The following is a 57,671-nucleotide window of genomic DNA, read 5'->3' on the forward strand; positions in this document are numbered from 1 at the left end:
AACCAATGCGAAGGTGCCTATAATGTAGACGGACGTGGCTTAGCCAACGTTGACGTCGTGCCGATTGGTAAGGATCGTTTTCCGATTATCACAGGCAAGAAAAAGATGTTTGATTTTGAAGAAGGCTATTTCTATCCTGCCAAGGAATCGATTGACATGTACCATCATTTCAAGGAAGATATTGCCTTGTTTGGTGAAATGGGCTTTAAGACTTACCGTCTGTCTATTGCCTGGACCCGGATTTTTCCAAAGGGAGATGAGCTAGAGCCAAATGAAGCAGGACTAAAATTCTATGAAGACCTGTTCAAAGAATGCCACAAGTATGGCATCGAGCCCTTGGTGACCATCACCCATTTTGACTGTCCCATGCACTTGATTGAAACCTATGGTGGTTGGCGTAGTCGCAAGATGTTGGAATTTTATGAACGTCTCTGCCGTACCTTATTCACTCGTTACAAAGGTTTGGTCAAATACTGGCTGACCTTCAATGAAATCAATATGATCTTGCATGCACCGTTTATGGGGGCAGGTCTCTATTTTGAAGAGGGTGAAAATGAAGAGCAAGTCAAATACCAAGCTGCTCACCATGAATTGGTTGCCTCAAGTATTGCCACCAAAATCGCCCATGAAATCGATCCAGAAAACAAGGTCGGCTGTATGCTGGCAGCAGGGCAATACTATCCAAATACCCCACACCCACGTGATGTCTGGGAAGGCTTGCAGCTAGACCGTGAAAATTACTTCTTCATCGACGTACAAGCGCGTGGAGAATACCCAAATTATGCCAAGAAGATGTGGGAGAAAAAAGGCTTGACGATTGAGATGACCGAAGAAGACTTGGCGCTTCTACGTGAGCATACGGTTGACTTTGTATCCTTCTCTTATTATTCAAGCCGTGTGGCATCTGGTGACCCTGAGGTGCAAGAGAAGACAGCTGGAAACATCTTTGCTTCAATCAAAAATCCATATCTTGATAGCTCTGAATGGGGTTGGCAGATTGATCCGTTAGGGCTTCGCATTACCCTAAATACCATCTGGGACCGTTACCAAAAACCAATGTTTATCGTGGAAAATGGTTTGGGAGCAGTGGATGAGCCAGATGAAAATGGCTACGTAGCAGACGATTACCGGATTGAGTACCTAGCAGCCCATATCAAGGTCATGAGTGATGCCATCCATGAAGACGGAGTCGAGTTGCTCGGCTATACGACATGGGGCTGTATTGACCTAGTCTCTGCTGGAACTGGTGAGATGAAAAAACGCTACGGCTTCATCTACGTGGACCGTGATAATGAAGGAAATGGTAGCCTAAAACGCAGCAAGAAAAAATCCTTTGACTGGTACAAGGAAATCATTGCAAGCAATGGTGAGAACCTATAAAACAAAAATAAGGGAGTGGGAGTCAATCGTGATTTCGTAGAAATCGATTTTCCTCACTCCTTTGTTTCTAGGCTCAAGTATTAACAGTCCATTGGACTAGCCTCGCTTTTGAGTTTCCAAGCTCAGGTACTAACAGTCCACTGGACTGTTAGTATCCCGCAAGTTGACTACCTTTCACAATTGAGAATTGTGAAAGGTTGGAAATAGGGCTAGCGAAGATAAGTTCGCTAGCTTCTTTTAATAGAATATTGATTTATCAATGTTTTGGATAAGTTGCTCACAACTTTCTGTTCTCGCAAATAGCTCCACTGGAGCATTGAACCCAGCGACAAGATTGTGTCAAACTGTTCAAACTATAAAAAATAAGGGAGTTGGGTACTTTTGTCCCACTCCCTTATTTTTTAGACTGTCATTTTTGAAAATATTTATAAGAATAGTTGAATGAGTTGATGGGCAACGCCGTCTTCTTCGTTGGTCAAGCTTAGCTGCTCATCTGCATAAGGTAGGAGGGCAGGATTGGCATTCTTCATCGCATAGCCAATGCCTGCAAAGGCTAGCATTTCTGTATCGTTGTGTTCATCACCAAAGGCAATCAAATCCTTGCGGTCCTTATTTAAGACTTTGAGGAGATAGTCGAGAGCAAAGGCTTTGTTGATGCCTTTGGCAGAACACTCAAGGATATTTAGCGGACCACCCCAGGTATTGATAGAGAGCTGCTCCTTGTAGAAATGGTTGAGCTCTAGCGCCAAGGCGTACTTGTCCTCTGCACGAGTCTGCATGAGAATGGCATTTGGATCCCTCGTGACTAGCTGCGGTTGAAATTGATGATGTTCTTTGAAACGATCAATCCCAAATAAAGCGGGATTGACTACCTCTTCATCTCGATTGGTAATGTAAAATTTATTGCGGTATTCACCTGCGATAAAGTCTGCCTCAATCTCTTTTTCTCGCTTGACCAGATCGAGTAAGAAGGATTTGTCTAGGGGAACAGACTGTTCAAACTCCCAATGTTTCTCAGGAAGATGAACCAAAGAGCCGTTGAAGTTAATCATGGGGGTCTTGAGTTCTAATTCCTTATAAAAATCAAGTGCCATCCGATAAGGACGTCCAGTTGTGATGACAACGTGATGGCCTTTTTCGCTGATCTTTCGGATGGTTTCTTTGGTAAATTCGGATAATTGGCTATTATGGTTGAGTAGAGTGCCATCGAGGTCGATAGCGATTACTTTTTTGCTCATAGGATTCACTCTCCTTTCGGGTGATACCTCCTATTATATCAGATTTAAGACGAAAAGAAAGGATTTGTGGTATAATAGGCGTTTATTCATGGAAGGAGGAAGAGAAAATTGAGAAAATGGATAGGGATTCATGTCCTGTTTGTTCTCGTTTCTTTCTTGGTCTACCGAGAAGGAATTACGGTGCAGGGACCTGATTTAATTTGGAATATGTTTTTAGCCTTGGTGGCGTATAATGCTGCCTTTTTTGCCAATCGCTTGCGACAAAAGTGGTTGTATCTGGCTTTTGGGGTGATCTGGTTTTTGTTTTATCCAAATACTTTTTACATGGTCACAGACTTGATTCATATGGACTGGGTATCTAAAACCTTGTGGGATAGACAAAGTTTACACCTCTTTGTAGCCTTTGTGCTGAGTATCTTTTTTGGAGTCATGTGTGGTGTGGAGAGTTGGCGCTTGATGATAAAAAGGAGTAAACTCGCTTGGTGGATAGAAGATGGTTTGATGATTGGTCTGTCATTTCTGTCCAGTCTTGCCATTTACATCGGAAGATACGATCGCTTAAATTCTTGGGATGTCCTTCACCGTCCTTTGATTGTGCTAGAAAAGTTACTTGCAGCTCTTGAGCGTGAACGTTGGTATTTTGTCCTTGGATTTACCCTTCTTCAAGTTATGGTTCTTTTATTTGTGAATGAAAACGAGGAAAAATCTAAAAAAGGCAATCATTTATCTTGAAAAATGAATATAATTAGGTTATAATCTTCTTATCGTTCGTAAATAAAGGAGATTTTTACTATCATGGACAAGTTTTTTGGTCTAAAAGAGTATGGGACGACAGTTTCAACAGAAATCATGGCAGGATTGACAACCTTCTTTGCCATGTCTTATATTTTGTTTGTCAATCCAAGTGTGCTGAGTGTGGCAGGCATGCCTTCACAGGCAGTATTTTTGGCAACAATCATTGCAAGTAGTGTATCAACGCTAGTCATGGGGCTCTTTGCAAATGTTCCCTATGCTCTAGCACCAGGGATGGGCTTGAACGCTTTTTTCACTTACACAGTTGTTATCGGGCTTGGCTTTACTTGGCAGGAAGCTCTTGCGATGGTCTTTCTTTGCGGGATTTTCAATATCTTTATCACAGTCACGAAAGTTCGTAAGAGCATTATCAAGGCGATTCCAGTCAGTCTTCAGCATGCGATTGGTGGAGGTATCGGGGTCTTTGTAGCCTATCTTGGATTTAAAAATGCTAACTTAATTACCTTTTTGACATCTGGTTCGGATATTATGACTGTCAATGGTGTGGAGCCAGCAAAGGCAACCGCAGAAACATTTTCAAATGGTGTATATTCTGTCCTAGCAGGTGGCGGTGTGGTGCCAGCCATTTCAACCTTTACAGATCCAAGCGTTCTTTTGACTGTATTTGGCTTGATTTTAACCGCTGTTTTGGTCATTAAAAATGTTCGTGGAGCGATTTTGATTGGGATTGTAGCTACAACCCTTGCAGGGATTCCAGCAGGTGTGGTTGATCTATCAGCGATTAACTGGGCGGATAATCATATCGGTAATGCCTTTGGAGAATTAGGTACAACCTTCCTTGCAGCTTTTGATGGGATGTCTTCTCTCTTTAGCAGTACCGAACGCTTGCCATTGGTTTTCATGACCATCTTTGCGTTCAGTTTGTCGGATACCTTTGATACCCTTGGGACCTTTATCGGTACAGGCCGTAAGACAGGAATCTTTTCTGCAGAAGATGAAGAAGCGCTTGAAAATGGGAAAGGCTTCAATTCAAAAATGGACAAGGCGCTTTTTGCCGATGCCATTGGAACATCTATCGGAGCGATTTTTGGAACGTCTAATACGACGACTTATGTTGAGTCTGCGGCAGGGATTTCAGCAGGTGGACGGACTGGTCTGACTGCAGTGACGACGGCTGTCTTGTTCCTATTGTCTATTTTGATTTTGCCATTTGTGGGTATTGTACCAGCAGCTGCAACAGCTCCAGCCCTTATTATTGTTGGGGTTATGATGGTTTCTTCTTTCCTTGATGTGGATTGGACAAACTTTGAAGATGCGCTTCCAGCCTTCTTTGCAGCCTTCTTCATGGCACTTTGCTTCTCTATTTCTTACGGGATTGCAGCAGCCTTTATCTTCTATTGCTTGGTTAAAGTCTCAACAGGCAAAGCAAAAGAGATTCATCCGATTCTTTGGGGAGCAACGGCTCTGTTCATTATGAACTTTGTCATTCTAGCCTTTTTATAAAATAGAGAGATGAGCCTAAAAAGCTTATCTCTTTTTTAGTAAAGGAGAGACAAATAAAGCCTACTATGGTATAATGAGTAGCATGTATAGTCAAAATGAAGAAGAATTGATTGCCCTTGGGCAGACGATTGGAGAGAAACTACAAGCAGGTGATGTGCTGGTTCTGACTGGTGATTTGGGCGCAGGAAAGACTACCTTGACCAAAGGGATTGCTCAAGGCCTTGGAATTAAACAGATGATTAAAAGTCCGACCTATACCATCGTTCGGGAATACGAAGGGCGGCTCCCTCTCTATCATTTAGATGTTTATCGGATTGGGGATGACCCTGATTCGATTGACTTGGATGACTTTCTCTATGGAGATGGCGTGACGGTGATTGAGTGGGGTGAGCTGCTTGATGCTTCGCTTTTTGATGATTTTTTACGAATTGTTATTGAGAAGGTTGGAGATGGTCGCAAGCTCAGCTTAGAGCCAAAAGGGAAACGGAGTCAAGCCTTGCTAGAGGAGATTGGTCATGGCGCAGGTTGAGAAAGAGATTTTCTTTGAAGAAGCTGATGGCTCACATGCAGCAGTCTTTATTGATTTTATGAATCAGGTCGAAAAAGAGACTGATTTTCTCGTCATGGATGAAACGGGCTTTCAGTTTACGGTGGAGCAGTTAGCTACTATTTTCGAAGAGAGTCTTGCTAGTCCAAGTCAACTACATCTTCTAGCTCTATGTGGTGATGAGGTGATTGGAGCAGTCACCGTTCGTGCGTCTAAGCAGTACCGCATCAGCCATATTGGCAATATCTTTATTGCTGTGCGAAAAGACTATTGGGGTCACGGCATTGGGCGGATTTTGCTAGAGGAAGTGATTGCTTGGGCTCAGGAGTCTGGCATCATTCGCCGTTTGGAATTGACCGTGCAAGCTCGAAATAAAGGAGCGGTTCATTTGTACCAAAGTGTTGGTTTTGAAATCGAAGGCATGCAAGCACGTGGTGCTTATTCATCTGAGGGTGAATTTTTAGATGTTTATGTCATGGGAAAATTGATAGATTGAGGAATTATGGTAAAAAAAATTCTTGGAATGCTAGTGAGTGTACTCTTGGTTACGATTGCAGGAGTGGGTGTTTATGGCTTCACCATTTATAATCAATCCACGGATACATTATCAAAAACCTATAAAAGCTTTGGAAATGAGACAGATGTCATTTCAGCGACTGAACCTTTGACCCTTCTGCTTATGGGGGTGGATACAGGGACAGGCTCTCGTGTGGATCAATGGGAAGGAAACAGCGATTCGATGCTCCTTGTGACTGTCAATCCTAAGACTGGCAAGACCGTCATGATGAGCTTGGAGAGAGATATTTTGACCAAGATTAAAGAGGATGGCGAGACTGTGGAAGCAAAGCTCAATGCAGCCTATGCAAATGGTGGGGCAAAGCTAGCAATCTCGACGATTCAAGATTTAATGAATATCCATGTGGACCGCTATATCATGATCAATATGCAGGGCTTGGTGCAGCTGGTGGATGCTGTCGGTGGGATTGATGTTGTCAATTCCTTTGATTTTCCGATTTCGATTGAAGAGCAAGAGCCAGAATACACAGCAACGATTAACCCAGGTAAGCAGCATATCAATGGGGATCAAGCCTTGGTCTATGCCCGCATGCGCTATCAAGACCCTGAAGGAGATTATGGTCGTCAAAAACGGCAACGAGAAGTGATTCAAAAAGTTGTCCGAAAAGTGCTTAGTCTCAATAGCATTAGTCACTACCAAGCCATTTTAAAGGCTGTCAGTGATAATATGCAGACCAATGTGGAGTTGTCTTCACGCAGTATTCCTAAATTATTGGGCTACCAAGATGCCTTTAAGCATATCGAAACCCAGCAATTAAGAGGAGAAGATGCAACCTTGCCAGATGGCGGTTCGTACCAAGTCGTCACAGAAGATCATTTGCTTGAAATGCAAAATATTCTTCGAAAATCCTTGGGACTTGAGACTCTCACTGCTCTAAAGACAAATGCTGTTTTGTACGAGGATTTGTATGGTGCTACGCCTCCGAGTCTTAACCGTAGCAGTCACGCAAGTGATGATGAGAACGGAAGCACTCCAGCTTACTCAGATGCGAGTTACGTTGAAAACTCAGCGGCAATCGTACCCAATACTGCTACAAATCAAACATTTAGTAGCTCAGAAAGCCAAGTACCAGCTTCGTCAACTCCCCAATCAATTCCATCTTTTCAACTGATTCAATGAGAACAAGCGGGAGTGGGACTCAATCGTGATTTCGTAGAAATCGATTTTGTCAATTTCGCTTTCCAATGTTTAGGCTCAGGTATGAACAGTTCACTGGACTAGCCTCGCTTTCGAGTTTCCAAGCTCAGGTATTAACAGTCCACTGGACTGTTAAAATCTCGCAAGGTTGACTAGCTTTCAAAATTGAGAATTGTGAAAGGTTAGAAATAAGGCTAGCGAAGATAAATTCGCTAGCCTCTTCTAATAAAATGTTGATTTATCAGCGTTGTACAGATTAGACAAACACTGTATCAAACTGTCAAGTCTATAATTTTACGAGGTTAGGAATCTTGTCCCAACCTTCTTTTTTACTAAAAAATTACTCTTTCTCCCAAATGGTTTTCATTTCTTGGGTGCGAGCTTTTAGTTCCTGTTCAAATTGCTTGAATTGATAGCCTAAATCCTTGGATATATCCGTGATATGGTCTTTTTGAGCTTCAATAATCGCTAGATTATCTTTTATTCGTTGGCTATTATTTTTTAGAGTTGTAAATTCTGCTTTGGTTTCATGAAAGCTCGTCATCAAGCGTTCTTTATGTTTGACAGTAGCGTAGCTAGCTGCAGCAGCTCCTAGAAAAAATAGCATATTTCGTACTTTCATCTCATTCTCCTTAGGCTTCTTGGATAGTTGATGCCAGATGACTCAGAGCATCAAAGTCAGGCTCATGAGCGGTAAATTCAATCTTCAAATCATCGTCTTCTCCATAACGTGGAGCGAGATGGATATGGGTATGAAAGACAGTTTGACCAGCTATTTCTTCGCTATTTGCGATGATGTTCATACCTTTAGCACCAGTTGCTTTCATAATCTTGCCAGCGAGTTCAGGAACTTTAGCAAATAAGCGACTCGTTTCATCGCCCGTCATTTCAAGGAGATTACGGGCATGCTGTTTAGGGACAATCAAGGTATGACCAGTTGTGACTTGAGAAATATCAAGAAAAGCAAGGACTTCCTCATCTTCATAAACCTTACAAGCAGGAATCTCTCCTGCAATAATCTTGCAAAAGATACAATTTGTCATAAAAATCACCTCTATTTTTCTAGAATTTTGGTATAATGTTCTTATATTATACCAGAATTTGGAGAAAATATGTTAGAAATTAACAATCTTACAGGAGGATACATCAATATTCCTGTGCTGAAAAATGTCAGTTTTGAGGTTGGAAATGGTCAGCTGGTTGGTTTGATTGGCTTGAATGGTGCTGGAAAATCTACGACTATCAATGAAATCATCGGTTTATTGCAACCTTATCAGGGAGAGATTGTGATTGATGGCTTGACCTTGCAAAAAAATGCCACAGACTACCGCAGGAAGATTGGTTTTATTCCAGAGACACCTAGTTTGTATGAGGAATTGACCCTGCGTGAACATATCGAGACGGTAGCCATGGCTTATGATATTGATGAGCTAGTGGCTTTTAAGCGAGTCGGGAAACTGTTGGACATGTTTCGCTTGACGGATAAACTCGACTGGTTTCCAGTGCATTTCTCAAAAGGGATGAAGCAAAAGGTGATGATTATCTGCGCTTTTGTGGTGGATCCGAGTCTTTTTATCGTTGATGAACCGTTCTTAGGGTTAGATCCGCTTGCGATTGCAGATTTAATCCATCTCTTAGAAGAAGAAAAAGCCAAAGGCAAGTCCATTTTGATGAGTACGCATGTGCTAGACTCGGCAGAAAAGATGTGTGATTCCTTTGTGATTTTGCATAAGGGAGAGGTGCGTGCTAAAGGAAATCTTGCAGAGTTGCAGACTAGCTTTTCCATGCCAAATGCCAGTCTCAATGAGATTTATCTGGCGCTGACGAAAGAGGAGGCTAGATGAGAGAAGTACTACAAAAACGGCGCAGGGATTTTGTAGAAGACTGCATGAAATACCTCCGCTATGTATTCAATGACCATTTCGTTCTCTTTTTACTTGTCTTTATCGGATTTTTAGCGCTTCAATACCGAGCTTTGTTGCAAGAGGTAACTGGCTATTCGAGCTTAGTTTTGCTTGGGCTTAGTGTGTTGTCACTAGCTCTTTTGCCCCTAGGTTTTATTGCGACCTACATGGAGCGGGCGGATAAATTGTTTTTATTAGCCAAAGAAGAAGAGTTGCGAATTTGGCTTGTAGCAGCTAGTCGCAGGTCTTATCTTTTTTGGGCAGTCTTGCAAAGTTTGGTCTTGCTAGTCGTTCTACCGATTTTTCTAGCCTTAAAATGGTCCATCTGGCTCTACATATTATATATGGGCTTGATGCTCCTTGGAAAATATCTGATATTTCAAAAAAAATCCGCTCGTTTACTTAGTGAAACGGGGGTGAATTGGGATTTTGCGATTGCTCAAGAAGAGGCACGTAAGCAAAGGATTCTTCGCTTCTTTGCCCTCTTTACGACGGTCAAAGGTTTGTCCAATAGCGTGAAACGACGCAAGTATTTGGATGTCTTTTTGAACTTTGTCCCTAAAAAGCAAAGCCACACCTGGCAAAATCTCTACCTACGCTCTTATTTGCGCAATGGCGATTTATTTGGCTTGACACTGCGCTTGCTATTTCTTTCCTTGTTGGTTCTTGTGAGCGTTTCTGAGGGTTTTATTGCTGCGATCCTTGTGCTCTTGTTTAATTATTTATTACTCTTTCAGCTCACCGCCCTCTACCAAGCTTATGATTACCAGTATTTGATTCGTCTATTTCCCTTGGAGAAAAAAGATAAGCTAAGAGGAGCTGCTTCCTTGATTCGCGCGATTGGGATGCTTGGTTTGGTGCTAGAAGCAGGAGTAGGTCTATTCTTTTTAGCGCAAAAAGAAAGTCTCTTGCTCCTAATAGGCGGAACGCTTGCTCTCTACTTCATCTATCTACCGTATCGCTTAAAGCGATTGGTTGACGAATAGGGTTAAAATTAGTAAAATAGATAGGAAACTTTGTAACGGAGGGAAAGATGGACTTGGTTGATAATGAGCTATCCCTAACGCCGATTGCTGGTAAAAGTGGAAAAGCCTTCATGGGAAGTTATCCAGACGGGGGGCGCGTTTTCGTCAAGATGAATACCACTCCCATACTAGCAGGTTTGGCAAGAGAGCAGATCGCTCCTCAGCTCTTGTGGAGCCGCCGCTTATCAGATGGCAATGTGATGAGTGGTCAAGAATGGCTGTCAGGAAATATCTTGACACCAAATGATATGACGAAAAAACAAATTGTCACAATTTTAACACGTCTTCACCGTTCGCGTCCCTTGATGACCCAGCTAAGCCGTTTAGGCTATCAAGTTGAGTCACCAGCGGAGTTGGTTGAAAATTGGTTGAATCGTGTACCTGTTGCCTTGAAACGCAACCAATATCTCTATTCAATTATCAAGGAATTACGGGCAACCTTGCCTGGTTTTCGTGAGGACTATGCGACAATTGTCCATGGAGATGTGCGTCATAGTAATTGGATTGAGACAGAAAGTGGTATGGTCTACTTGGTGGATTGGGATTCTGTGCGATTGACCGATCGTATGTTTGATGTTGCACATATTCTGAGTCACTATATCCCTGATACACGCTGGAAAGAGTGGTTGACTTTTTATGGTTACAAGTACAACCCGACGGTCTTGAAAAAACTATATTGGTTTAGTCAGTACACATATCTGTGTCAAATCGCTAGTTACTATGCCAATAATGATTTAGAAAATGTGAATCGGGAGATTTATGCGCTACGCAACTTCCGTGCCAAATATGGAAAGGTATTATGAGAGTTAGAAACCGCAAAGGAGCGACAGAATTACTAGAGGCTAACCCCCAGTATGTGGTTTTAAACCCAGCAGATACAAAGGGAAAGTGGCAAGAGATTTTTGGAAATGACCATCCTATCCACATTGAGGTAGGAAGTGGTAAAGGGGCTTTCATCACAGGTATGGCTAAGCAAAATCCAGACATCAACTACATCGGAATTGACATTCAAAAGTCAGTTTTGAGCTATGCACTTGATAAGGTGCTAGCAGCTGATGTTCCCAATATTAAATTACTGTGGGTTGATGGTTCTGACTTGACCAACTATTTTGAAGAGGGAGAGATTGACCGTCTTTATCTGAACTTCTCAGATCCGTGGCCGAAAAAACGCCATGAAAAACGTCGCTTGACCTATAAATCTTTCCTTGATACCTTTAAGACAATTTTGCCTGAGCAGGGAGAGATTCATTTCAAGACAGATAATCGTGGTCTTTTTGAATACAGCTTAGTCAGCTTTTCACAGTATGGCATGACCCTAAATGGCGTCTGGCTTGATTTACATGCAAGCAGCATGGAAGGAAATGTCATGACGGAGTACGAACAAAAATTCTCTAGTAAGGGACAAGTCATCTACCGAGTGGAAGCACAATTTTAATCTGAAAAATCGTGCATGAAGACTAAAAAGTGCAGTAGAATACCTTTTTCTTGCATTTTGTGAAAAAAGGTGCTATACTGTGTACAGTGAATAAAGAAAGTGAGGCGGAGAAGTATCTTCGCCTCTTATATCTGTAAGGAGGTGTAGCCTTATCGCAACGATTGTAGAATTAGTCAAAGAAGTGATTGAGCCAGCGATTCAAGCGCCGTTTGAATTGGTGGATATCGAGTATGGCAAGCTCGGTGGAGATATGGTTTTGAGCATTTTTGTGGATAAACCAGAAGGGATCAGTCTCAATGATACAGCGGATTTGACAGAGATTATCAGTCCACTCTTAGATACCATTAAACCAGATCCATTTCCAGAGCAGTATTTCTTGGAAGTGACCAGTCCTGGTCTTGAGCGTCCTTTAAAAACCAAAGAGCAGGTTTTGGGAGCTGTTGGCAAGTATATCCATGTTGGACTTTATCAAGCGATTGATAAGCAAAAAGTTTTTGAAGGGACATTATTGTCTTTTGAAAATGATGTGATGACCATCGAGTATATGGATAAGACACGCAAAAAAGAAGTCGAAATTCCTTACAATCTTGTATCAAAAGCAAGATTAGCCGTAAAAATTTAAGACAGAAAGGATTGCTTTTGGAGGACAAAAGCTAGAAAATTATGAGCAAAGAAATGCTAGATGCTTTTCGCATCTTAGAAGAAGACAAGGGAATCAAAAAAGAAGACATCATTGACGCTGTCATTGAATCGCTTCGTTCTGCCTACCGTAGACGATATGGTCAAGCAGATAGTGCAGCGATTGAATTTAATGAAAAGACAGGGGATTTCCGTGTCTTTACTGTCCGAGAAGTGGTAGATGAAGTCTTTGATAGTCGTCTCGAGATTAGTCTGAAAGACGCCCTTGCCATCAACACAGCCTATGAGCTTGGGGATAAAATCAAGTTTGAAGAAGCTCCAGCTGAATTTGGTCGTGTGGCTGCCCAATCGGCGAAGCAAACCATCATGGAAAAGATGCGTAAGCAAACGCGTGCCATTACTTACAACACCTATAAGGAACATGAAAATGAGATCATGAGCGGGACGGTTGAGCGTTTTGATAATAAGTTTATCTATGTAAATCTTGGTAGCATCGAAGCTCAATTATCAAAGCAAGATCAAATCCCTGGAGAAGTGTTCCAATCTCATGATCGCATTGAAGTCTTTGTCTATAAGGTTGAGGACAATCCTCGTGGGGTGAGTGTCTTTGTTAGCCGCAGCCATCCTGAGATGATCAAGCGTTTGATGGAGCAAGAAATTCCTGAAGTGTATGATGGTACAGTTGAGATCATGAGCGTAGCTCGTGAAGCAGGAGACAGAACTAAAGTCGCCGTTCGCAGTCACAATCCAAATGTCGATGCTATCGGAACGATTGTTGGTCGTGGTGGTGCAAATATCAAAAAGATCACTAGCAAATTCCACCCAACCAAGTATGACTCTAAGTTGGACAAAATGGTTCCTGTGGAAGAAAATATCGATGTCATCGAATGGATGCCAGATGAAGCAGAATTCATCTACAATGCGATTGCACCAGCAGAGGTTGATCAAGTCATCTTTGATGAAAATGACAGCAAACGTGCCCTTGTCGTTGTACCAGATAATAAATTATCACTTGCGATTGGTCGCCGTGGGCAAAATGTCCGTCTAGCAGCTCATCTGACAGGTTTCCGCATTGACATCAAGTCTGCTAGCGAGTTTGAAGCAATGGAAGAAGCCACAGAGGAAAGCCAAGAAATCGAAGAATTGGTAGAAAGCGATAGCGCAGAATAAACGAGAAGAGGGAAGAAATGGTCAAAACAAGAAAAATCCCTTTACGAAAATCGGTCGTCTCAAACGAAGTCATTGACAAACGTGATCTTCTTCGCATTGTGAAAAATAAGGAAGGTCAAGTCTTTATTGACCCGACAGGCAAGGCAAATGGGCGTGGGGCTTATATCAAGCTAGACAATGAAGAAGCACTTATTGCCAAGAAGAAAAAGGTATTTAACCGTAGTTTTAGCATGGAAGTGGAAGAGCAGTTCTATGACGAATTGATCGCTTATGTTGATCATAAAGTGAAGAGAAGAGAGTTGGGTCTTGAATAATCAAAAATTAGCCAATCTCTTGGGTCTAGCCCAGCGGGCTGGTCGCATTATTTCGGGTGAAGAGTTAGTGGTCAAAGCCATTCAGGAAGGAAAGGCAAAGATTATCTTTTTAGCCCATGATGCTGCCCCAAATTTGACCAAGAAGATAACCGATAAAAGTCGAACTTACAACGTAGAAGTATTTACCGTGTTTTCAACACTAGATTTAAGCACTGCGATTGGCAAGCCTCGTAAGGTCTTGGCAGTCACAGATGCTGGATTTTCAAAGAAAATGAGGTCTCTTATGGAATAGAAGAGGAGGACAAAATTTGTCTAAAAAAAGATTGTATGAAATCGCCAAAGAATTGGGCAAAGAAAGCAAGGAAATCGTCGCTCGTGCCAAAGAGCTAGGCTTTTCTGTCAAAAGCCATGCCAGCAGTGTAGAGCAAGAAGCGGCGGACAAGATTGCAGCTAGCTTTAAAACAGTAGCTAAAGTACAAGCAGAAAAAGTAGAAAAACCTCAGCCGAAGGTAGAAAAGAAAGCTGAGCCAGCTCCACAAGTCAAAGTGGAAGAAAAAGCAGCTCCGCCAAAAGAGCAGACTAAAAAAGTCAGCCGTCCTCAGAGTCGAAACTTTAAGGCAGAGCGAGAAGCGAGAGCCAAAGAGCAGGCAGAGCGCCGCAAGAAACAGCAGGACACACGCAAAGCTGAGCCTAAAGGAAATCAAAATTCGCAAAAAGACCAAGCGTCACAAGGACAAAAATTCCAAGGCAAAGAGCGGACTCGTAAGGATAACCGAGACAATCGCCGTGATTTTAGAGGTGGCAAGCAAAATGGATACGGACAAGACAATCGCAAGGTTGCTCCTGCTCCAAAACCACGGATTGATTTCAAAGCGCGTGCTGCAGCCCTAAAAGCAGAGCAAAATGCTGAATACGCCCGCACCAGCGAAGAGCGTTTCAAGCAGGCGCAGGAAGCCAAAGCAGCTCAGCAAGTGAAGAAAAAGGAAAAGTTGGAAGACATTTTTGTGGAACTACCAACACCAAGCGCAGCTCCAATTACTGCCGTTCCAACTCCAGCTCCTGCTGAGAACCGTCGGAAAAAACAAGCTCGACCAGAAAAACGTCGTGATGATTTTGATCACGAAGAAGAAGGTCCACGAAAACAACAAAAGAATCGAAACAGTCAGAATCAAGTGAGAAATCAAAAGAATAGTAACTGGAATACCAATAAGAAAAACAAAAAAGGTAAAAATAACAGAAATAGCAACCAAGCACCAAAACCGGTCACAGAACGCAAGTTCCACGAATTGCCAAGTGAGTTTGAATACACAGCTGGCATGACCGTTGCAGAAATTGCAAAACGGATCAAACGTGAACCAGCAGAAATCGTGAAGAAGCTCTTCATGATGGGGGTTATGGCAACGCAAAACCAATCTTTAGATGGAGAAACCATTGAACTTTTGATGGTGGATTACGGGATTGAAGCCAAAGAAAAAGTGGAAGTCGATACAGCTGATATCGAGCGTTTCTTTGTCGATGAAGAGTATATCAATGCTGAGGAGCTAACCGAGCGTCCACCAGTTGTGACGATTATGGGACACGTTGACCACGGTAAAACGACCCTTCTTGATACTCTTCGTAATTCGCGTGTAGCAACAGGAGAAGCTGGAGGAATCACTCAGCATATCGGTGCCTACCAAATCGAAGAAAATGGCAAGAAAATCACCTTCCTTGATACCCCAGGACACGCGGCATTTACTAGCATGCGTGCGCGTGGAGCGTCTGTAACGGATATCACTATCTTGGTTGTCGCCGCAGATGACGGTGTGATGCCACAGACCATTGAAGCGATTAACCACTCTAAAGCCGCGAATGTTCCAATCATCGTAGCCATTAACAAGATTGACAAGCCAGGGGCAAATCCTGAGCGTGTCATCGGTGAATTGGCAGAGCATGGAGTTATGTCAACAGCATGGGGCGGTGACTCAGAATTCGTTGAAATCTCAGCGAAGTTCAATCAAAACATTGATGAACTCCTTGAGACAGTTCTCTTGGTTGCTGAAATCCAAGAATTGAAAGCAGACCCAACAGTTCGTGCCATTGGTACAGTTATTGAAGCACGCTTGGATAAAGGAAAAGGTGCTGTTGCGACCCTTCTTGTCCAACAAGGTACGTTGAATGTGCAAGATCCGATCGTTGTCGGAAATACCTTTGGACGTGTCCGTGCCATGACCAATGACCTTGGTCGTCGTGTAAAAGTAGCTGGACCATCAACACCTGTTTCAATCACTGGTTTGAATGAAACACCGATGGCAGGAGATCACTTTGCCGTTTATGAAGATGAAAAAGCAGCGCGTGCAGCTGGGGAAGAACGTGCCAAACGTGCCCTTATGAAGCAACGCCAAGCAACTCATCGTGTCAGCCTTGAAAATCTCTTTGATACCCTTAAAGCAGGTGAAGTTAAGTCTGTCAATGTTATTATCAAGGCAGATGTGCAAGGTTCAGTTGAAGCCCTTGCAGCTTCTCTTCAAAAGATTGAAGTCGAAGGTGTGAAAGTAACCATCGTTCACTCAGCAGTTGGGGCGATCAATGAATCAGATGTGACACTTGCAGAAGCCTCAAATGCCTTTATCATCGGATTTAACGTCCGCCCTACGCCACAGGCTCGTCAACAAGCAGATACGGATGAAGTGGAAATTCGTCTTCACAGCATTATCTACAAGGTGATTGAAGAAGTAGAAGATGCCATGAAAGGAATGCTTGACCCAGAATTTGAAGAGAAAATCATTGGTGAAGCTCTTATCCGCGAAACCTTTAAAGTATCTAAAGTCGGCACTATCGGTGGATTTATGGTTATCAACGGAAAAGTTACCCGTGATTCAAGTGTCCGTGTTATCCGTGACGGCGTTGTTGTCTTTGACGGCAAACTCGCGAGCTTAAAACACTTCAAAGACGATGTTAAAGAAATCACCAACGGCCGTGAAGGTGGACTGATGGTTGAAAACTACAACGACCTCAAAGTCGATGACGTTATCGAAGCCTACATCATGGAAGAAATTAAAAAATAAGATACAAAGCCCGTAAAGTGCCAAGCAAAATTAGGAGTTCTGACGACGGAGCGCCTGCTTTCAGGATGAACTCTCTATTTTGCACTGCACTTAGGGCGTGTTCAGTTAGCTAAGTAGTGAGAGCGTTAAAAAAGTTTCAGCATACCCAAAGGGCATCCGTATCCGTAGAACGAGTCAAGCTCGTAACGGCTACGGAAAACTAGAAGATTGGAGCAGTGTTCATTGAACACAAGTCGATCTATCCCTAAAGGGAGCCAACTCTGTAATTGATTGAAATCAACACATCTTTGTCTCTTTTTTGCCAGACTTTTAGCTCGAACACAATTTCTTAAGATACAAGCCCGTAAAACACAAAGTGAAAATAGGAAATCTGACGAAGAGCCTTTGAGCTCTAGGAAGATTTGCCCCTAAAGGGAGCCGCTGCTGTAACCAGCTAAAGCTGGACATCAGCGTCTCTTTTTCACACAGTGTTTAGTTCGCTAAGTAGTGATAATGTAACAAAATCAAAGAAGAAACGAGCCAGCTTTGCTGGCTGGTTTTCGAATATAGAATATATAAAATAGTAAAAGGAGGAAATCATGGCGAATCATTTTCGTGTGGACCGTGTCGGTATGGAAATCAAGCGCGAAGTCAATGAGATTTTGCAAAAGAAAGTCCGTGACCCACGTGTAGCAGGCGTGACCATTACAGATGTCCAAATGCTGGGTGATTTGTCGATGGCTAAGGTCTATTACACCATTATGAGTGACCTAGCCTCAGACAATCAAAAAGCTCAGCTTGGACTTGAAAAAGCAACAGGCACCATTAAGCGAGAACTCGGTCGAAATCTAAAGATGTACAAGATTCCAGATTTAACATTTGTCAAAGATGAATCTATTGAATATGGAAATAAAATTGATCAAATGTTGCGAAATTTAGAGAAATAATTCAGAAAACGGTAGGAAAATCCTACCGTTTTTCTAATATTTTTGTAAATTTTTTGTGAAAACGAAATATTCATTGATATTATTGCAAAAAAGGGTTGACAAATCCTAAGGAGCAGGAGTAAAATATAGAGGTCTTCATATTACAAAAAAAGAAAAGGAGAGATTAACGTGAAGAAATATCAGAAACTCGCTACTGTGGGTATGCTGAGTGTCTTACTTGGTGGTGTAGTACCTCCTTTGGTACAACCCTTGACACCAGTATATGCAGTAGACAATGTGTCTGCAACAGTTCCAGCACAAACAACTGTTACAATCACAAAGCTGCAAGCAGCTCAGTATAAGAAAATTATCTTTAATGATAATGGAGAAACTAAGACTTTAGATGAGTTAAAAGCAGCTTTAGATGTTCAGGATTTGACAACATTAGACGGTGTGACCTTTAAATGGTATAAAATTACTGATTCGAAAACAGATGCTGAACTATCTAAGATGACAGAACAGCAATTAGATGCATTATATAATGAAAAAGGCACACTAACTGCAACAGCAAATGGAGGAAAGACAACCTTCACTCGTAGTAAAGACCAATATAATGAGGGTAAAGGATACTGGGTTATTGAGCAGTCTGCTCCACAAAATGTCTCAAATGCTTATGGAGTGCCATTCCGTTTGCAATTCCCTATGGCTGCCTCTGATGGTTCAGGGTACTTGACAAATGTTAATGTCTATCCAAAGAACGTTAGCGCTACTGTCCCAACTCCTGATAAAGACGTTGAGAATGTAGGTCAAAATGAAGGAAGTTATAATATCGGTGATAAGATTAACTTCTACCTTAAAGGAACAATTCCAAAAAATATTGGAGATTACTCTACTTATCGATTCAACGATACCTTTGATTCAACTCTTGATTTTGCAGGAGAAGAAGGAGTTAAGGAAGTTAAATTTGGTTCAAATAATATCCTCACAAAAGGTGCAGAATATACTGTATCATGGGATTCTGCTAAACGTACGGTTCAAGTTTCATTAACAGAAGCAGGTTTGAAACGTGTCACAACAACTGTGCCATTTGAAAAACGTAATAATCCAGATGCAACTGCTTTGGATACAACAGCAAATACAGATGATACTCCTTACCTACAAGTGAAATTGGAAGCATCTATTTCAAAAGATGCAGTTGTAGGAAAACCAATTGCCAACAAAACAACAATTACCTTTAATAACAGAGGTGGTAATAATGGGGATCCTAAACCAACTCCACCAGATGGAGAAACTCCTCCTCCAGGAGAAGATACTCCACCAGTTCCACCAGTGACTCCGCCAGAAGAACCACCAACTACTCCACCTAGTCCAGATGTATATGTTTATACAGGTGGTAAACGTTTTGTTAAAGAAGATAGCAACAATACAAATAAAAAACTTGCAGGAGCAGAATTCAAAATTTTTGCTTCAAATGAAGCCAATGCATCAGCTGTGAAATGGACTCAGGCAATGATTGATGCAAACGCTGCAACCTCAACAAATTCAGCTAAATTTGGAGGTGAAGTAGCTGTTGGTAAAGAAATCGTCTTGAAATCTGATGCAGACGGTTCATTTGAAATTAAAGGTCTAGCTTACACACCAGAAACTTCTACGGATACAAAAGGTGATGGTTCTAGAAAATATTACCTTCAAGAAACAAAAGCACCAGCTGGATATGTTCTTTTAACAGATAAGATTGAATTTGAAGTAAATCAAACTTCTTATCATAGCGCTCCATCTGGAGTTAATGTTGGAACTCAAGCAGGTGATGCAGTTCAACAAGCTGTTAAAAATAATAAACGTCCAAATATTCCAAATACAGGTGGAATTGGTACAATCATCTTCATCGTAATCGGACTAGCACTAATGACAGTGGCTATGTTTGGTATGAAAAAAGATAAAAAAGAATCAAACTAATCAATAGTTAGATAGATACGGTTAATATGAAGATGCTGAAAGCAGGTGTTCGCACCTGTTTTCTCAAGTGGGATTTGTAGAATCCTACTTGAGAAGACATGTATGCTTTTATAGAGAAGGAGATTCATCAAGGATGAAAATATGGAAAGTACTAGGGGTGGTGTTTACCATTCTAAGCCTTGGGTTGATGCCCTCTACCCAGACAGTAGAAGCAGATGGCAAAGTGGCTGTGACCATTGTCAATCCCAAAGATTACCCAGACATTACCTACTCGATTTTCAAGGTGGCAGATACTGAAAAGCTGGAGGACTTACAAAAGGAAAGTTTGGATAGTCTCAAGCAAAAGTATCCTCAGTTTGAGGTTACAAAAGCTAGCGAGGTTGGGCAAAGAAAGATTGAGCTGGGACTTGGACTTTACTATGCAGTAGCACTGCGTGAAAGCGATAAGCAGCCAGTCGAAGAGATCAGCCCCTTCTTGATTCAAATTGCCGATTTGAGTAAGGATATCACGATTTATCCGAAAGTTCATGAATTGACAGGCGGTATCAAGCTATTCAAATATGAAATCAAAGATGGTAAAAAAATCCCTCTTGCAGGTGTGACTTTTACCCTTTATGACAGTCATCATCAGCCTGTTCGAGTGAAATCTGGACAAGCTACGTTAGATGCTGATGGGGTGATTGAGCTGGTGACAGATGAAGCTGGTGAAATCACAGTTCAAGGCTTAGTAGCAGGGACCTATTATTTCAAAGAAATCAAAGGACTGCCAGGCTACACTTTACCGAAGACGACTTATCCTGTGACCGTTGAAAAGAAAGCTATTGCAACGATTGAAGTGGAAAATGAGCGTACAGATAAGGGTGGAGCTCGATTTAGAAAAGTCAATCCAGATCAAGTAGGTCTTCCAGGTGCTGTTTTTGAAGTCTTAGATGCCAATAAACAGTTTTTATTCCAAGTTAAATCAGACGAAAATGGTTATTTTGAGGTGACCAATCTACCCTATGGAACCTACTACCTCAGAGAAAAAGAAGCCCCTGTGCTGAATGGTGTGCATTATGTGCGACTAGATCAGGATATTGCTTTTACAATTACAGCAGAGTCCTACACAGATGGAACGATTATGAACATTGTCAATAAGCCAGTTCCGCCAGTGCCACCGACTCCAAATATTCCACCGTTCCCAACCATTGTAAAGACCATTTTGCCTCATACAGGGGAGATTGTTAGTGGCTTGACGATTGTTGGCTTGATTGGAGTAGCTTTCGTCTTTTTGGCGAAAAAGAAGAGTAGAAAAGATGAAAAAGCACAAGAGTAAGAAATGGTCTTTTTCCAAACGTAGATTTTTCTTCACTTTGATTTTTCTATTAGGACTGGGCACGATTGCTTTTCCTTTGGTGAGCCAGTATCTGTATTACCGTGCATCGATTGTAGAAGTGACTGCTTTTGATGATGGTACAAAAAAGCTAGATAAATCAGATATTGAAAGACGAATACATTTGGCAGAAGCCTACAATGACTCGGTTGCCTCGGGTAGTAATATTGAGATAAAAGATCCGTATTCTGAGGAAGAACGCCAAGAAGGGCTTAAAGAATACGCTAAAATGCTAGAAGTAAACGAGCAGATTGGACATGTTCGGATTCCAAAGATTGTTGAGGATTTGCCCATCTACGCTGGGAGTACAGAGTCTGTTCTCCAGCGTGGAGTGGGGCATTTAGAAGGAACTTCGTTACCAGTCGGTGGAAATAATACGCATGCGATCTTAACAGCTCATAGGGGCTTGCCGACAGCTAAGTTATTTACAAATCTGGATAAGCTAGAAAAGGGCGATAAATTCTATATCCATTATATTGGTGGAACCTTGGCGTATCAGGTGGATCAGATTAGTGTCATTGACCCATCTGAGATTGATAAATTAGCAGTGGTACCAGGACATGATTATGTCACTCTTTTGACTTGTACGCCTTATATGGTCAATACCCATCGCCTACTCGTTCGAGGACATCGGATTGATTATGTAGAAGCTTTGGAAGAAAAAGAAGCAGCAGGCTATAAAGAAAATCAGCTCTATAAGATTCTCTTTTATAGTACGTTAGCCCTCTTGATTGTGCTTCTCATATTATTTGTTAGATTGTATCGAAAACAAAAGAAAGTGAAGGGAAATGCGTAGAAGAACAAGACGCAAAAAACGCAAAACAGGTCTGATTGTGATCTTTTTGATAGGTTTTGCGATCATGCTGTTTCCTATCGTTAGTCAAATCACGTATTACTATGCATCAAAAGCAGTGGTCACTAAGTTTGAAGAGCAGGTGTCTACCATTGATACTTCAGAGATTGACAGAAGGATGGAACTCGCTCAAGCCTACAATGAAACGCACCTTCTGCCAAATGGAATCGAGGATGTTTTTACCAAGCGTCAAAAAGACGGCTTGAAAGAATATGCCAGAATGCTTGAAGTCAATGAACAGATTGGCTATGTGAAAATTCCAAAAATTTCGCAAGAAATCCCAATTTATGCAGGAACGACGGAAACGGTCTTGCAAAAAGGAGTTGGGCATCTGGAAGCAACTTCCTTACCAATCGGTGGAGTAAGCACTCACTCTGTCTTAACAGCCCATCGTGGTCTGCCCACAGCTCGTTTATTTACAGATTTAGATAAGCTAAAAAAAGGCGATGTTTTTTATGTGAGAAATATCAAAGAAACCTTGGCTTATCGTGTCGTGTCTATCAAGACCGTGGCACCAAGTGATTTGAACTCGATTGCCATCGAAGAAGGAAAAGACTATGTGACCCTCTTGACCTGTACTCCGTATATGATCAATAGTCATCGTCTCCTTGTGACAGGAGAGCGGACAGAGTACAGTGAAGGGGAAGAAAAGTTGGAAAACACCACTGCTCAACATGTAACTCTCTATAAATATCTCTTCTACGGCAGTGCAGTCTTAGTAGTGCTAGTAGGGGGTGCTTTAATACGTTACAAACGACGCTTGACAAGACTCAACAAACAATCGTCTGACAAACGTTTAGAATAAAGGTTACAATGACAGGATAAAGGGAGAACCTGATGTTTTATAAAAAGAAATTACTGATTATTAGTACTATTTTACTCCTTCTACTTTCTATTGTGCCGCATAATATTGTGCGAGCCTTAGAAGATGTAGCTGGAGTAAAGGTAGATGCTTACTATACATCCTTAAATGAAAATCAAGCTATTCGCGCAGGAGAAACGGCAATTTATCGCTTGGATTTTTATGCGAGTGGGATTGATGGGGCTAGTCAAGAACCAGTTGGTTTGACGATTAAATTGCCAGATAATACAGATGGTAAGACTAGCTTGGCTTCTAATTTAGAAGAGTTGAAGTTGGCGGATCAAGTTCCGGTATATGATGCGGAGTCTAATTCCCTAAAATATACATTTGATAATTTGACGACAGGTCAGGCTTATAACTTGACTCTGCGTGTCAATACGCAAAATGGAACCATTCCCAATGATACCACTTTGAAAACAGAAGCAATCTTCACTCAGGGAGATCGAGAAATTACCCGTAAACCTGCACAAGTGACAGTATCCTCTGATACAGAAGTGGCATTATCCAAATCTTATGCTTATACAGTAGGTCATGAAAATGAGCCAAACTATGTGCCTAAGGCCAATGATGTTGTCGTTTGGAAAGGAAAAGTCGAGGTTCCTAAGAAAGAGTTCGGACAAGCTTTTATTAAAGAAGGAAGCACTATCACTGTTTCAGATACGATTCAACAAAATCAAACTTATGTATCCGCAAGTGGAGATGGAGCAAGAGTTTCTAGCAATGGTTCGACGATTACGTTGGATTTTGAAGCTCCAACTTTAGCAGATCAAGCTGATCCGAACCGAACCAATTTATTTGAAAAAGAGGTCGAGATTCGTACACGTCTTGGAAATTATGGCAGCAGTACTGCAACGTTCAAAAATAAATTAAAGGTTGATTTTCAAAATATTTCAGAGAAAAACGTCCAAGCTGAATCAAACGAGGCACAAGTGGTATCTGGAAAACCAGATAGTACGAGTACCCCTGCTCCAAATGGAACTATCATTACAGGGATTAACCGTGGTCCACAAAATGGAGATGGAAGATTAGCTGATTTGCGTCAAGAAGGAAATCGGGTTGTCAATTTCAACCCAAATCCCACAGTTCCAGATACTGCCACTCTTTCTTTTGAAATGGTTCATCGTGCAGGATTTTTGCAAGACCAAGCATTGAACGATCACGATTTGTCCTATTATTATCCTTATTATCCTTGGAATGAAGCAGGAGCAGAGCTTGCCAAAGCTATTGCTCGATCAGGATATGAATGGGTAAATATGTATCGAAAAGTGGATCCTGCTTTGATTTTAGATCAAATCCAAGTTTGGGAGCCACTCCGATGGATGAATATCAATCAAGCTGCTCGTCATTATAACCCGATTCCAAAAACACTTGTCCGCATGAAGGTTACAGACTTAAATGGCAATCCTCTACGTACAGAAACAGTCAATGTGGATTGGAATAAAATGCAGCCTTCAAGTTCATTGTCAAATTATGCTGGTCAAGGTGGTGTTGTCATTCTAAATCGTGATGACCTTCATTTGAATTCAGGTGAACGAGTTTCTCAATACGAAGTCTTGTATCAAAATCCAAATAGTAGTCCAATTATTGCGGGAGATTTCTGGGGGAACGTCGTTGATGTCTATAAGATTAAACCAGGAACAAGTGGAACGGTTACCAATACCAGCTGGGTGGACTTTGCGACATCAAGGGGTAGTTATTGGAAAGACGCTTTAGGTGGACGTGAGAATACAAATTCTACCTTGGGTGCGAGAACAGCTCGTATCACACCAACGACGCAACCTATTCCAATCATTGATGTGGCGGTTGGTTTGAAAAAAGCAGATGGAAATGTCGTGACCGCAGGAGTTCCTCAAGCAGGCGGTGGTGTGAGTGAAAAAGGGAAAAATCGTCTTTCTTTAACCCTAACAAATCGTCATCCGTCTCTGGTAGAAGCAACTGGTCCGATTTCGATGTTTGCGGTGTTACCACCAGGTGTTACTCCAAACCCTAATTATGAGTATAAAGTGACCCTGACTCAAAAAGATGGTAAAGAAAAGAAAACGATTAACGTCGATAATAAAAATACTTTGATTTCTCTAGGGAAAGATGATCACAATAGAGATGTTGTCATTTTGAACTGGAATGCTCCAGATGCAAAATTGCAAGTAGGAGATTCTGTTAATCTTGAAATCAATGTGAATGTTGCCAATACAGTTGATCCAACTTTCACGATTGACGGTTATGGAACGGTTGGGAATCCAGACTTTACAGTTCCAGCAGGTGCCTTAGATCCGATTATTGATACGACAGATATTGACTATAACAATAACTCAACTGAGAAACTAGCTGTGGCGAAAGCAACCTATAAATTAGCCGATAGTCGTGACTTGCAAATCAAGAAGTTAGTCAAGGGTGAGTTGGATAGCGATTATTCTACTTTTGGTCATACTAACGTTGGTGGCAAGATTGATTATCGCTTAGAGATTACAAATACCACTGGAGATGTGATTCGTCGCATGGGATTCATGGATGTCTTGCCAAATATTGGTGATACAGCTGTAACCAGTACAACACAACGTGGCTCTAAATTCCGCCCAATTTTGACAGGACCAATCGGTGTTCCTGCGGAATGGCAGGATAAGGTAACGGTGTATTATACAACTGTTGCAACGCCGAGTCGTGCTGATTTGTATGCTAAGGTAGATTATCCTGAAGGAGCTAGCCAGCCAGATGCGATGAATGCCGAAGATCCAAATTGGCAAACAGCAGATACCATTTCGGATTGGTCTGCGGTTACGGCTTTCAAAGTTGAGTTGAATGATGGGGTTGCTTGGATTCCTGGTCAAGGAATTCATATGGATTTCCAAATGAAAGCTCCTGACAATCCAGAAGCGCCAGTTGTAGATGCTACTGTAAATGAAAAAGAACGTGCAGCTTGGAATTCATTCTCTGTAACGACCAACGGTTTGTTTGCCGTAGAGCCTGAAAAAGTAGGGGTTGCTCTTCAACCAGTCGCTCAGAAATATCGCTTGAAAATTGTAAAAGTGAATGAAGAAAACGGCAAAATCGCAGACTCTAAAACACGCTTTGCGATTCGTAAAGAAAAGAATGCTAGTGCCCCTGTTTATAATGAACAAACTGCAACCTTGAATCAAAATGGTGGTGGTGAATTTATCTTTGATAATAAACGAAATAAATTTGAACCAGGTACTTATTATATCTTTGAAGAAAAAGCTCCCGCTGGTTATGTGAAATTAAAAGAACCTGTTGAGTTGACAATTTCTGACAAAGGTGAGATTTCTGTTTCAGAAAAAGATCGTGATCGAGTAAACATTACAAAAGAAGATGGAACAGATATTATTGAAATTCGAATCAAAAATATCAAACCAGGGAGATTCCCAAATACAGGGGGAATTGGAACGGCTATCTTTATTCTTTCAGGAATGAGTTTGATGCTAGTATCAGGTCTTCGTTTAAGAAAAAGAAACACTAGACGAATGCGCTAGAAAAGGAACTCTATCATACTAGAAAATAGGATGATAGAGCCTTTTTTGTTGCGAGAGAGTCTAGTTAGCTTTTGAAATCCTTTGGAAATTTTAGTATAATAGAAAGACTAGAAGAATGAGGTATAGACATGAAGATGAAACAAATTAGCGATACAACGGTGAAAATCACCATTCGCTTAGAAGATTTAGAAGAGCGTGGCATGGAGATGTCTGATTTTCTGGTTCCGCAGGAAAAGACAGAGGAGTTTTTCTATGCAATTTTAGATGAGTTAGAGATGCCGGAGAGCTTTTTAGAAAGTGGCATGTTGAGTTTTCGGGTGACACCAAAGCCTGATCGATTGGACATCTTTGTCACCAAGTCAGCGATTGATAAGAATCTCGACTTTAGTAATCTCGCAGATTTGCCAGACATAGATGAAATGGCACAGATGACGCCAGATGAATTTATCAAAACCTTGGAAAAGACAATCTTAGAAAAAAGCAAAGATGATGCGGATGCTGTGGAGCATTTAGAAAAGACAGAAGCAGCAGAGCAAGAGATAAAAGAGCAAGATCTTGAGCATGACGATATTCCAGAAGAAAAGTATATTTACTATATTTTGGAATTCCCAAGTTTGGAGCGTGCAGTTCGCTTCACCAAGACGATTGATTACCCAGTAGATACATCAGAACTCTACAAGATGGATGGTCACTATTATTTGACGGTGTTGGTAGATGTTGAAGGGCAACCTCAGATGTATCCAGCTTGGTTATTGGCTAATATGCGTGAACATGGGGAGGACACAGCGGTAACACGTGCAGTATTGCAAGAACACGGTCATCTACTCTTGGTGGATGAAGCTGTTCCTCAATTAAAACGGGTTAGTGGTTTATGATTCCATTTCCATTAAAATATATATTAGTCTTGATTGCGACTTTCTTTATCGTTGTGCTGTTAACGCCCTTGGTGCGACTTTTAGCATTTAAGATTGGAGCAGTCGACTATCCAAATGCTCGTAGGATCAATAAAAAACCCATGCCAAGTTCGGGCGGTCTTGCTATTGTCATTGCCTTTTCAATAGCAACTTTGGTATTTTTACCAATGATTGTTCCCGTTACTTTTCATCATTTGGCATACCGAGACTATGTGTTTCCCCTTGTCGTGGGAGGCTGGGTTATAGCGCTGACAGGCTTGATTGATGATGTCAAGGAGCTAAAGCCTCTTCCAAAGTTGTTGGGGGTTATCCTTGCGGCGAGCCTTGTTTGGTATTTTACTGGTTTTCGATTAGATGCCTTTAAAATTCCTTTTGGTGGACCGATTTTGTTTTTCAAACCGTGGTTGTCCTATCTGTTAACAGTTCTCTGGATTGTGGGCATTACCAATGCGGTCAATTTGATTGATGGTTTGGATGGTTTGGTGAGTGGGGTTTCGATTATTTCCTTGATCACCATGGGGATTGTTTCCTACTTTTTCCTACCTGTCCCCAATCTTTTTTTAACCTTGACGATTTTTGTCTTGGTGATGGCGATTGCAGGGTTTTTCCCTTATAATTACCATCCAGCTATTATCTATCTGGGAGACACGGGTGCTTTGTTCATTGGCTTTATGATTGCAGTCTTGTCTCTTCAAGGGTTGAAAAATTCGACGGCGGTTGCGGTTGTGACACCGATGATTATTTTAGGAGTTCCTTTGTCGGATACGGTTCTAGCGATTATCCGTAGAACCTTGGCAGGACAAAAAATTTATAAGCCAGATAAACATCATTTGCACCACAGACTCTTGTCGCTCGGCTTGACCCATCGAGGAACGGTCTTGGTGATTTATGGAATCTCGCTGATTTTTGCCATGATTTCGCTCTTACTGAATATCTCTAGCCGTATAGGGGGCGTTCTTTTGATGATTGGTGTCTTATTTGGTATTGAACTCTTGGCAGAATTAGTCGGAGTCTTGGGACCAAATCGAACACCTTTGCTTTCTATCCTACGCTTTTTAGGAAATTCAGCTTATCGAGAAGAAGTTCGTGCGAAAAGACGGAAAAAAGGTAAATAATAATCTTTCTAAATAACAAACAAAAAGAAAGCCATTTTTGGCTTTTTTTGATATACTAAAAAGGTAATAATTTTCAGAAAGGAACTGAGATGTCAGTATTAGAGATTAAAGATTTGCATGTTGCAATTGAAGGAAAAGAAATTTTAAAAGGGGTCAATTTGACCTTGAAAACAGGTGAAGTAGCAGCCATCATGGGGCCAAATGGAACAGGGAAATCAACCCTCTCAGCCGCAATCATGGGAAATCCAAACTATGAAGTGACCCAAGGTGAGGTCTTGTTTGACGGAGTTAATGTCTTGGAGTTGGAAGTCGATGAGCGTGCTCGTATGGGACTCTTCCTAGCCATGCAATACCCAAGTGAAATCCCAGGAATTACCAATGCGGAATTCTTACGCGCAGCTATGAATGCTGGAAAAGAAGATGACGAGAAAATTTCTGTCCGTGATTTCATTACAAAACTCGATGAAAAAATGGAATTGCTCAACATGAAAGAGGAAATGGCAGAGCGTTACCTCAACGAAGGTTTCTCAGGAGGTGAGAAAAAACGCAATGAAATCTTGCAACTTTTGATGCTAGAGCCAACCTTTGCCCTTCTTGATGAGATTGACTCTGGTCTTGACATCGATGCCCTTAAAGTGGTTTCAAAAGGAGTTAATGCTATGCGTGGGGAAGGCTTTGGTGCTATGATTATTACTCACTACCAACGCCTCTTGAACTACATTACACCAGACGTGGTTCATATCATGATGGAAGGGCGTGTAGTTCTATCTGGTGGTCCAGAGCTTGCCATCCGTCTTGAAAAAGAAGGATATGCGAAAATTGCAGAAGAATTAGGCTTGACTTACGAAGAGGAAGTTTAAGGCGATACTTGTTCAGAAAGGAGAAAATAATGACTAAAGAAGCCATTAAACTGTTTTCACAAGCACACGCCGAACCCGCTTGGTTGAGCGACCTTCGTCAAGCAGCTTTTGAAAAGATTGAAACACTAGACTTGCCAAAGATTGAGCGGGTGAAATTCCACCGTTGGAATCTGGGTGATAGTACGATTGTAGAGTCAGAAGCAAGTAGCAATGTTCCTGATTTTACAGCCTTGGGAGACAATCCGAAGTTGGTTCAAGTTGGCACTCAGACTGTATTTGAACAATTATCTCCAGAATTAGTCGAAGCTGGCGTTGTCTTTACAGACTTCTACACAGCCTTGGAAGAAATTCCAGAAGTTGTGGAGCAGTATTTTACCAAAGCAGTGGCGCATGATGAGGACAAATTGGCAGCCTATCATACAGCTTATTTCAACAGTGGAGCAGTTTTATATGTGCCTGATAATGTTGAAATCGACGCACCTGTTGAGGGGATTTTTTACCAAGACAGTGAAAGTGATGTGCCTTTTAACAAACACATTCTTGTCATTACAGGGAAAAATGCGAAATTAAACTACCTAGAGCGCTTTGAAAGTATTGGGAATGGTAGCGAAGCTGCAACAGCCAATATCACCGTAGAAGTGATTGCAGGCGCAGGTAGCCAGATTAAATTTGCAGCGATTGACCGTCTCGGTCAGCATATCACAACTTATATGAGCCGCCGAGGAAATCTGTCACATAATGCTAGCATTGACTGGGCGATTGGGGTCATGAATGAAGGAAATGTGATTGCAGACTTTGATAGTGACTTGTATGGTGATGGTAGCCATGCCGATATGAAGGTGGTTGCCCTATCAAGTGGTAAGCAAGTACAGGGGATTGATACGCGTGTGACTAACTACGGACGTTATTCTATCGGAAATATCCTCCAACACGGGGTTATCCTTGAGAAAGGAACCTTGACTTTTAACGGCATTGGTCATATTATCAAGGGAGCAAAAGGGGCAGATGCTCAGCAAGAGAGCCGTGTCTTGATGTTGTCAGACCAAGCACGAAGCGATGCTAACCCAATCCTTTTGATCGATGAAAATGATGTTACAGCAGGACACGCAGCCTCAATAGGTCAGGTCGATCCAGAAGATATGTATTATCTCATGAGCCGTGGTTTGGATAAGGCGACAGCAGAGCGCTTGGTCGTGCGTGGATTCTTGGGAGCTGTGATTACGGAAATCCCTGTCAAGGAAGTCCGCAATGAAATGATTGACGGAATTGAAGAAAAGCTAAGCAAGAGGTAAGAAGATGTCAATAGATAGCCATGCCATCAAAAAAGAGTTTAAAATCCTAGACCAGCAGGTCCATGATGAGCCTTTGGTCTATCTTGACAATGCTGCAACGACGCAGAAACCACAAGCTGTTTTAGAGGAAATCTTAGACTATTACGAGATGGACAATGCCAATGTCCATCGCGGTGTCCATACCTTGGCAGAACGTGCTACGAGCCGCTATGAAGCGGCGCGTGAGCGCGTGAGACAGTTTATCCATGCCAAGTCGACCAAAGAAGTGCTTTTTACAAGAGGCACGACAACCAGTCTCAACTGGGTTGCGCGCTTTGCAGCTCAAATCCTGCAACCAGGTGATGAAGTTCTGATTTCCATTATGGAGCACCATGCCAATATCATTCCCTGGCAGCAGGTCTGCAAAGAGACAGGGGCAGAGCTGGTCTATGTCTATCTCAAAGATGGATGCTTGGACATGGAAGATTTAAAAACTAAGCTATCCAGCAAGACCAAGTTCCTATCCCTTGCCCATGTGTCAAATGTTCTCGGAGTCATCAATCCAATCAAGGAAATCACCCAGTTGGCGCATCAAGTCGGTGCGATCATGGTAGTGGACGGAGCGCAGTCAACGCCTCACATGGCGATTGATGTCGTAGACCTAGATGTCGATTTCTTTGCCTTTTCAGGTCATAAGATGCTGGGTCCGACGGGTATCGGTGTCCTCTATGGCAAGGAAAAATGGCTCACGCAAATGGAGCCTGTTGAATTTGGCGGCGAGATGATTGATTTCGTCTACGAGCAGTCGGCGACCTGGAAAGAATTACCGTGGAAGTTTGAGGCAGGAACGCCCAATATGGCAGGTAGCATTGGACTTGCCAAAGCCATCGATGTTCTAGAAGAAATCGGGATGGACGAGATTGCTCGTCACGAAGAAGACTTGCTAGCCTATATCTTTCCCAAGTTACAGGCGATAGACGGGATTGAGATTTATGGTCCGCAGGATTTAGCGAAGCGCTCAGGTGTGATTTCCTTTAATCTCAAGGGTCTACATCCACATGATGTAGCAACGGCGCTTGATTATGAGGGAGTAGCAGTTCGAGCAGGGCACCATTGCGCTCAACCGCTCTTGGCTTATCTGGGAGTGCAGTCAACGGTTCGGGCTAGTTTTTACCTCTACAACACCAAGGAAGATTGTGATAAATTGATTGATGCACTAGAGAAAACAAAGGAGTTTTTCAATGGCACTTTCTAAACTAGAGAGTCTGTATATGGCGGTGGTGGCTGACCACTCCAAACACCCTCATCATCAAGGGACGATTGACGGGGCAGATCAGGTGGATTTGAACAATCCCACTTGTGGCGACGTCATTAACCTATCTTTGAAACTTGATGAAACTGGTGACACCATTCAAGACATTGCCTTTGTCAATGCAGGTTGTACCATTTCAACAGCCTCAGCCAGCATGATGACCGACCTTGTTATTGGAAAGACCAAATCAGAAGTCCTTGAGCTAGCGCAGATCTTTTCTGAAATGGTGCAGGGGCAGGAAGACGCGCGTCAAAAAGAACTAGGAGATGCAGCTTTTTTAGCAGGCGTTGCCAAATTCCCCCAGCGCATCAAATGTGCGACCCTAGCTTGGAATGCCCTCAAAAAAGGCTTAGAAGAATAGAAAAAAATAGAAGATAAATCATAGAGGAGAAAAGAATGGCAGAAGAAAGAGTAGAGCCAAAACCGATTGACCTCGGTGAATACAAATTCGGCTTTCATGATGATGTCGAGCCAATTATCTCGACAGGAAAAGGCTTGAATGAAGATGTTATCCGTGCCTTGTCGGCAGCAAAAAATGAACCAGAATGGATGTTGGAGTTCCGTCTTAAATCCTATGAGGCCTTCAAAAAAATGCCTCTTGAAACATGGGGAGCGGATCTTTCAGAGATTGATTTTGATGATTTGATTTACTACCAAAAAGCTTCTGATAAACCAGCCCGTTCTTGGGACGATGTGCCTGAGAAAATCAAGGAAACCTTCGAACGCATCGGGATTCCAGAAGCAGAACGTGCCTATCTTGCTGGAGCTGCTGCCCAGTACGAATCAGAAGTGGTCTACCACAATATGAAAGAAGAGTTTGAAAAGTTAGGCATTATTTTCACCGACACAGACTCTGCTTTGAAAGAATATCCAGACCTTTTCAAACAATACTTTGCAAAATTGGTTCCGCCGACAGACAATAAATTGGCGGCATTAAACAGTGCAGTATGGTCTGGTGGTACTTTTATTTATGTACCAAAAGGAGTCAAGTGTGATATTCCTTTGCAGACTTACTTCCGTATTAACAACGAAAGCACAGGTCAGTTTGAGCGGACCTTGATTATCGTGGATGAAGGTGCAAGCGTCCATTATGTGGAAGGCTGTACAGCGCCGACCTACTCAAGCGACAGCCTACATGCGGCGATTGTTGAAATCTTTGCCCTTGACGGCGCTTATATGCGTTATACCACTATTCAAAACTGGTCTGACAATGTTTATAACTTGGTAACCAAGCGTGCTCGTGCCATGAAAGATGCGACGGTTGAGTGGATTGATGGAAACTTGGGTGCAAAAACGACCATGAAGTACCCGTCTGTTTACCTAGACGGTGAAGGGGCGCGTGGAACCATGCTTTCAATCGCCTTTGCCAATACTGGTCAACACCAAGATACAGGTGCCAAGATGATTCACAATGCACCGCACACCAGCTCTTCAATCGTATCAAAATCCATTGCTAAAGGTGGAGGCGCGGTAAACTACCGTGGTCAGGTAACTTTTGCCCGCAATTCCAAGAAATCTGTCAGCCATATCGAGTGTGATACCATTATCATGGATGATATTTCAAAATCAGACACCATTCCATTCAATGAAATCCACAACTCACAAGTTGCCTTGGAACATGAAGCAAAAGTATCGAAAATCTCAGAAGACCAACTCTACTACCTCATGAGCCGTGGTTTATCAGAAGGTGAAGCAACAGAGATGATTGTCATGGGATTTGTCGAACCCTTTACCAAAGAACTCCCAATGGAATATGCCGTTGAACTTAACCGCTTGATTGCCTATGAAATGGAAGGTTCAGTCGGCTAATATGACGAGTAAACCAATAAGTATGAGCTTATTGGTTACCGACATATTGCCGGCTGAAGTTGGAAATGATGAAATGCGGCAGCATTTCTACAGATAGTAGCTAATATGACGAGCAAACCAATAAGCATAGATTTATTGATTTCTATGATATTACCGACTGAAGTTGGAAATAAGGATTATGGCAGAAATCTCAGCCAATCTAAGTTATGCCTGTGTTTCGTTTCCTCCTACGAAATCAAAAGGAAACAAGCATATTAGAACAACTAAAAAAATCGCAGGTTTCTGCGATTTTTTCTTTATAGTTTTTCATTGACAAATTGGACGAAGTCATTCCACCAAGCGATGAGAAAGAAGGGGCGTTTGACGTTTTCTTCTGCCACCATGGTGATGGTTGGCTCTTGTCCGCCTAGATAGCCTTGACCGATAAGGTCGGTATCTTTATAGGTCAATGTTCCTAGTTTTTGCCCTTTTTTGATTGGAGCTTTGACTTTGAGTTGGTCTGGTTTAAAGCTGATTTCAGGATTGTGTTGGCTACCGTTTTGCTTGATGATAGTCAAGTCTTCCTTAGCAACAGCTGGGATGGTTTCTTGTTTACCGTTAATAACGGTGACGCTACTGTCATTATAGGTATCATTTTGATTGATTAGATTAACAGCACTAAAATTTCTGGAAACATAGGACATGAGCTGAGAAGTAGCCGTAAAGCGAGCGTAGGGATTGTTTTCATCTTGATCAGCGTTTAAAATGACCGTAATGATCCGCATGTCGTTTTGAACAGTTGTACCCACAAAGCTTGAGCCGGCTTTTTCAGATGTTCCTGTTTTTAATCCATCCACTCCAGAACGGAAGCTAACCATATTTTCCAGCATGTAGTTGGAATTTTGAATCGGTATCCCACCAAAGATGGCTTCCGGTTTTTTGGTAATGTTTAGAATTTCGGGATAATCTCTGAGAAGATTGCGTGCAAGGATAGCAACATCATAGGCGCTCATTTTATTTTCCTTGCCTTTTTCGATCGACTCGTCTAATAAAGAAGTATCTACTCCGCTTGCATTGATTAAAGTGGAGTCTGTGATATTCCAAGATTCTAGTTTTTTTCTCATTAAATCGACAAAATTCGATTCACTTCCAGCAATCTCTTCAGCAAGGGCAATAGCAGCGCTATTGCTGCTTGCGATAAGCATCGCATCCAGCAATTCAGCTACGGTGTAGCGTCTTGTCTCCATTGGGACATTTGATAGGGCAGGATTGGCGGTTAATTGATACGCATAATCTGAAATATCAATGGATGTTTTGAGTGAGATTTTTCCTTCGTCTATTGCCTCATACACTAGATAGGCTGTGAGGAGTTTACTGATACTTGCTACTTCCACAGACTCAGTCGCATCTTTCTCGTAGAGAATTTTTCCGCTTTTGGCATCAACTGCAATCGCGTGTTTGGCAGCAACGTCAAAGTCCTCTGCTTGCGCTGGCTTAACCACACAGCCAAGGAGAAAGCAGGTGACAATCAATAGGATTTTTTTCATAATAGTCCTCTCTTCGTCATTACTGCTATTGTATCATAAAACTACTGTTCTTTTTCAAAAATAAGCTTAAAGCGTAGCGGGATTGGTCTTTTTGGCGAAAATTTTGGTATAATAGACGAGATAGATAGAAAAAAGAGGATACCATGAAATTTACAGAATTTACCTTTAAGCCTTACATTCAAGAAGCACTGGCTGATTTGAATTTTATCGAGGCAACAGAAGTACAAGAAAAATTGATTCCCATTGTATTAGAAGGGCGAGACTTGGTCGGTGAGTCAAAGACAGGATCTGGAAAGACCCATACCTTCTTGCTACCGATTTTTCAGCAGTTGAATGAAGCGGCAACGAGCCCGCAAGTGGTCATTACAGCCCCTAGTCGAGAGCTTGCAACGCAGATTTATCAAGCGGCTCGTCAAATTGCCCAATTTTCACCCAGTGAGATTCGTGTGGTGAACTATGTCGGAGGGACAGACAAGGCTCGTCAGGTGGAGAAATTAGCGACACAACAGCCTCATATCATTATTGGAACACCAGGGCGTATCTATGACTTGGTAGAGTCAGGGAGTTTGAGCATTCACACAGCCAAGACCTTTGTAGTGGATGAAGCAGATATGACCCTTGATATGGGATTTTTGACAACGGTAGATAGAATTGCGGCACGTTTGCCAAAAGACCTTCAATTTCTAGTCTTTTCAGCGACTATTCCGCAAAAACTGCAACCTTTCCTGAAGAAATATTTGTCAAATCCTGTTATGGAGCAAATCAAGACCAAGACGGTGATTTCAGATACCATTGACAACTGGCTGATTTCGACGAAAGGTCGAGACAAAAATGCTCAGATTTATGAGATTTGTCAAGCTATGCAACCGTACTTGGCTATGATTTTCGTCAATACCAAGACACGGGCAGATGAATTACATGGCTATCTAAGTAGCCAAGGATTAAAAGTCGCTAAGATTCATGGAGATATTGCGCCGCGCGAACGCAAGCGGATTATGAATCAAGTGAAGAACCTAGAGTACGAATATATCGTGGCAACTGATTTGGCAGCACGTGGAATTGACATCGAAGGGGTCAGTCATGTTATCAATGATGCGATTCCGCAAGATTTATCTTTCTTTGTGCATCGTGTGGGGCGGACTGGACGAGCTGGTCTAGCTGGTACAGCTATTACGCTCTACCAACCGAGCGATGACTCAGACATTCGTGAACTCGAAAAAATGGGGATTGTCTTTGTGCCAAAAATCCTCAAAGACGGAGAATTCCAAGATACCTATGACCGTGATCGTCGTCTTAATCGTGAGAAAACGCGTGAGAAATTAGACACAGAGATGATTGGTCTCGTCAAGAAGAAAAAGAAGAAAATCAAGCCAGGCTACAAAAAGAAAATCAAGTGGGCTGTGGAAGAAAAGCGTCGCAAGACCAAGCGGGCTGAAAATCGTGCGCGTGGTCGTGCCGAACGCAAGGCAAAACGCCAGACTTTCTAGCTCGATAGCTATTTTTTATCATCGATATAGAAAATATATATTGGGCAGATGAGAAAATGCATGATAGACTAATTAAAAAACTGGAGGTCTATCGTATGAATAAAAGAATTGTTTTTGTATTTCTCACCTTGTTAGTCAGTCTTGGCTTAGTGGCTTGCAGCTCAAGTACTAAAGAGTTAAAGACTCAAAAAGAAACAATTATCGTTGCCACAGACTCAGACACGGCTCCTTTTACCTATAAGGAGGGAGATGAGTTTAAAGGCTATGATATTGATGTCTTAAAAGCTATTTTTAAAGACGCCAAAGAGTATGAGTTAGAATTTCAAACGGTTGATTTTCCGTCGATCTTGTTAGGAATTGACGCTGGGCGTTTTCAGATAGCGGCAAATGACTTCAATTACAATGAGGAGCGAGCAGGGAAGTACCTCTTTTCAGAGCCAGTATCCTTGTCCAATTACAGCATTGTCAGTCAAGAAAGTACAGGCTTCAAGACTTTAGATGACTTGTCAGGCAAGAAAACAGAAGTCATCGCAGGATCGAACTATGCCCAGCTTTTGGAGAATTGGAATAAGGAGCATAGTGATCAAAAGCCGATTGAAATCCAGTATGTGGCTAATTCTTCGGGAGTATCTCAGCGCCTGCAGCATATTGAAACTGGGCAGATTGACTTTATCCTGTATGATGCAATCTCTGCTACCTATATCAGCAAGGATCAAGGCTTGAAACTAGCTGTTCAACCTTTGGAGACCAAGGGTTCAGCTGACAAAGACGGTCTTGAGTATTTCCTCTTTGCGAAGGATGAAAAAGGGGAAGAATTACAAGCTTTTGTCAACAAACGTTTGAGAGAGTTGACAGAATCTGGCAAATTGAAAGAAATCAGCCAAACCTATTTCGGAGGAGACTTTACCTATACTTCTCAAAAATAGGAAATACAAATCCTTGGACTTTTACCCAAACTGTGGTAAAATAATCCATTATTGAGAAAGGGAAGTAACTATGAATATTACAACGGCGAAACTCGTATCAGATTGGTATCAAAATCTGATGCAACTGATTCCAGATGGGCAGCTTTTTAGCTGGCGCTCTGTATTTGAAGGTCTTCCCCGTATTATCGAAAAGTTACCAACGACGCTCTTTTTGACTCTTGCTGGGGCACTTTTTGGGCTTGTTTTGGCTCTTATCTTTGCCATTGTCAAAATCAATCGCATTAAGATTCTCTATCCTTTGCAGGCTTTGTTTGTCAGCTTTTTGCGGGGAACGCCAGTCTTGGTGCAGCTCATGCTGACCTACTACGGGATTCCGCTTTTACTGAAGGCAATCAATTTGCGTTTGGGAACGTCTTTTAATATTAATGCGATTCCAGCGGTCGTCTTTGCCATTGTTGCCTTTGCCTTTAATGAAGCGGCTTATGCTAGTGAGACGATTCGTGCGGCTATTTTATCAGTTGATAAGGGTGAGATTGAAGCGGCAAAAAGTCTGGGTATGACAACAGCCCAAGTCTATCGCCGAGTGATTATCCCTAATGCGGCGGTAGTCGCAACGCCGACCCTGATCAATTCCTTGATTGGCTTGACGAAAGGGACTTCTCTCGCCTTTAGTGCAGGAGTGGTCGAAGTCTTTGCCCAAGCTCAGATTTTAGGTGGGGCAGATTACCGCTATTTTGAACGCTTTATCTCAGTAGCCATTGTTTATTGGATTGTCAATATTGTCATTGAACAAATCGGACGTTTCCTTGAGAAGAAAATGGCGATTGAGACCCCTAAAGATGTGAAAGGAGAAGCTGGTTTATGATTCGTATTTCTCAACTCAGTAAAACATTTTCTGGGCAAAAGGTTTTAAACAATCTCGGTCTGGAGATCAAAAAAGGAGAAGTCATTGCTCTTATAGGCTCTTCTGGAGCTGGAAAATCAACTTTCTTGCGTAGTTTGAATTACCTCGAGCAGCCAGATAGTGGATTTATTGAAATTGATGACTTTAAGGTGGATTTTTCAAAGATCACGACAGAAGAAATCCTGACGCTAAGAAGGAAATTAGCCATGGTGTTTCAGCAGTTCAATTTGTTTGAACGCAGAACAGCTCTTGACAATGTCAAAGAGGGGCTTATTGTGGTTAAGAAACTGTCGGATGAAGAAGCAACAAAAATTGCCAAGGAAGAACTAGCCAAGGTCGGTTTGTCGGATCGTGAAAATCATTATCCAAGACACCTATCAGGTGGTCAAAAACAACGGGTTGCCTTGGCGCGTGCTCTTGCGATGAAACCAGATGTTCTCTTGCTTGATGAGCCGACATCAGCTCTTGATCCTGAATTGGTCGGAGAAGTGGAAAAATCCATCGCAGACGCAGCTAAGTCTGGTCAGACCATGATTTTGGTCAGTCACGATATTTCCTTTGTCTCTCAGGTGGCGGATAAAATTCTATTTTTGGACAAGGGGCATATCCTTGAATCAGGCGCTCCAGAGGAGATTATTCAACGTCCAAAAGAAGAACGGACAAAAGAGTTCTTAGCAAATTACAAACGGAGCTATATTTGATATAATAGAAGAATCAAAAGTAGGGAAAGAAAACTTTTCCTGCTTTCTCATGTGAGTGAAAGGAATGGAGGGTGGATGTTTTCTCAGATTTTATCCCTGTACCTGCAAAGTTTATTGCTGACAACGATTTTGGTAGGGACGCTTCTCGGGATTTGGATCGGCATACGCGCGATTCGCAATAAAGACAAGACGGCAAAAGCCAGACAGGCACATCTGTATGATATGCTCTTGATTGGCGTGATGACCATTCCAGTCCTATCATTTGCCATGATGGGCATTTTACTGGTATTAAAGGCAAGATAAGGAGACGATTATGTATGATACAGTGATTATTGGATCTGGACCTGCAGGGATGACTGCGGCCCTCTATGCAGCACGAAGCAACCTAAAAGTGGCGCTTTTAGAGAGAGGGATCTACGGAGGGCAAATGAACAACACCTCTGAAATTGAAAATTACCCTGGTTATGCTCATATTAGCGGTCCAGAATTGGCAGAAAAAATGTTTGCACCTTTAGCAGATTTAGGTGTTGAGCACCTGTTTGGCTTGGTAAAAGACATCCAAGTCGAAGGCGATCTTAAAAAAGTGATTACTGAAGATGAAATCATTGAGACAAAAACTGTCATCATTGCAACTGGTGCTTCTCATCGAAAACTTGGTGTTGCTGGAGAAGAAGAGTTAAACAGCCGTGGGGTTTCTTACTGCGCGGTCTGTGATGGTGCTTTTTTCCGCGGAGAAGATCTCTTAGTAGTCGGAGGGGGAGATTCTGCCGTTGAAGAAGCAGCCTTTTTGACTCAGTTTGCAAATAGTGTGACCATTGTTCACCGCAGAGATGAATTGCGAGCTCAAAAGGTCCTTCAAGACCGTGCTTTTGCAAATAGCAAGATCTCCTTTATCTGGGATTCTGTGGTTAAGGAAATCAAGGGTGAAAACCGTGTTGAAGGTGTTGTTTTGGAAAATGTCAAGACAGGCGAAGTGACGGAAAAGGCCTTTGGTGGTGTTTTCATCTATGTGGGCTTAGATCCTGTGAGTGACTTTGCAAGTAGCTTAGAGATTACAGATGAGAGTGGCTGGATTATCACAGATGATCATATGAAAACAGCTGTCGATGGTATCTATGCTATCGGTGATGTTCGCCAAAAAGACTTACGACAAATCACAACAGCCGTGGGAGATGGAGCTATTGCTGGTCAAGAAGCCTATAAATACATCGTTGAACATGAAGCATAAGCTAGGTATATTTCCCAATGTCATTAAGTTAAAGAATCTACTACTCGAATTTGGGTAGTAGATTTTTTTGTGCTACATTAAAAGGAAAAGAGGGATTCCTATGAGATTGAAGCATATTAAACATCATTTATTGGATTGTATCTATTCTATTGTGTCAAATTCTTAAGTGACGCAATCATTACGAGCTCCATACTTTTTGTGCTCTGCTCTTCGCCCTATTGGCACTCCTAGTGTTGCTACTGGTTTGGGACATTACCAGAGACGGCTCGGATGAATCACTCCCTTGGAAGCTACAGAAATCATCACGAAGGTGCACTTCATAGAGAATGTCTTGAGGACTCTAATGTGCCCCTTGGTATGAATTACTAACTTACTTCTGCATATTAGGAGTTGACATCCGGACTGAAGATGTGATATAACAGACTAAAGCAAGCGAAGGAGGTAGCATATAGTTTAGCGGTAAAACCAAAATTACAATGGAAAAGAAGGAGGCATACACATGTCACGTAAAGTACTAAAGAAGAGTCGCACTGGACAATGGGTGGTAATAGCCCTAGCACTATTAGCCGTTGGGGTAGCTGCAGCTTCTGCACTACCTAACTCTCAGAAAACCACTGTGAGCAACTCAGGAGCTAGCTCAATCGAATCAAGCTCTAGCGAAAAGGCGAAAACCGCCGAAACAACCAAACCAGCCGCCGAGGCAAAATCTAAAGCTAAGGCAGATAAGGCAAAAGCGGACAAGGCAACTAAGTCAGACACTAACGCAATCAACAACGGCGTACGTCGCGCAGTTGAGGAAGCAGTAGCTTCACTAGCTCCGGTAAGCCCAAGTCAGGTATCAGAAGTAGACGTTCCTGTGGTTTCTGCGAAATTGTCAGAAGCTCCGAACGTCAAAGACATCCTTGCTGGCGACACACGCAGCTACCAAGAGCCACTTGCGCCTATCACTAGCTCCCGTCCTGCAACAGCTACAGTCAAGGACATCCTTCCGACTGTATCAGATAAAGACAAGGAGCCACTCGCCCCTGTCACAGATGCGGAGCCAAGCAAACCAGCTAAGCCAGCAGAGACTAACATAACTGCCAAACCAGCTGTACCTAGCACACCGGCTAAACCGACTACACCTGTAGCTCCAAGTAAGCCAGTTGAAACACCTCAACCTCCAAAAGACACAACTACTGTGGTATCTAAGGACGTGGTGGAAAAACCATTGCCTAAGCCAGAGGTGAAACCAGGTGGTGAGGTCATCAAGAGCGAGACTACTGACACATCTAGCTCAACTGTTACTGGGGAAAAACCAGCTACACCTGTCGACATACCGGCTCTACCCGCGGATACTAACACAACTGTGACTCCTGGTAACGAAGTGGTGACTAAGCCAGAAGTGCCTGCGACTCCATCTGTACCAGCTACAGAAGAGGTTGTGGACAAAGACGGCAACGTCGTAACGCCCGCAAAACCAGAAGTTCCTGGAACACCTGCTCAACCAGCAGAGACTGTTCGTGTGGACGTGTTGACTGAGACAACAACTATCGCCTACGGCACAAGCTACGTGAAGGACACTACGCTCAAGTCTGGAGAGACTAAGGTCTTGACTGCGGGAGTTAATGGTGCCATTGTGACCACATTCAACGTTACCTACACAAATGGGGTTGAGACTGGTCGTGAAGTGGCGTCTACTAACCGCACTGAGCCTGTCAACGAAGTCATCGCCTACAACGACGAGCCTGAGACTCTCAAAGAGGAAGTGGTCAAGACGACAAACACCATCGCGTATGGTACTGAGCGTCGTGCGACTACAGAACTTAAAGAGGGTGAAGAGCGCGTCATCGTGAAGGGTGTCAACGGCACAACCGAAACTACGACTAAGAACGTCTACGACGCGGGCGGCAACCTCGTGTCAACTGAGGACCTCGGAACTGTAACAATTGCAGAGCCCGTGACCGAAGTCATCGAGTACGGAGTGAAAGCTCAAGACGTGGTTGAAGTGGTGGAAGAGCGCACAAGCGAAGAGCTCAACTACTCAACTGAGACACGTGAGACTGACGCTCTCTACAAGGGTGAGACTCGTGTTGTCACTCAAGGCGTGAAGGGCTACGTAGTCAAAGTGGCGAAAATCACTAAGACCAACGGAGTTGAGACTGCCCGCGAAGTAACAGACGGCGAACGCGTCGAACCTGTAACTGAAGTAGTTGAGGTAGGTACCAAAGACCGAGTTGAGACTACTAGCGAAACCGTAACCGAAGCTATCGACTTCACAACTGAGACTCGTGAGAACGACCAACTCGACAAGGGTGAGACTCGTGTCATCACTCAAGGCGTGAAGGGCGAACGAGTTATCAAGCGCACCACGACTGTGACAAATGGAGGTACTCCTGTCGTTACGGATGAGGTGGTCAGCGAAACTCAACCTGTGAATGAAGTCGTCGAAATCGGCACTCGTGAGAAGGTGGAAACATCAACTCGTGAGGTCGTGGAAGAGCTAAACTTCGAGACTGTCGTCCGCAACAACCCTAACCTCAAGAAGGGTGAGCGCAAAGTCGTGGTGAAAGGTGAGAAGGGCCGCAAGGTCACTCGTATCACTGCTACTAACGTGGCTGGCGTCATCGTAGAACACTCTGATGTCATCGAGACTGTTGACCCAGTGACTGAAATCATCGAGGTCGGCACCAAAGAGGACATCCGCTATGAAATGCGTGTGGAACGTGAGGAACTTGACTTCGCAACTGAGACACGCGAAACTGACGCACTGTTCGAGGGTGAGACTCGTGAGGCTGTGGCTGGTGTGAAAGGTAAGAAGGCGACGACTTACAAGGACACCTATGTGGACGGCGTGAAAGTCGGAACTGAGGTAGTCGGTGAGCCAGTTGTTGTTGCTCCTGTCAACCGCGTAATCGAAATCGGTACCCGCAAAGAGAAGACCTCCGCGTCTGTAACTAATACAGAAGTGGTGCACTACTCAACGGTGACTGAGAACGACCCCAACTTAGAGGTGGGACAAACCCGTATCAAGGTCAATGGTGTCAACGGAGAGCGCGTAGTTCGCATCACACGTGTAACAGACAACCGCACTGGCAAAGTGACCGAAACCAGCGAAGTTATTTCAGAGACTCCAGCAGTCAACGAGGTCTTGGTAGTAGGTACGAAGCCGGTGATTGACGACAACGACATCACCAACAAGAAGTTCCTCACAGTGGACGAGTTCCTAACCCTTACGGAAGAGCAACAGGACGCGTTCCTTGCGAAACCTGGCAACAGCGTTCCTGGAACCTACATCTACATGAACCAAGGGGCTGACCAAGCTACACTTGACAAGGTGGAGCAAATCATCAACATCGAGAAGCTCAACCTAGAGTTTGTGCGTCTCCTCAACGAAGCTCGTGCTGCAGAAGGTCGCAAGCCTGTATCTTATGCAGGTAAGGACTCCCTAGCTCAGAAGGCCGCAACTACGCGTGCTAACGAAATGGCTGACCACGGTAGCTTACGTTACCAAGGTTTGGAGTCTGGAGTACACAAACGCCCAGATGGCTCTGGATGGAGCACCATCTACACTGACGCTGAACGTAGCTCAATGACATGGCGTGCAGAGAATGCAGTTCAGTTGGGAGCATCACTATCTGCTCGCTCAGCTGCTAACGAGGCTAAGGTGGCAGAGAAGCTGTTCTCTCAGTGGATTAAATCGCCAAGTCACAAGGCCGCAATGATGAAGCGCTTGGACAACATCCAGGTTGCAGTCGGAGTTGGTCTAGGCGCCAAATCAATCGAACCTGTGTTCAGCAGTGGCGTGACTATCGGTATCTTGGAGCTAGTTCAGTTCAACTAAGCCTAAGAGCTGGGAATTCCCCAATGTCATTAAGCTAAGATTTTAAAATAGAAACCAACTATTCCAACATGTAGCTATTTCGCTGTCATTTGGAGTAGTTTTTTCTGTTCAGAGAATTTTGAGCGCACAAAAAGAACTGCTCCTACTCCCTTTTTTCATCGATTTATGGTACTCTATGAGTGAGACTAACAACAGCTTGCGTTTTTATCTTTCTTGGGTATTGCCGATTGGTGCGAATAATAGACAATTGCTTGGCAATGAAGGTTTCTAGCTGGAAGGAAGTGATCATTTCCCTTAAAAATCTCAAGCATAAGAGGCGTCTGAGAAGCATATCTGATAATCATAACGACATGGATAACGATAAGGGAAGTTAGCCATATGGAATAAAGATCAGGATACCATGCAGTCGTTTTGATGAACTTGAGTTTTATCTGTAAGCTCCTTGTCTTGTCCTATTCCTTTTTCAATCCATTTATAATAGCTTTCATAAAAAATGATGGTCTACATTATGTTGTGATTGAAAATTTACCGAATCATTTCAGATGGTGCGATGGAGAAAATTGTGGTAGAATAGAAAAAGTTCGAAAAAGGAGGTTTCTATGACACAAGAAGAGAGTCAGAAACAGAATACAAAACAAGTGAATCAAATGGAGAGGGGGTTGCAAAATAGGCATGTCCAGATTATGGCGATTGCAGGAACGATTGGAACAGGGTTGTTCCTTGGTTCGGGTCGTTCGATTAGCTTGACAGGACCTTCCATCATTTTGGTTTACCTTATTACAGGTGGCTTTATGTATCTCATGATGCGCGCCATTGGTGAGATGCTTTATCAAGATCCAGATCAGCACACCTTTATCAACTTTATCACGCGCCATTTAGGAAAAGGCTGGGGCTATTTTGCTGGTTGGTCTTACTGGCTATCGGTTGTCTTTATCGGGATGGCAGAGATTACCGCTGTTGCCCAGTATGTGCAGTTTTGGTTCCCGACTTGGCCAGCTTGGATGATCCAGCTTGTCTTTCTAGTGATTTTAGGCATGGTCAATCTCATTGCCGTGAAAATCTTTGGGGAAGTTGAATTTTGGTTTGCCATGATTAAGATTATTGCGATCTTAGCCTTGATTGCAACGGGTGTCTTCATGGTCTTGACTGGCTTTGAAACTCCGCACGGTGTCGCTAGTCTTAGCAATATCACGCAAGGATTTGAGCTTTTTCCAAATGGAGTGATCAGCTTTGTGATGGCATTTCAGATGGTGTTCTTTGCCTATCTCATGATTGAGTTCATCGGGATTACCACGGCAGAAACAGCCAATCCTCGAAAAGTCCTGCCAAAAGCGGTGAAAGAGATTCCTTTGCGCATTATTTTCTTCTACGGTGGGGCTTTGTTAGCCATTATGGCTATCATTCCTTGGAGAGACTTGACAACAAGTGGTTCTCCCTTTGTAATCGTCTTTGAGCTAGCAGGAATCAAGTGGGCAGCTGCCTTGATTAACTTTGTCGTTTTGACATCAGCAGCCTCAGCATTGAATTCAACCCTTTATTCAACAGGACGCAATCTTTACCAGATTGCCCATGATTCGCCTAATAAATTGTTAAAAGCAATCAAGGCTGACACCTTGTCTCGTCATAATGTGCCACAAAATGCGATTATTGCATCTGCTGTCTTGATTGCCCTTGCAGCAGCCATCAGCGTTTTGCCTGGGATTTCAGATGCCTTTACTTTGATTACGGCATCCTCATCAGGTGTGTACATTGCGATTTATGTCTTGATTATGTTGGCACATTTGAAGTACCGTAAGTCCACGGACTTTATGCGAGATGGCTATATCATGCCAGCCTATCGTTTCTTTAATCCTTTGACTATCGGCTTTTTCCTCTTTGTCTTTATCACCTTGTTCTTGCAAGATTCGACAATTTGGGGAGCGATTGGATCAACCATTTGGATTTTAGGATTTGGAATTTACAGCCAAATGAAATTTAAGAAAAAATAAGTTAAGTAGCCTAAAAGAATTCTGAGGTTGGGAAAAAATCCCAACCTCATATTTTTTGTGCTATAATAGTAAGAACGAGAAAAAAGGAGTCGCTATGTTTGTAGATGATAGTTTGACCCTGCATACGGATTTATATCAAATCAATATGATGCAGGTTTATTTTAAGGAAAATATTCACCAGAAAAGGGCAGTATTTGAGCTGTATTTCCGTAAAAATCCTTTCAAGAGTGGCTATGCCGTCTTTGCAGGTTTGGAGCGCATTGTCGAGTATTTAAAGGACTTGCGCTTTACAGAGAGCGATATTGCCTACCTTCGCTCCTTGGGCTATGATGAGGATTTTTTGGCTTACTTGGCACACTTTAAGCTAGCATTAACCGTACGTTCGGTCAAGGAAGGAGACTTGGTTTTCGCTAATGAGCCTTTGGTGCAGGTTGAAGGACCTCTTGCTCAGTGCCAATTAGTGGAGACAGCTCTCTTAAATATTGTCAATTTCCAGACCTTGATTGCCAGTAAAGCCGCTCGAATTCGCTCAGTGATTGAGGATGATGAGCCTTTGATGGAGTTTGGAACGAGACGGGCGCAAGAAATGGATGCTGCCATTTGGGGCACACGGGCTGCTGTGATTGGCGGAGCAGATGGCACCAGCAATCTTCGAGCTGGTAAGAAATTTGGCATTCCAGTCTTGGGAACGCATGCCCATGCCTTGGTTCAAGTCTATGGCAATGACTATGAAGCCTTTAAAGCCTATGCGAAAACCCATAAAAATTGTGTCTTTTTAGTAGATACCTACGATACTTTTAAACTAGGAGTTCCAGCTGCGATTCGTGTAGCTCGTGAAATGGGAGATAAGATAAACTTCCTTGGTGTGCGGATTGACTCTGGGGATATTGCCTATATTTCCAAAAAAGTCCGTGAGCAGTTGGACGAAGCTGGCTTTCCTGATGCGAAAATCTATGCGTCAAATGATTTGGATGAACACACCATTCTCAATCTTAAGATGCAAAAGGCAAAGATTGATGTCTGGGGTGTGGGAACAAAGCTCATTACCGCTTTTGACCAGCCAGCACTTGGTGCGGTTTATAAGATTGTAGCGATTGAGGATGAAAATGGGCACATGCGCAATACCATAAAGCTCTCAAACAATGCTGAGAAAGTTTCTACACCAGGTAAAAAGCAAGTTTGGCGGATCACGAGCCGTGAAAAAGGCAAATCAGAGGGCGATTACATCACCTATGCAGGTGTGGATGTCTCAGCCCTTACAGAGCTAGAAATGTTCCATCCGACCTATACCTATATCAAAAAAACAGTTCGTAATTTTGATGCCGTACCTCTTTTGGTGGATATTTTTGAAGAAGGTAGATTGGTCTATGACCTTCCAGCTCTTAAAGACATTCATGACTATGCCAGAAGAGAATTTGACAAGCTCTGGGATGAGTACAAACGTGTGCTCAATCCGCAGCATTATCCAGTTGATTTGGCGCGTGATGTTTGGCAGGATAAGATGGACTTGATTGACCAAATGCGCCAAAAAGCCTATCAAGGAGAGGAAGAATGAGCCTACAAGAAACCATTATCAAGCAATTAGGCGTGAAAGCTAGTATCAATCCGCAGGAAGAAATCCGTAGATCGATTGATTTTCTGAAAGATTACCTGAAAAAACATCCTTTTTTAAAAAGTTATGTTTTGGGAATCTCTGGCGGTCAAGATTCGACTCTTGCTGGTCGTTTAGCGCAGCTAGCTATTGAAGAAATGCGGGCTGAGACAGGCGATGAGGCTTATCAATTTATCGCAGTTCGGCTTCCTTACGGCATTCAGGCAGATGAAGATGACGCCCAAGCAGCCCTACGCTTTATCAAGCCTGATGTCAGTCTCGTCGTCAATATCAAAGAGAGCGTGGACGCCATGACCAAGGCAGTCGAAGCTACTGGATCTGATGTTTCAGACTTTAACAAGGGAAATATCAAGGCCAGGAGCCGTATGATTGCCCAGTATGCTCTTGCAGGAAGCTACGCTGGTGCGGTGATTGGAACGGACCACGCAGCTGAAAACATCACAGGCTTCTTCACCAAGTTCGGTGATGGTGGTGCAGACATTCTGCCACTTTTTCGCCTCAACAAGCGCCAAGGAAAAGCTCTTTTAGCTGAACTTGGAGCAGATAAGGCGCTTTATGAGAAGATTCCGACGGCTGATTTGGAAGAAGACAAGCCAGGACTAGCAGACGAGGTTGCGCTCGGTGTAACTTATGAAAACATTGATGACTATCTTGAAGGGAAAACTATCAATCCACAAGCTCAGGAGATTATCGAAAATTGGTGGAAGAAAACTGAACACAAACGTCATTTACCGATTAGTATCTTTGATGATTTTTGGAAATAATATCAGTCATTTAGTTTTAATCTATTACGTCGTTAACTCGTCTTGCCTAACTCCAGTTATGCCTGCGACTCGTTGCCTAGTACTAAATCAAAACTAAACAACTATACTCTATAACACAGATAAGGCTGGGGAAATCCCAGCTTTTTTTCTTTTTGAGTCCGCACTTGAAGATTTTCCAAAAAGGTCTATAATAGGTTTTATAGAAAAGGAGAATCTTATGAATTCATTACATCAATCATTAACGGATAAATTTTTTGCTGATTATGAAGCTAATCGTCAATTTGCTGCGACAGAAAATGCAGTAACTCACAACGGTATCTATGCTTCTCTTGAAAAACGAAGTAGCACGGTGGAAAACGCCCCTGTCTTTTCCATTGATTTGACCAAGGACAAGGTCAGCAACCAGAAAGCCTCTGGTCGTTGCTGGATGTTTGCGGCACTCAACACCTTCCGCCACAAGATGATTGCTGGTTTCCAATTGGAGAATTTTGAACTCTCACAAGCTCACACTTTCTTCTGGGACAAATACGAAAAATCCAACTGGTTTTTGGAGCAAATCCTTGCAACTAGCGACCAAGAATTGACCAGCCGTAAGGTTAAATTCCTCTTGGATGTTCCCCAACAAGACGGTGGTCAATGGGATATGGTCGTATCCCTCTTTGAAAAATACGGGGTCGTGCCAAAATCTGTGTATCCAGAGTCGATTTCGTCCAGCAACAGCCGTGAACTCAATGCAGTTTTAAATAAATTACTCCGCCAAGATGCGCAAATTTTGCGTGATTTGGTTGCAAACGGAGAAAGTCTTGAGGCTATTCAAGCTAAAAAAGAAGAACTCCTGCAAGAAATCTTTAATTTCCTTGCCATGTCACTTGGATTGCCACCACGTAGCTTTGACTTTGCCTATCGTGACAAGGACAATAACTACCATAGTGAAAGAGGCTTGACTCCGCAGGAATTTTACAAAAAATACGTGGGTATTCAGCTAGATGACTATGTCTCCATCATCAATGCACCAACAGCTGATAAGCCTTATGGCAAGTCTTATACCGTTGAAATGCTAGGAAATGTGGTGGGGAGTCGACCTGTTCGTTACCTCAATGTGGAAATGGACCGTTTGAAAGAACTAGCTATTTTGCAAATGCAGGCAGGGGAAACAGTTTGGTTTGGTTCTGATGTCGGTCAATCAAGCAACCGTAAGACAGGTGTTATGGCAAATGGCATGTATGATTTTGCATCAAGCATGAACATCCATCTTCACCAAGATAAGGCAGGGCGTCTTGATTATAGCGAAAGCCTGATGACTCATGCTATGGTTTTAACTGGTGTTGACCTTGACGAAAATGGGAAATCTCTCAAATGGAAGGTCGAAAACTCATGGGGAGATAAGGTCGGAGATAAGGGCTACTTTGTCGCAAGTGATAGCTGGATGGACGAGTACACCTACCAAATCGTTGTCCGTAAAGACTTCTTGACCGAAGAAGAGCTTGCAGCCTATAATAGCGAGCCGATTGTGCTTGCGCCGTGGGATCCAATGGGAGCCTTGGCAAAATAAGGAGAAAAAGGGAGTGAGAAAAATCGTTATTCCGCAGAAATCGATTTTCCTCACTTCTTTGTTTCTAATCTCTAGCTAAACTAATCCACTGGATTAGTTTACTCTCACTCCCGAAACTACTGCGTCAAACTATTAAATCTATAAAAGAAGCGAGGCTGGACACTTTTGTCTTAGCTTCTTTTATGCTATAAAAGCTAACAAAACAACCACAAAAAACAGTAGAAAAAAGATAGATTATAGAAATGTCACTCGCTATATCATTTAATCAAAATAAAAAAATCCTATACTTATGCATTAAGAAAAGGATTATAACAAACAATATACATAAAATCAGCGGACAAAAAGTTTTTTTATAAAAAAAGAGTTTTCAGTCTTTACAATTGTCTGAATTTTTGCTACAATCAGAATATGTTATAAAAAATAACACAAGGAGAAATGCGATGAAAACAAAAAAATGGCTTGTAACGGCTGGTGTTCTCGTGAGTGCAGGAGTGCTGCTTGCGGCTTGTAGCGGAGGTGGCTCAAACGCTTCTGAAGAAAGTACTTATTCTTATGTGTATACTACAGATCCAGATACTTTGGACTATACATTTGCTAACCGTGCTTCCACTTCTGAAGTGACTAGTAACCTAGTGGATGGTTTGCTTGAAAATGACCAATACGGAAACCTAGTACCGTCCTTGGCTGAGGATTGGAGCGTTTCAAAAGACGGTCTTACTTACACTTATAAACTTCGTAAAGATGCCAAATGGTACACATCTGAAGGTGAAGAGTATGCAGATGTGAAAGCTCAAGACTTTGTGACAGGGTTGAAACACGCGATTGATTCTAAATCTGAAGCTCTTTATATCGTTGAAGACTCTATCAAAGGTTTGAAAGACTACGCTGAAGGTAAAAATAAAGATTTCAGTAGCGTTGGTGTCAAAGCTGTTGATGATTATACAGTAGAGTACACCTTGAACGCTCCTGAGACTTACTGGAATTCAAAAACAACTATGGGAATTCTCTTCCCAATCAACGAAGAATTCCTAACATCAAAAGGAAAAGACTTTGGATCTGCTAAAACAGACAGCATCCTCTCAAATGGTCCATACCTGTTGAAATCATGGGTTCCTAAATCTTCTATGGAATATGCGAAAAATCCAAACTACTATGACAAGGACAATGTGCATATTGACCAGGTGAAATTAGCTTTCTTTGACGGATCAGACTTAGAATCTTTAGCTCGTAATTTCAAAGATGGTTCTTATACAGCAGCGGTTCTTTATCCAAGTACAACTAGCTATCCAGCTATTGAAAAAGAGTTCAAAGATAATATCTATGTATCTCAACAAGATGCGACAACTTACTATATGACCTTCAACTTAGATCGTAAGGCGTATAAGTACACTTCTAAGAAAGACGATGCTCAAAAAGTAGCGACAAACGAAGCGATTTTAAATAAAAACTTCCGTCAAGCTATCAAATTTGCCCTTGATAAGACTGCTATGGCTGCGCAAACCAACGGTGAAAAACTAGCCAATGCCACTCTTCGTAATACTCTTGTACCACCGACTTTTGTATCCGTTGGTGACAAGACTTATGGCGATGTTGTTGGTGAGAAGTTAGTAAACTACGGTACAGAGTGGGCAGATATTAACTTGGCAGATGCGACCAATGCTTATTACAACCCAACAAAAGCCAAAGAAAAAATGGCTCAAGCCAAGTCTGAGTTGGAAGCAAAAGGTGTACAATTCCCAATTCACCTAGATCTTTTGGTTACTGAAACCGATAAGAACGACGTGGCACGTAACAGCTCTATCAAACAATCTATCGAAGCCGCTCTTGGAGCTGAAAATGTCGTGATTGACCTTCAAAATAAATCTGAAGATGATGTGAATAATGCAACTTACTTTGCGACAACGGCTGCTCAAAAGGATTATGACTTCGGTGTTAGTGGATGGGGACCAGACTTCCAAGACCCATCTACATACTTGGATATCCTAAATACCACAAACGGTGGAACGCTCCAAAATAGTGGTTTGGAACCAGGGCAAGACAATCCTAAGATTCAAGCAGTTGGCCTTGATAAATACACTGAGATGTTGAAAGAAGCTAACAAAGAGCAAGATGTCAAAGTGCGTTATGAAAAATATGCAGAAGCAGATGCTTGGTTGCAAGATAGCGCCTTGATCATCCCAACCGTTTCTAGAGGTGGACGTCCACAGCTTTCTAAAATTGTCCCATTCTCATCTCCAACTTCTGATGTCGGAACCAAAGGTGATCCAACAATCTACAAGTACAAAAAAGTTCAAAAAGACATTGTTACTGCAAAAGATTACGAAGCAGCGCGTGAGAAATGGATGAAAGAAAAAGCTGAATCAAATGCTAAATACCAAGAAGATTTAGCAAAACACGTGAAATAAATAGAAAAAGATTAGAAACAGGAGTGTTTCTAATCTTTTTTTGGACAAAAATGGATAATATGTGCAATTATGCAATATTTTTCAGAAAATTCATTGAATTCTGTTTCTTTTGTGATATAATTCGCTTACACATAAAAAACAGATGGAGGTTTAGGATGAAAAAATCAAAAGTTTTAGTCCTAGCAGGAATTATCTTGCTAAGTGCAGGTTTGTTAGCAGCGTGTTCGGGCTCAGATTCGAGCTCATCTTCAGGTGGAGAGAGTAAGACATTTTCCTATGTCTATCAAACAGATCCTGAGAATTTAGACTATATTACCTCAGGAAAAGCTGCTACTCATGATTTGACATCAAATGCTATTGATGGTTTGCTTGAAAATGACCAGTTTGGCAATCTTGTTCCCTCTATGGCAGAAGATTGGACGGTTTCAAAAGATGGTTTGACCTATACCTATACGATTCGTGAAGGTGCTAAATGGTTTACATCTGATGGTGAAGAGTATGCTGATGTTGTAGCCCAAGACTTTGTAACAGGTTTAAAACATGCAGCAGACAAAAAGTCAGAAGCACTATATCTTGTACAAGATTCTGTGAAAGGATTGGATGCCTATGTTAAAGGAGAAAATAAGGATTTTTCCAGTGTTGGGATTAAAGCCTTAGATGATCACACAGTTCAGTACACATTGAATGCTCCAGAAAGCTACTGGAATTCTAAGATGACAATGGGGATTATGTATCCGCTCAATGAAGAATTCTTAAATTCTAAAGGAGATAAATTTGCCCAATCAACGGATCCATCCAGTATTTTGTACAATGGACCATTCATCATCAAAGCTATTACAGCTAAATCAGCAGTTGAATTTGCAAAGAATGAAAACTATTGGGATAAGGACAATGTCCATGTTGATGCCGTTAAACTATCTTACTGGGATGGTTCGGATCAAGAATTACTGGAGCGGAATTTCTCCACTGGAAATTATAGCCTAGCTCGTCTCTATCCGACAAGCTCGAACTATACAGAAGTAGAAAAGAAATACAAAGACAATATTACTTATGCACCACAAAATGCTTCTAGCTATGTAGTGGCGACAAACATTGATCGTCAAGAATATAAATATACCTCTAAAACCACAGATACTCAAAAGACCTCTACGCGTAAAGCCTTGTTAAATAAAGATTTCCGTCAAGCACTGTCATTTGCCTTTGACCGTCATGGCTATGCAGCTCAGACCAATGGAGACGAAGGGGCAGACAAGATTCTTCGGAACATATTTGTACCACCAACATTTGTCAATATCGGTGAGAAATCATTTGGAGATGTTGTAGAATCGAATCTAAAAGGAATGGGTGACGAGTGGAAAGACATCAATCTAGCAGATGCTCAAGATGGACTTTACAATCCAGAAAAAGCCAAGGCAGAATTTGCCAAAGCTAAAGAAGTTCTTCAAGCTGAAGGAGTGGAGTTCCCAATTCACTTAGATGCTCCAACGATTAAAGTGGATAAATTGAGGGTGGCTCGTATTCAATCGTTGAAACAATCCATTGAAAAAACATTAGGAGCTGATAATGTTGTCATTGATATTCAACAGTTAAGTGAAGATGATGCGCAAAATGCGACTCTATTTGGTGCAAAAGCAGCAGATGAGGATTGGGATATTTCAGATATTGTTGGATGGAATCCAGACTTCCAAGACCCATCTACTTATCTTAACATTATGAAACCATCTTCGGGAGATAATACACGGATCTTCTTTGGATTTGATGCTGGAACAAATAATGTAGCAGCAAAACAAGTTGGACTAGATAGGTATGAAGAGCTAGTCAATGAAGCAGATGCTGAGAAATTAGATTTGAATAAACGGTATGAAAAATTTGCAGCAGCCCAAGCTTGGTTGACAGACAGTGCTTTGATCATTCCGACTATTTCTCGTGGTGCCTCACCAACCTTGCTTCGAGTAGAACCATTTACCGCCCCATTTGCATATAGTGGCAATAAAGGAGATGCTAACGTTGTTTACAAATACTTGAAAGTTCAAGAAAAACCAGTGACCACTGAAGAGTACAACAAGGCTTATGAACAATGGCAAAAAGAAAAAGCTGAATCAAATGCTAAATACCAAGAAGATTTAGCAAAACACGTGAAATAAAATCATCACATAAAAAGGAAAGCTAAAAACGATACTGCCCCCATAAAGTGAAACCAAAGAAAAACACTCCATGAATTCTACTATAATAGAATTAGGAGTGTTTTCTTATGGTCAAAAAAGCATATTCATCAGACATAAAACTAGCTTGTATCGAAATGAAAAAAGCAGGTAAATCCAATAAGGTTATCATGGAAACCCTAGGGATAAAGAATGATAGTCAAATTTACACATGGTGGAAATGGTATCAAAACAATGAACTTCACCGCTTTTACCAACCTGTCGGAAAACAATATACTTACGGTAAAGGGATGACAGAATTACCTGAGATTGAACAATTAAGATTAGAGGTAAAGCTGCTAAAAAAGTATCGCAGCTTGATAAGGAAATCGATAAAATAGCCCTTATCAAGCTTGTAGAAGACTATAAAGCTGACTATCCAATCCCGATGATTTTGGCTTGTTTTGGTGTGGCAAGATCCACCTACTATCGCTGGAAATCTGAACCGACAATGGTAAAAACGATGGATGATGTCACTGAGAAGATTGAGATATTATGCCTTGAAAATGGCTATATTTATGGTTATCGAACCATTACACGGCTTTTAAAAAGCAGATATGGTTTGACAGTGAATCACAAAAAGGTTTATCGTATCATGAAACAAAATGGTTGGCTTTGCCGTGTCAAAACAAAGAAGGTCCCAAAACTTGGCAAACCTTACTATGTCACTGAAAATAAGCTCAGTAGGGACTTCCAAGCCAAACAACCTCTTCAAAGATTGGTTACGGATATCACTTATCTCTATTTCGGAAACTGTAAACTTTATCTCTCGTCCATTATGGATTTGTATAACCGAGAGATTGTAGCTTATACAATTTCAGATAGTCAGGACACAGACTTTGTTTTAGATACGTTAAATCAGTTGGATTTACCGAAAGGAACACTCTTACACAGTGATCAAGGATCGGTCTATACCTCTAAAGCTTATTATCAGACATGCACAGAAAAAGGCATTATCCGCTCCATGTCCCGAAAAGGAACACCCGCAGATAACGCCTGTATTGAATGGTTTCATTCCGTCCTAAAGTCTGAAACCTTCTATCTCCATAACTGGAGAAACCTAACTAAAGATAGTATAACAGATATTGTCAAAAATTACATCGTATTTTATAATGAAACGAGAATTCAACGGAAATTAAAAGACCTATCCCCTATAGAATATAGGAAACAGGTCTCAAAATAGTGTTTTTCTTAGGTCCCATTATTGGGGTGCAGTGCCAACTTTCCTTTTTATAATATGAAAGAAGTATAAAAAATTGGAGATAGTCATTTAGTTTTCATATATAACATCGTTCACTCCAGTTCTACTTGCTACTCGTTGCTTCCTACTAAATCAAAAGGAAACAGCTATCACTCTCTAAAATAGGCAAGTAAGGGGTTTCAATCAAAAAAATATTCAGAAAATTTATTGGACTTTAAGGTTTATTTATGGTACAATGAAAACAATATAACAGTAAATGGAGAATTGCTATGGATAAAAGCAAATTATTAGCATTAGCAGGCGTAAGCTTGCTCAGCGTTGGTTTCTTGGCAGCTTGCTCAGGCGGCTCTGACTCTTCAAAGGGTGATAGCAGCACGTATTCGTATGTATATACGACAGATCCTGAGACCTTGGATTATATTGTTTCAGGAAAAGCTTCTACTCATGATTTGGTAGCTAGCACCGTTGATGGACTTTTGGAAAATGACCAATATGGCAACTTAATTCCATCTCTTGCCGAAGATTGGAAAGTCTCTAAAGATGGCTTGACTTACACTTACAAACTTCGTAAAGGTGTCAAATGGTACACATCAGAAGGTGAAGAATACGCAGAAGTAACGGCTAAAGACTTTGTGACAGGCTTGAAACATGCTGCTGATGGAAAAGCCGAAGGTCTTGTTTTGATTCAAAGCTCTATCAAAGGACTTGATGACTATGTAACAGGGAAGTCAAAAGACTTTGAGACAGTTGGTGTGAAGGCACTTGATGACTACACTGTTCAATATACTTTGAACCAGCCAGAACCTTACTGGAATTCAAAAACAACGTCTGCGACTCTCTATCCGCTTAATGAAGAATTTGTAAAATCAAAGGGTGATAAATTCGGACAAGCAACAGATCCTAGCTCGATTCTCTATAATGGCCCGTTCTTGTTGAAAGCACTTGTTTCAAAATCATCCGTTGAATATGCTAAAAATGAAAACTATTGGGATAAAGATAATGTCCACTTTGACAATGTAAAATTGACTTACTATGATGGTCAAGATGTGGATACCTTGGGACGTGGTTTCGCAGATGGAAACTTCACAGTTGCCCGTCTCTTCCCAAATAGCTCAAACTATGCTAATGTAGCTGAGAAGTTTAAGGATAATATCTACTACACATCTGTGGCAGCTGGAAGCTATGGTATGAGTGTCAATATTGACCGTCAAAGCTACAACCACTCATCTAAGACAACAGATGAAGAAAAGATGTCAACCAAGAAAGCTTTGCTCAATAAAGACTTCCGTCAAGCCCTTAACTTTGCCTTTGACCGTAAATCTTATATCGCTCAAGTCAATGGCGAAGAAGGAGCAGAACTTGCTGTTCGTAACATCTTTGTACCTTCAAACTTCGTTCAAATCGGTGAGAAAACCTTTGGTGATGTCGTTGAAGAAAAAGTGGCAAGCTATGGCGATGAGTGGAAAGATGTTAAATTAGCGGATTCTAAGAATACTCTTTACAATCCAGAAAAAGCGAAAGCTGAATTTGCCAAAGCTAAAGCAGCCCTTGAAGCAGAAGGCGTGAAATTCCCAATCCACTTGGATATTCCAGTTGCAGAAACAAGTAAGAATGCAGTGCTTTCCGTTCAATCTTTGAAACAAACGATTGAAAAAACTTTGGGCGCAGAAAATGTCGTGATTGACATCCAACAAATGTCACAAGATGAGTTGCACAACATCACTTACTATGCTGCAAATGCAGCAGCCGAGGACTGGGACTTGTCAACAGCAGTTGGTTGGAATCCAGACTATGCAGACCCATCTACTTATCTTGAAATCTTTAGAAGTACAGAGGCAGAGCATACCAAGACTTACCTAGGATTTGAAGGTGCAGATAATGCAGCTGCAAAACAAGTTGGACTTCAAGAATTTGATAAATTACTGGATGAAGCAAATGCTGAAACACAAGACGTTGCGAAACGTTACGAA

At 42.1% G+C, this 57,671-nt stretch carries 47 protein-coding genes and 1 pseudogene (2 of these 48 running past the window's edge); 43 read left to right on the forward strand and 5 right to left on the reverse strand.

Annotated elements, in window-relative coordinates; all coding sequences use genetic code 11:
* Positions 1–1,380, forward strand: partial view of a 6-phospho-beta-glucosidase gene (locus AB1I63_10150; GenBank protein ID MEW4355186.1) — the 3' portion only. The gene continues 51 nt to the left of window position 1, outside the view; 1,380 of the gene's 1,431 nt are visible here — the last part of the coding sequence; the start codon falls outside the window, past its left edge; its stop codon occupies positions 1,378–1,380.
* Between the two features lie 425 nt (positions 1,381–1,805).
* On the opposite strand, the gene AB1I63_10155 is transcribed toward AB1I63_10150, so the two are convergent.
* On the reverse strand, positions 1,806–2,618 hold the full coding sequence (locus AB1I63_10155; GenBank protein ID MEW4355187.1) for a Cof-type HAD-IIB family hydrolase: 813 nt from the start codon (positions 2,616–2,618) through the stop codon (positions 1,806–1,808).
* A 108-nt stretch (positions 2,619–2,726) separates the two neighbouring features.
* Here AB1I63_10155 and AB1I63_10160 point away from each other — a divergent pair, with 108 nt between their 5' ends.
* From AB1I63_10160 to AB1I63_10180, 5 genes are all read left to right on the forward strand, one after another.
* Positions 2,727–3,350, forward strand: coding sequence for a DUF1361 domain-containing protein (locus AB1I63_10160; protein MEW4355188.1), 624 nt, complete (start codon positions 2,727–2,729; stop codon positions 3,348–3,350).
* Between the two features lie 63 nt (positions 3,351–3,413).
* Positions 3,414–4,874, forward strand: a complete 1,461-nt coding sequence (locus tag AB1I63_10165; protein ID MEW4355189.1) for an NCS2 family permease — start codon at positions 3,414–3,416, stop codon at positions 4,872–4,874.
* Between the two features lie 82 nt (positions 4,875–4,956).
* On the forward strand, positions 4,957–5,403 hold the full coding sequence (gene tsaE / locus AB1I63_10170) for a tRNA (adenosine(37)-N6)-threonylcarbamoyltransferase complex ATPase subunit type 1 TsaE (protein MEW4355190.1): 447 nt from the start codon (positions 4,957–4,959) through the stop codon (positions 5,401–5,403).
* The gene (locus AB1I63_10175; GenBank protein MEW4355191.1) at positions 5,390–5,917 is read left to right on the forward strand and encodes a GNAT family N-acetyltransferase; all 528 of its coding nucleotides are present in this window, start codon (positions 5,390–5,392) and stop codon (positions 5,915–5,917) included. Before tsaE ends, AB1I63_10175 begins: the two co-directional genes overlap by 14 nt.
* 6 nt (positions 5,918–5,923) lie before the next feature.
* On the forward strand, positions 5,924–7,117 hold the full coding sequence (locus AB1I63_10180; protein MEW4355192.1) for an LCP family protein: 1,194 nt from the start codon (positions 5,924–5,926) through the stop codon (positions 7,115–7,117).
* 358 nt (positions 7,118–7,475) lie between these two features.
* Here AB1I63_10180 and AB1I63_10185 read toward each other — a convergent pair whose 3' ends face one another.
* Complete coding sequence (locus AB1I63_10185) at positions 7,476–7,757, reverse strand: hypothetical protein (protein MEW4355193.1); 282 nt, start codon at positions 7,755–7,757, stop codon at positions 7,476–7,478.
* A gap of 10 nt (positions 7,758–7,767) precedes the next feature.
* A complete protein-coding gene (locus AB1I63_10190; protein ID MEW4355194.1) occupies positions 7,768–8,178 on the reverse strand; it encodes an HIT family protein in 411 nt (136 codons plus the stop codon).
* 69 nt (positions 8,179–8,247) lie between these two features.
* Here AB1I63_10190 and AB1I63_10195 point away from each other — a divergent pair, with 69 nt between their 5' ends.
* The 22 genes from AB1I63_10195 to sufB all read left to right on the forward strand — a co-directional run bounded on the left by AB1I63_10195 (position 8,248) and on the right by sufB (position 33,383).
* Positions 8,248–8,979, forward strand: a complete 732-nt coding sequence (locus AB1I63_10195) for an ABC transporter ATP-binding protein (GenBank protein ID MEW4355195.1) — start codon at positions 8,248–8,250, stop codon at positions 8,977–8,979.
* Complete coding sequence (locus AB1I63_10200) at positions 8,976–10,025, forward strand: ABC transporter permease (GenBank protein ID MEW4355196.1); 1,050 nt, start codon at positions 8,976–8,978, stop codon at positions 10,023–10,025. Before AB1I63_10195 ends, AB1I63_10200 begins: the two co-directional genes overlap by 4 nt.
* Positions 10,026–10,072: 47 nt before the next feature.
* Positions 10,073–10,867 carry a cell cycle regulator CcrZ gene (gene ccrZ / locus AB1I63_10205; GenBank protein MEW4355197.1) on the forward strand — a complete coding sequence of 265 codons (795 nt, stop codon included), beginning with the start codon at positions 10,073–10,075 and terminating at the stop codon, positions 10,865–10,867.
* Positions 10,864–11,499, forward strand: coding sequence for a tRNA (guanosine(46)-N7)-methyltransferase TrmB (gene trmB / locus AB1I63_10210; GenBank protein MEW4355198.1), 636 nt, complete (start codon positions 10,864–10,866; stop codon positions 11,497–11,499). Before ccrZ ends, trmB begins: the two co-directional genes overlap by 4 nt.
* Before the next feature lie 127 nt (positions 11,500–11,626).
* Positions 11,627–12,121, forward strand: a complete 495-nt coding sequence (rimP, locus tag AB1I63_10215; GenBank protein ID MEW4355199.1) for a ribosome maturation factor RimP — start codon at positions 11,627–11,629, stop codon at positions 12,119–12,121.
* 41 nt (positions 12,122–12,162) lie between these two features.
* Positions 12,163–13,308 (forward strand): transcription termination factor NusA, encoded by a 1,146-nt coding sequence (nusA, locus tag AB1I63_10220; protein MEW4355200.1) that lies wholly within the window; start codon positions 12,163–12,165, stop codon positions 13,306–13,308.
* Positions 13,309–13,325: 17 nt separating this feature from the next.
* A complete protein-coding gene (locus AB1I63_10225) occupies positions 13,326–13,622 on the forward strand; it encodes a YlxR family protein (GenBank protein ID MEW4355201.1) in 297 nt (98 codons plus the stop codon).
* Complete coding sequence (locus AB1I63_10230) at positions 13,615–13,914, forward strand: YlxQ-related RNA-binding protein (protein ID MEW4355202.1); 300 nt, start codon at positions 13,615–13,617, stop codon at positions 13,912–13,914. Before AB1I63_10225 ends, AB1I63_10230 begins: the two co-directional genes overlap by 8 nt.
* Before the next feature lie 16 nt (positions 13,915–13,930).
* A complete protein-coding gene (gene infB, locus AB1I63_10235) occupies positions 13,931–16,669 on the forward strand; it encodes a translation initiation factor IF-2 (protein ID MEW4355203.1) in 2,739 nt (912 codons plus the stop codon).
* Positions 16,670–17,247: 578 nt separating this feature from the next.
* Entirely contained in the window at positions 17,248–17,595 is a 348-nt protein-coding gene (gene rbfA / locus AB1I63_10240; protein MEW4355204.1) for a 30S ribosome-binding factor RbfA, read from the forward strand.
* A 168-nt stretch (positions 17,596–17,763) separates the two neighbouring features.
* Positions 17,764–19,530, forward strand: a complete 1,767-nt coding sequence (locus AB1I63_10245) for a SpaH/EbpB family LPXTG-anchored major pilin (protein ID MEW4355205.1) — start codon at positions 17,764–17,766, stop codon at positions 19,528–19,530.
* A gap of 133 nt (positions 19,531–19,663) precedes the next feature.
* Complete coding sequence (locus AB1I63_10250; GenBank protein ID MEW4355206.1) at positions 19,664–20,845, forward strand: SpaA isopeptide-forming pilin-related protein; 1,182 nt, start codon at positions 19,664–19,666, stop codon at positions 20,843–20,845.
* The gene (locus AB1I63_10255; protein ID MEW4355207.1) at positions 20,826–21,698 is read left to right on the forward strand and encodes a class C sortase; all 873 of its coding nucleotides are present in this window, start codon (positions 20,826–20,828) and stop codon (positions 21,696–21,698) included. Before AB1I63_10250 ends, AB1I63_10255 begins: the two co-directional genes overlap by 20 nt.
* A complete protein-coding gene (locus AB1I63_10260; GenBank protein MEW4355208.1) occupies positions 21,691–22,560 on the forward strand; it encodes a class C sortase in 870 nt (289 codons plus the stop codon). Before AB1I63_10255 ends, AB1I63_10260 begins: the two co-directional genes overlap by 8 nt.
* Before the next feature lie 32 nt (positions 22,561–22,592).
* Positions 22,593–26,102 (forward strand): SpaA isopeptide-forming pilin-related protein, encoded by a 3,510-nt coding sequence (locus AB1I63_10265; protein ID MEW4355209.1) that lies wholly within the window; start codon positions 22,593–22,595, stop codon positions 26,100–26,102.
* Between the two features lie 128 nt (positions 26,103–26,230).
* A complete protein-coding gene (gene mecA, locus AB1I63_10270; protein MEW4355210.1) occupies positions 26,231–26,977 on the forward strand; it encodes an adaptor protein MecA in 747 nt (248 codons plus the stop codon).
* Positions 26,974–28,131 carry an MraY family glycosyltransferase gene (locus AB1I63_10275; GenBank protein MEW4355211.1) on the forward strand — a complete coding sequence of 386 codons (1,158 nt, stop codon included), beginning with the start codon at positions 26,974–26,976 and terminating at the stop codon, positions 28,129–28,131. The genes mecA and AB1I63_10275 overlap by 4 nt, the downstream gene beginning before the upstream one ends.
* An 89-nt stretch (positions 28,132–28,220) precedes the next feature.
* Positions 28,221–28,991 (forward strand): Fe-S cluster assembly ATPase SufC, encoded by a 771-nt coding sequence (sufC, locus tag AB1I63_10280; protein MEW4355212.1) that lies wholly within the window; start codon positions 28,221–28,223, stop codon positions 28,989–28,991.
* 29 nt (positions 28,992–29,020) lie between these two features.
* A complete protein-coding gene (gene sufD / locus AB1I63_10285; protein MEW4355213.1) occupies positions 29,021–30,283 on the forward strand; it encodes a Fe-S cluster assembly protein SufD in 1,263 nt (420 codons plus the stop codon).
* Positions 30,284–30,287: 4 nt separating this feature from the next.
* Positions 30,288–31,517, forward strand: coding sequence for a cysteine desulfurase (locus AB1I63_10290; protein ID MEW4355214.1), 1,230 nt, complete (start codon positions 30,288–30,290; stop codon positions 31,515–31,517).
* Positions 31,504–31,935 (forward strand): Fe-S cluster assembly sulfur transfer protein SufU, encoded by a 432-nt coding sequence (sufU, locus tag AB1I63_10295; GenBank protein MEW4355215.1) that lies wholly within the window; start codon positions 31,504–31,506, stop codon positions 31,933–31,935. Before AB1I63_10290 ends, sufU begins: the two co-directional genes overlap by 14 nt.
* A 35-nt stretch (positions 31,936–31,970) precedes the next feature.
* Positions 31,971–33,383 carry a Fe-S cluster assembly protein SufB gene (sufB, locus tag AB1I63_10300; protein ID MEW4355216.1) on the forward strand — a complete coding sequence of 471 codons (1,413 nt, stop codon included), beginning with the start codon at positions 31,971–31,973 and terminating at the stop codon, positions 33,381–33,383.
* A gap of 296 nt (positions 33,384–33,679) precedes the next feature.
* Here the strand turns inward: sufB and pbp3 are convergent, their stop codons facing one another.
* Positions 33,680–34,909, reverse strand: a complete 1,230-nt coding sequence (gene pbp3 / locus AB1I63_10305; protein MEW4355217.1) for a D-alanyl-D-alanine carboxypeptidase PBP3 — start codon at positions 34,907–34,909, stop codon at positions 33,680–33,682.
* 143 nt (positions 34,910–35,052) lie between these two features.
* On the opposite strand from pbp3, the gene AB1I63_10310 reads away from it, so the two are divergent.
* The 7 genes from AB1I63_10310 to AB1I63_10340 all read left to right on the forward strand — a co-directional run bounded on the left by AB1I63_10310 (position 35,053) and on the right by AB1I63_10340 (position 43,978).
* On the forward strand, positions 35,053–36,396 hold the full coding sequence (locus tag AB1I63_10310; GenBank protein MEW4355218.1) for a DEAD/DEAH box helicase: 1,344 nt from the start codon (positions 35,053–35,055) through the stop codon (positions 36,394–36,396).
* A gap of 95 nt (positions 36,397–36,491) precedes the next feature.
* A complete protein-coding gene (locus tag AB1I63_10315; GenBank protein ID MEW4355219.1) occupies positions 36,492–37,322 on the forward strand; it encodes a transporter substrate-binding domain-containing protein in 831 nt (276 codons plus the stop codon).
* Positions 37,323–37,392: 70 nt separating this feature from the next.
* Positions 37,393–38,187, forward strand: a complete 795-nt coding sequence (locus AB1I63_10320; protein ID MEW4355220.1) for an amino acid ABC transporter permease — start codon at positions 37,393–37,395, stop codon at positions 38,185–38,187.
* A complete protein-coding gene (locus AB1I63_10325) occupies positions 38,184–38,927 on the forward strand; it encodes an amino acid ABC transporter ATP-binding protein (protein ID MEW4355221.1) in 744 nt (247 codons plus the stop codon). Before AB1I63_10320 ends, AB1I63_10325 begins: the two co-directional genes overlap by 4 nt.
* Before the next feature lie 75 nt (positions 38,928–39,002).
* The gene (locus AB1I63_10330; protein MEW4355222.1) at positions 39,003–39,230 is read left to right on the forward strand and encodes a DUF4059 family protein; all 228 of its coding nucleotides are present in this window, start codon (positions 39,003–39,005) and stop codon (positions 39,228–39,230) included.
* Positions 39,231–39,240: 10 nt separating this feature from the next.
* On the forward strand, positions 39,241–40,155 hold the full coding sequence (trxB, locus tag AB1I63_10335) for a thioredoxin-disulfide reductase (protein MEW4355223.1): 915 nt from the start codon (positions 39,241–39,243) through the stop codon (positions 40,153–40,155).
* 499 nt (positions 40,156–40,654) lie between these two features.
* Entirely contained in the window at positions 40,655–43,978 is a 3,324-nt protein-coding gene (locus AB1I63_10340) for a G5 domain-containing protein (protein MEW4355224.1), read from the forward strand.
* A 163-nt stretch (positions 43,979–44,141) separates the two neighbouring features.
* On the opposite strand, the pseudogene AB1I63_10345 reads toward AB1I63_10340, so the two are convergent.
* A pseudogene (locus tag AB1I63_10345) lies at positions 44,142–44,317 on the reverse strand (IS4 family transposase).
* A gap of 260 nt (positions 44,318–44,577) precedes the next feature.
* Here AB1I63_10345 and AB1I63_10350 point away from each other — a divergent pair.
* The 8 genes from AB1I63_10350 to AB1I63_10385 all read left to right on the forward strand — a co-directional run.
* Positions 44,578–45,966 (forward strand): amino acid permease, encoded by a 1,389-nt coding sequence (locus AB1I63_10350; protein ID MEW4355225.1) that lies wholly within the window; start codon positions 44,578–44,580, stop codon positions 45,964–45,966.
* Between the two features lie 94 nt (positions 45,967–46,060).
* Positions 46,061–47,521 (forward strand): nicotinate phosphoribosyltransferase, encoded by a 1,461-nt coding sequence (locus AB1I63_10355; protein ID MEW4355226.1) that lies wholly within the window; start codon positions 46,061–46,063, stop codon positions 47,519–47,521.
* Complete coding sequence (nadE, locus tag AB1I63_10360) at positions 47,518–48,342, forward strand: ammonia-dependent NAD(+) synthetase (GenBank protein MEW4355227.1); 825 nt, start codon at positions 47,518–47,520, stop codon at positions 48,340–48,342. Before AB1I63_10355 ends, nadE begins: the two co-directional genes overlap by 4 nt.
* Positions 48,343–48,559: 217 nt before the next feature.
* The gene (pepC, locus tag AB1I63_10365) at positions 48,560–49,894 is read left to right on the forward strand and encodes an aminopeptidase C (protein ID MEW4355228.1); all 1,335 of its coding nucleotides are present in this window, start codon (positions 48,560–48,562) and stop codon (positions 49,892–49,894) included.
* A gap of 440 nt (positions 49,895–50,334) precedes the next feature.
* Positions 50,335–52,299: a peptide ABC transporter substrate-binding protein gene (locus tag AB1I63_10370; GenBank protein ID MEW4355229.1), complete on the forward strand. Its 1,965-nt coding sequence runs from the start codon at positions 50,335–50,337 to the stop codon at positions 52,297–52,299.
* Between the two features lie 155 nt (positions 52,300–52,454).
* The gene (locus AB1I63_10375) at positions 52,455–54,443 is read left to right on the forward strand and encodes a peptide ABC transporter substrate-binding protein (protein ID MEW4355230.1); all 1,989 of its coding nucleotides are present in this window, start codon (positions 52,455–52,457) and stop codon (positions 54,441–54,443) included.
* A gap of 107 nt (positions 54,444–54,550) precedes the next feature.
* Positions 54,551–55,683 (forward strand): IS3 family transposase gene (locus AB1I63_10380; protein MEW4355231.1). Its coding sequence is split into 2 segments (ribosomal slippage): positions 54,551–54,821 and positions 54,821–55,683, totalling 1,134 coding nucleotides; the frame shifts between segments, so codons are not numbered across the junction.
* Positions 55,684–55,970: 287 nt separating this feature from the next.
* A protein-coding gene (locus AB1I63_10385; protein MEW4355232.1) for a peptide ABC transporter substrate-binding protein crosses the window boundary here: on the forward strand, positions 55,971–57,671 show its 5' portion. Its footprint extends 282 nt past the window's final position; 1,701 of the gene's 1,983 nt are visible here — the first part of the coding sequence; it begins with the start codon at positions 55,971–55,973; the stop codon falls past the right edge of the window.

Source organism: Streptococcus pneumoniae (genome assembly GCA_040719455.1).
GTDB classification, from domain to species: domain Bacteria; phylum Bacillota; class Bacilli; order Lactobacillales; family Streptococcaceae; genus Streptococcus; species Streptococcus pneumoniae_G.

Bases quoted from the DNA above. Each gene is read 5' to 3' on its own strand.
- AB1I63_10155 (MEW4355187.1), bottom strand. From the start codon at position 2,618: ATGAGCAAAAAAGTAATCGCTATCGACCTCGATGGCACTCTACTCAAC.
- AB1I63_10165 (MEW4355189.1), top strand. From the start codon at position 3,414: ATGGACAAGTTTTTTGGTCTAAAAGAGTATGGGACGACAGTTTCAACA.
- tsaE (MEW4355190.1), top strand. From the start codon at position 4,957: ATGTATAGTCAAAATGAAGAAGAATTGATTGCCCTTGGGCAGACGATT.
- AB1I63_10175 (MEW4355191.1), top strand. From the start codon at position 5,390: ATGGCGCAGGTTGAGAAAGAGATTTTCTTTGAAGAAGCTGATGGCTCA.
- AB1I63_10180 (MEW4355192.1), top strand. From the start codon at position 5,924: ATGGTAAAAAAAATTCTTGGAATGCTAGTGAGTGTACTCTTGGTTACG.
- AB1I63_10185 (MEW4355193.1), bottom strand. From the start codon at position 7,757: ATGAAAGTACGAAATATGCTATTTTTTCTAGGAGCTGCTGCAGCTAGC.
- AB1I63_10190 (MEW4355194.1), bottom strand. From the start codon at position 8,178: ATGACAAATTGTATCTTTTGCAAGATTATTGCAGGAGAGATTCCTGCT.
- AB1I63_10195 (MEW4355195.1), top strand. From the start codon at position 8,248: ATGTTAGAAATTAACAATCTTACAGGAGGATACATCAATATTCCTGTG.
- AB1I63_10200 (MEW4355196.1), top strand. From the start codon at position 8,976: ATGAGAGAAGTACTACAAAAACGGCGCAGGGATTTTGTAGAAGACTGC.
- ccrZ (MEW4355197.1), top strand. From the start codon at position 10,073: ATGGACTTGGTTGATAATGAGCTATCCCTAACGCCGATTGCTGGTAAA.
- trmB (MEW4355198.1), top strand. From the start codon at position 10,864: ATGAGAGTTAGAAACCGCAAAGGAGCGACAGAATTACTAGAGGCTAAC.
- nusA (MEW4355200.1), top strand. From the start codon at position 12,163: ATGAGCAAAGAAATGCTAGATGCTTTTCGCATCTTAGAAGAAGACAAG.
- AB1I63_10225 (MEW4355201.1), top strand. From the start codon at position 13,326: ATGGTCAAAACAAGAAAAATCCCTTTACGAAAATCGGTCGTCTCAAAC.
- rbfA (MEW4355204.1), top strand. From the start codon at position 17,248: ATGGCGAATCATTTTCGTGTGGACCGTGTCGGTATGGAAATCAAGCGC.
- AB1I63_10250 (MEW4355206.1), top strand. From the start codon at position 19,664: ATGAAAATATGGAAAGTACTAGGGGTGGTGTTTACCATTCTAAGCCTT.
- AB1I63_10255 (MEW4355207.1), top strand. From the start codon at position 20,826: ATGAAAAAGCACAAGAGTAAGAAATGGTCTTTTTCCAAACGTAGATTT.
- AB1I63_10260 (MEW4355208.1), top strand. From the start codon at position 21,691: ATGCGTAGAAGAACAAGACGCAAAAAACGCAAAACAGGTCTGATTGTG.
- AB1I63_10265 (MEW4355209.1), top strand. From the start codon at position 22,593: ATGTTTTATAAAAAGAAATTACTGATTATTAGTACTATTTTACTCCTT.
- mecA (MEW4355210.1), top strand. From the start codon at position 26,231: ATGAAGATGAAACAAATTAGCGATACAACGGTGAAAATCACCATTCGC.
- AB1I63_10275 (MEW4355211.1), top strand. From the start codon at position 26,974: ATGATTCCATTTCCATTAAAATATATATTAGTCTTGATTGCGACTTTC.
- sufC (MEW4355212.1), top strand. From the start codon at position 28,221: ATGTCAGTATTAGAGATTAAAGATTTGCATGTTGCAATTGAAGGAAAA.
- sufD (MEW4355213.1), top strand. From the start codon at position 29,021: ATGACTAAAGAAGCCATTAAACTGTTTTCACAAGCACACGCCGAACCC.
- AB1I63_10290 (MEW4355214.1), top strand. From the start codon at position 30,288: ATGTCAATAGATAGCCATGCCATCAAAAAAGAGTTTAAAATCCTAGAC.
- sufU (MEW4355215.1), top strand. From the start codon at position 31,504: ATGGCACTTTCTAAACTAGAGAGTCTGTATATGGCGGTGGTGGCTGAC.
- sufB (MEW4355216.1), top strand. From the start codon at position 31,971: ATGGCAGAAGAAAGAGTAGAGCCAAAACCGATTGACCTCGGTGAATAC.
- pbp3 (MEW4355217.1), bottom strand. From the start codon at position 34,909: ATGAAAAAAATCCTATTGATTGTCACCTGCTTTCTCCTTGGCTGTGTG.
- AB1I63_10310 (MEW4355218.1), top strand. From the start codon at position 35,053: ATGAAATTTACAGAATTTACCTTTAAGCCTTACATTCAAGAAGCACTG.
- AB1I63_10315 (MEW4355219.1), top strand. From the start codon at position 36,492: ATGAATAAAAGAATTGTTTTTGTATTTCTCACCTTGTTAGTCAGTCTT.
- AB1I63_10320 (MEW4355220.1), top strand. From the start codon at position 37,393: ATGAATATTACAACGGCGAAACTCGTATCAGATTGGTATCAAAATCTG.
- AB1I63_10325 (MEW4355221.1), top strand. From the start codon at position 38,184: ATGATTCGTATTTCTCAACTCAGTAAAACATTTTCTGGGCAAAAGGTT.
- AB1I63_10330 (MEW4355222.1), top strand. From the start codon at position 39,003: ATGTTTTCTCAGATTTTATCCCTGTACCTGCAAAGTTTATTGCTGACA.
- trxB (MEW4355223.1), top strand. From the start codon at position 39,241: ATGTATGATACAGTGATTATTGGATCTGGACCTGCAGGGATGACTGCG.
- AB1I63_10340 (MEW4355224.1), top strand. From the start codon at position 40,655: ATGTCACGTAAAGTACTAAAGAAGAGTCGCACTGGACAATGGGTGGTA.
- AB1I63_10350 (MEW4355225.1), top strand. From the start codon at position 44,578: ATGACACAAGAAGAGAGTCAGAAACAGAATACAAAACAAGTGAATCAA.
- AB1I63_10355 (MEW4355226.1), top strand. From the start codon at position 46,061: ATGTTTGTAGATGATAGTTTGACCCTGCATACGGATTTATATCAAATC.
- nadE (MEW4355227.1), top strand. From the start codon at position 47,518: ATGAGCCTACAAGAAACCATTATCAAGCAATTAGGCGTGAAAGCTAGT.
- pepC (MEW4355228.1), top strand. From the start codon at position 48,560: ATGAATTCATTACATCAATCATTAACGGATAAATTTTTTGCTGATTAT.
- AB1I63_10370 (MEW4355229.1), top strand. From the start codon at position 50,335: ATGAAAACAAAAAAATGGCTTGTAACGGCTGGTGTTCTCGTGAGTGCA.
- AB1I63_10375 (MEW4355230.1), top strand. From the start codon at position 52,455: ATGAAAAAATCAAAAGTTTTAGTCCTAGCAGGAATTATCTTGCTAAGT.